This window comes from Mesorhizobium sp. B1-1-1, assembly GCF_006442955.1.
Lineage (GTDB): Bacteria > Pseudomonadota > Alphaproteobacteria > Rhizobiales > Rhizobiaceae > Mesorhizobium.
On sequence record NZ_VFWW01000012.1, the window covers coordinates 171,254 to 228,924 of the forward strand.

Annotated in this window: 53 protein-coding genes and 1 tRNA gene (2 of these 54 running past the window's edge); 22 read left to right on the top strand and 32 right to left on the bottom strand. The window is 63.6% G+C overall.

Features of this window, described 5'->3' with window-relative positions; genetic code table 11:
- Positions 1–4,713, bottom strand: partial view of a glutamate synthase large subunit gene (gltB, locus tag FJ986_RS24670; RefSeq protein WP_140513687.1) — the 5' portion only. The gene continues 12 nt to the left of window position 1, outside the view; the window shows 4,713 of its 4,725 coding nt (coding positions 1–4,713); its start codon is at positions 4,711–4,713; its stop codon lies beyond the left edge, outside the window.
- A 473-nt stretch (positions 4,714–5,186) separates the two neighbouring features.
- Here gltB and FJ986_RS24675 point away from each other — a divergent pair, with 473 nt between their 5' ends.
- Positions 5,187–6,239, top strand: a complete 1,053-nt coding sequence (locus tag FJ986_RS24675; RefSeq protein WP_140676073.1) for a low specificity L-threonine aldolase — start codon at positions 5,187–5,189, stop codon at positions 6,237–6,239.
- 72 nt (positions 6,240–6,311) lie between these two features.
- Here the strand turns inward: FJ986_RS24675 and FJ986_RS24680 are convergent, their stop codons facing one another.
- The gene (locus FJ986_RS24680) at positions 6,312–6,779 is read right to left on the bottom strand and encodes an Hsp20 family protein (protein WP_140496288.1); all 468 of its coding nucleotides are present in this window, start codon (positions 6,777–6,779) and stop codon (positions 6,312–6,314) included.
- 469 nt (positions 6,780–7,248) lie between these two features.
- Between FJ986_RS24680 and FJ986_RS24685 the strand changes: the two genes are divergently transcribed.
- Both FJ986_RS24685 and FJ986_RS24690 read left to right on the top strand, forming a co-directional pair.
- On the top strand, positions 7,249–8,229 hold the full coding sequence (locus FJ986_RS24685) for an alpha/beta hydrolase (RefSeq protein WP_140671434.1): 981 nt from the start codon (positions 7,249–7,251) through the stop codon (positions 8,227–8,229).
- 283 nt (positions 8,230–8,512) lie between these two features.
- On the top strand, positions 8,513–8,956 hold the full coding sequence (locus FJ986_RS24690) for a hypothetical protein (RefSeq protein WP_140560301.1): 444 nt from the start codon (positions 8,513–8,515) through the stop codon (positions 8,954–8,956).
- A 24-nt stretch (positions 8,957–8,980) separates the two neighbouring features.
- Here FJ986_RS24690 and hisN read toward each other — a convergent pair whose 3' ends face one another.
- Together hisN and FJ986_RS24700 are read right to left on the bottom strand one after the other, a co-directional pair.
- Positions 8,981–9,754 (bottom strand): histidinol-phosphatase, encoded by a 774-nt coding sequence (gene hisN / locus FJ986_RS24695; protein ID WP_140496291.1) that lies wholly within the window; start codon positions 9,752–9,754, stop codon positions 8,981–8,983.
- A gap of 382 nt (positions 9,755–10,136) precedes the next feature.
- Positions 10,137–11,078 carry an N-formylglutamate amidohydrolase gene (locus FJ986_RS24700; RefSeq protein WP_140556542.1) on the bottom strand — a complete coding sequence of 314 codons (942 nt, stop codon included), beginning with the start codon at positions 11,076–11,078 and terminating at the stop codon, positions 10,137–10,139.
- Between the two features lie 164 nt (positions 11,079–11,242).
- Between FJ986_RS24700 and FJ986_RS24705 the strand changes: the two genes are divergently transcribed.
- Entirely contained in the window at positions 11,243–11,605 is a 363-nt protein-coding gene (locus FJ986_RS24705; protein WP_006199474.1) for a response regulator, read from the top strand.
- Positions 11,606–11,721: 116 nt separating this feature from the next.
- Positions 11,722–11,796: transfer RNA gene (locus tag FJ986_RS24710), tRNA-Val, on the top strand.
- Between the two features lie 689 nt (positions 11,797–12,485).
- Here the strand turns inward: FJ986_RS24710 and FJ986_RS24720 are convergent.
- Positions 12,486–12,929, bottom strand: coding sequence for a hypothetical protein (locus FJ986_RS24720; protein ID WP_246681828.1), 444 nt, complete (start codon positions 12,927–12,929; stop codon positions 12,486–12,488).
- An 82-nt stretch (positions 12,930–13,011) separates the two neighbouring features.
- Between FJ986_RS24720 and FJ986_RS24725 the strand changes: the two genes are divergently transcribed.
- Together FJ986_RS24725 and FJ986_RS24730 are read left to right on the top strand one after the other, a co-directional pair.
- The gene (locus FJ986_RS24725; protein WP_140657337.1) at positions 13,012–13,371 is read left to right on the top strand and encodes a hypothetical protein; all 360 of its coding nucleotides are present in this window, start codon (positions 13,012–13,014) and stop codon (positions 13,369–13,371) included.
- A gap of 148 nt (positions 13,372–13,519) precedes the next feature.
- On the top strand, positions 13,520–14,755 hold the full coding sequence (locus tag FJ986_RS24730; RefSeq protein WP_140676076.1) for an MFS transporter: 1,236 nt from the start codon (positions 13,520–13,522) through the stop codon (positions 14,753–14,755).
- Here FJ986_RS24730 and FJ986_RS24735 read toward each other — a convergent pair.
- The 14 genes from FJ986_RS24735 to FJ986_RS24800 form a co-directional block, all read right to left on the bottom strand.
- On the bottom strand, positions 14,742–15,587 hold the full coding sequence (locus FJ986_RS24735) for an EamA family transporter (RefSeq protein ID WP_140496297.1): 846 nt from the start codon (positions 15,585–15,587) through the stop codon (positions 14,742–14,744). The genes FJ986_RS24730 and FJ986_RS24735 overlap by 14 nt on opposite strands.
- 7 nt (positions 15,588–15,594) lie before the next feature.
- A complete protein-coding gene (locus FJ986_RS24740) occupies positions 15,595–16,503 on the bottom strand; it encodes an endonuclease/exonuclease/phosphatase family protein (RefSeq protein WP_140676079.1) in 909 nt (302 codons plus the stop codon).
- 108 nt (positions 16,504–16,611) lie between these two features.
- Positions 16,612–18,162 carry a sodium:proton antiporter gene (locus FJ986_RS24745; protein WP_140496299.1) on the bottom strand — a complete coding sequence of 517 codons (1,551 nt, stop codon included), beginning with the start codon at positions 18,160–18,162 and terminating at the stop codon, positions 16,612–16,614.
- 128 nt (positions 18,163–18,290) lie between these two features.
- Complete coding sequence (locus tag FJ986_RS24750; RefSeq protein ID WP_140496300.1) at positions 18,291–19,355, bottom strand: ABC transporter ATP-binding protein; 1,065 nt, start codon at positions 19,353–19,355, stop codon at positions 18,291–18,293.
- Positions 19,356–19,371: 16 nt separating this feature from the next.
- Positions 19,372–20,163, bottom strand: a complete 792-nt coding sequence (locus FJ986_RS24755) for an ABC transporter permease (RefSeq protein WP_140513696.1) — start codon at positions 20,161–20,163, stop codon at positions 19,372–19,374.
- Entirely contained in the window at positions 20,160–21,074 is a 915-nt protein-coding gene (locus tag FJ986_RS24760) for an ABC transporter permease subunit (RefSeq protein WP_140513697.1), read from the bottom strand. Before FJ986_RS24760 ends, FJ986_RS24755 begins: the two co-directional genes overlap by 4 nt.
- 64 nt (positions 21,075–21,138) lie before the next feature.
- Positions 21,139–22,245 (bottom strand): ABC transporter substrate-binding protein, encoded by a 1,107-nt coding sequence (locus tag FJ986_RS24765; protein WP_140496303.1) that lies wholly within the window; start codon positions 22,243–22,245, stop codon positions 21,139–21,141.
- 240 nt (positions 22,246–22,485) lie between these two features.
- Positions 22,486–23,658 carry an iron-containing alcohol dehydrogenase gene (locus tag FJ986_RS24770; protein ID WP_140496304.1) on the bottom strand — a complete coding sequence of 391 codons (1,173 nt, stop codon included), beginning with the start codon at positions 23,656–23,658 and terminating at the stop codon, positions 22,486–22,488.
- A 17-nt stretch (positions 23,659–23,675) separates the two neighbouring features.
- A complete protein-coding gene (locus FJ986_RS24775) occupies positions 23,676–25,061 on the bottom strand; it encodes an aldehyde dehydrogenase family protein (protein WP_181181918.1) in 1,386 nt (461 codons plus the stop codon).
- A 19-nt stretch (positions 25,062–25,080) separates the two neighbouring features.
- Entirely contained in the window at positions 25,081–25,500 is a 420-nt protein-coding gene (locus FJ986_RS24780) for a type II toxin-antitoxin system VapC family toxin (RefSeq protein ID WP_140624353.1), read from the bottom strand.
- Positions 25,497–25,931 (bottom strand): hypothetical protein, encoded by a 435-nt coding sequence (locus FJ986_RS24785; RefSeq protein ID WP_140624355.1) that lies wholly within the window; start codon positions 25,929–25,931, stop codon positions 25,497–25,499. Before FJ986_RS24785 ends, FJ986_RS24780 begins: the two co-directional genes overlap by 4 nt.
- Before the next feature lie 96 nt (positions 25,932–26,027).
- The gene (locus tag FJ986_RS24790; RefSeq protein WP_140624356.1) at positions 26,028–27,398 is read right to left on the bottom strand and encodes a glutamine synthetase family protein; all 1,371 of its coding nucleotides are present in this window, start codon (positions 27,396–27,398) and stop codon (positions 26,028–26,030) included.
- 99 nt (positions 27,399–27,497) lie between these two features.
- The gene (locus FJ986_RS24795) at positions 27,498–29,054 is read right to left on the bottom strand and encodes an amino acid permease (protein WP_140624357.1); all 1,557 of its coding nucleotides are present in this window, start codon (positions 29,052–29,054) and stop codon (positions 27,498–27,500) included.
- A gap of 19 nt (positions 29,055–29,073) precedes the next feature.
- A complete protein-coding gene (locus FJ986_RS24800) occupies positions 29,074–29,892 on the bottom strand; it encodes an N-formylglutamate amidohydrolase (protein WP_140513702.1) in 819 nt (272 codons plus the stop codon).
- A 143-nt stretch (positions 29,893–30,035) separates the two neighbouring features.
- Between FJ986_RS24800 and FJ986_RS24805 the strand changes: the two genes are divergently transcribed.
- From FJ986_RS24805 to FJ986_RS24815, 3 genes are all read left to right on the top strand, one after another.
- Positions 30,036–30,860 (top strand): MurR/RpiR family transcriptional regulator, encoded by an 825-nt coding sequence (locus FJ986_RS24805; RefSeq protein WP_140496311.1) that lies wholly within the window; start codon positions 30,036–30,038, stop codon positions 30,858–30,860.
- Positions 30,861–31,136: 276 nt separating this feature from the next.
- Positions 31,137–32,291, top strand: a complete 1,155-nt coding sequence (locus FJ986_RS24810; protein ID WP_140676085.1) for an efflux RND transporter periplasmic adaptor subunit — start codon at positions 31,137–31,139, stop codon at positions 32,289–32,291.
- Entirely contained in the window at positions 32,288–35,419 is a 3,132-nt protein-coding gene (locus FJ986_RS24815) for an efflux RND transporter permease subunit (protein ID WP_140676088.1), read from the top strand. Before FJ986_RS24810 ends, FJ986_RS24815 begins: the two co-directional genes overlap by 4 nt.
- A gap of 55 nt (positions 35,420–35,474) precedes the next feature.
- On the opposite strand, the gene FJ986_RS24820 is transcribed toward FJ986_RS24815, so the two are convergent.
- The 6 genes from FJ986_RS24820 to FJ986_RS24845 all read right to left on the bottom strand — a co-directional run bounded on the left by FJ986_RS24820 (position 35,475) and on the right by FJ986_RS24845 (position 41,397).
- On the bottom strand, positions 35,475–35,882 hold the full coding sequence (locus FJ986_RS24820; protein WP_140560288.1) for a GtrA family protein: 408 nt from the start codon (positions 35,880–35,882) through the stop codon (positions 35,475–35,477).
- Positions 35,879–36,700, bottom strand: coding sequence for a ChbG/HpnK family deacetylase (locus tag FJ986_RS24825; RefSeq protein ID WP_140496315.1), 822 nt, complete (start codon positions 36,698–36,700; stop codon positions 35,879–35,881). The genes FJ986_RS24820 and FJ986_RS24825 overlap by 4 nt, the downstream gene beginning before the upstream one ends.
- A complete protein-coding gene (locus tag FJ986_RS24830; RefSeq protein ID WP_140676091.1) occupies positions 36,697–37,683 on the bottom strand; it encodes a glycosyltransferase family 2 protein in 987 nt (328 codons plus the stop codon). Before FJ986_RS24830 ends, FJ986_RS24825 begins: the two co-directional genes overlap by 4 nt.
- A complete protein-coding gene (locus FJ986_RS24835) occupies positions 37,676–38,842 on the bottom strand; it encodes a glycosyltransferase family 87 protein (protein WP_140496317.1) in 1,167 nt (388 codons plus the stop codon). Before FJ986_RS24835 ends, FJ986_RS24830 begins: the two co-directional genes overlap by 8 nt.
- Before the next feature lie 228 nt (positions 38,843–39,070).
- Positions 39,071–40,108: a zinc-binding dehydrogenase gene (locus FJ986_RS24840; protein WP_140556519.1), complete on the bottom strand. Its 1,038-nt coding sequence runs from the start codon at positions 40,106–40,108 to the stop codon at positions 39,071–39,073.
- Between the two features lie 50 nt (positions 40,109–40,158).
- Positions 40,159–41,397 (bottom strand): acyl-CoA dehydrogenase family protein, encoded by a 1,239-nt coding sequence (locus tag FJ986_RS24845; RefSeq protein ID WP_140496319.1) that lies wholly within the window; start codon positions 41,395–41,397, stop codon positions 40,159–40,161.
- 120 nt (positions 41,398–41,517) lie between these two features.
- Here FJ986_RS24845 and FJ986_RS24850 point away from each other — a divergent pair, with 120 nt between their 5' ends.
- The 6 genes from FJ986_RS24850 to FJ986_RS24875 all read left to right on the top strand — a co-directional run bounded on the left by FJ986_RS24850 (position 41,518) and on the right by FJ986_RS24875 (position 45,859).
- A complete protein-coding gene (locus FJ986_RS24850) occupies positions 41,518–42,333 on the top strand; it encodes an SDR family oxidoreductase (protein WP_140496320.1) in 816 nt (271 codons plus the stop codon).
- 24 nt (positions 42,334–42,357) lie between these two features.
- Entirely contained in the window at positions 42,358–42,858 is a 501-nt protein-coding gene (locus tag FJ986_RS24855; RefSeq protein WP_263483366.1) for a MaoC family dehydratase, read from the top strand.
- Positions 42,855–43,886, top strand: coding sequence for a phosphotransferase family protein (locus FJ986_RS24860; RefSeq protein WP_140676094.1), 1,032 nt, complete (start codon positions 42,855–42,857; stop codon positions 43,884–43,886). Before FJ986_RS24855 ends, FJ986_RS24860 begins: the two co-directional genes overlap by 4 nt.
- A 17-nt stretch (positions 43,887–43,903) precedes the next feature.
- Positions 43,904–44,680, top strand: coding sequence for an SDR family oxidoreductase (locus FJ986_RS24865; RefSeq protein WP_140560282.1), 777 nt, complete (start codon positions 43,904–43,906; stop codon positions 44,678–44,680).
- 91 nt (positions 44,681–44,771) lie between these two features.
- Positions 44,772–45,416 (top strand): TetR/AcrR family transcriptional regulator, encoded by a 645-nt coding sequence (locus FJ986_RS24870; RefSeq protein ID WP_140560281.1) that lies wholly within the window; start codon positions 44,772–44,774, stop codon positions 45,414–45,416.
- A gap of 194 nt (positions 45,417–45,610) precedes the next feature.
- On the top strand, positions 45,611–45,859 hold the full coding sequence (locus FJ986_RS24875) for a DUF680 domain-containing protein (protein WP_140560280.1): 249 nt from the start codon (positions 45,611–45,613) through the stop codon (positions 45,857–45,859).
- Positions 45,860–45,903: 44 nt separating this feature from the next.
- On the opposite strand, the gene FJ986_RS24880 is transcribed toward FJ986_RS24875, so the two are convergent.
- The 7 genes from FJ986_RS24880 to FJ986_RS24910 all read right to left on the bottom strand — a co-directional run bounded on the left by FJ986_RS24880 (position 45,904) and on the right by FJ986_RS24910 (position 53,272).
- Positions 45,904–46,956: a Gfo/Idh/MocA family oxidoreductase gene (locus tag FJ986_RS24880; protein WP_140560279.1), complete on the bottom strand. Its 1,053-nt coding sequence runs from the start codon at positions 46,954–46,956 to the stop codon at positions 45,904–45,906.
- Between the two features lie 11 nt (positions 46,957–46,967).
- Positions 46,968–47,753: a ThuA domain-containing protein gene (locus tag FJ986_RS24885; protein WP_140560278.1), complete on the bottom strand. Its 786-nt coding sequence runs from the start codon at positions 47,751–47,753 to the stop codon at positions 46,968–46,970.
- A gap of 80 nt (positions 47,754–47,833) precedes the next feature.
- Positions 47,834–48,055, bottom strand: a complete 222-nt coding sequence (locus FJ986_RS24890; RefSeq protein WP_140496327.1) for a hypothetical protein — start codon at positions 48,053–48,055, stop codon at positions 47,834–47,836.
- A 57-nt stretch (positions 48,056–48,112) separates the two neighbouring features.
- Positions 48,113–48,697 (bottom strand): sarcosine oxidase subunit gamma, encoded by a 585-nt coding sequence (locus tag FJ986_RS24895; protein ID WP_140560277.1) that lies wholly within the window; start codon positions 48,695–48,697, stop codon positions 48,113–48,115.
- Positions 48,690–51,683, bottom strand: coding sequence for a sarcosine oxidase subunit alpha (locus FJ986_RS24900; protein WP_140560276.1), 2,994 nt, complete (start codon positions 51,681–51,683; stop codon positions 48,690–48,692). The genes FJ986_RS24895 and FJ986_RS24900 overlap by 8 nt, the downstream gene beginning before the upstream one ends.
- Positions 51,680–51,991: a sarcosine oxidase subunit delta gene (locus FJ986_RS24905; RefSeq protein ID WP_140496330.1), complete on the bottom strand. Its 312-nt coding sequence runs from the start codon at positions 51,989–51,991 to the stop codon at positions 51,680–51,682. Before FJ986_RS24905 ends, FJ986_RS24900 begins: the two co-directional genes overlap by 4 nt.
- A 27-nt stretch (positions 51,992–52,018) precedes the next feature.
- Complete coding sequence (locus FJ986_RS24910; protein WP_140624375.1) at positions 52,019–53,272, bottom strand: sarcosine oxidase subunit beta; 1,254 nt, start codon at positions 53,270–53,272, stop codon at positions 52,019–52,021.
- 264 nt (positions 53,273–53,536) lie between these two features.
- On the opposite strand from FJ986_RS24910, the gene FJ986_RS24915 reads away from it, so the two are divergent.
- The 6 genes from FJ986_RS24915 to FJ986_RS24940 all read left to right on the top strand — a co-directional run.
- Positions 53,537–54,295, top strand: a complete 759-nt coding sequence (locus tag FJ986_RS24915) for an SDR family oxidoreductase (protein WP_140566153.1) — start codon at positions 53,537–53,539, stop codon at positions 54,293–54,295.
- 111 nt (positions 54,296–54,406) lie between these two features.
- Positions 54,407–54,793, top strand: a complete 387-nt coding sequence (locus tag FJ986_RS24920) for an SET domain-containing protein-lysine N-methyltransferase (RefSeq protein WP_140513719.1) — start codon at positions 54,407–54,409, stop codon at positions 54,791–54,793.
- A 179-nt stretch (positions 54,794–54,972) separates the two neighbouring features.
- Positions 54,973–55,239 (top strand): 30S ribosomal protein S21, encoded by a 267-nt coding sequence (gene rpsU, locus FJ986_RS24925; protein WP_010911429.1) that lies wholly within the window; start codon positions 54,973–54,975, stop codon positions 55,237–55,239.
- A 141-nt stretch (positions 55,240–55,380) separates the two neighbouring features.
- On the top strand, positions 55,381–56,223 hold the full coding sequence (locus FJ986_RS24930) for a tetratricopeptide repeat protein (protein WP_140496334.1): 843 nt from the start codon (positions 55,381–55,383) through the stop codon (positions 56,221–56,223).
- A gap of 199 nt (positions 56,224–56,422) precedes the next feature.
- A complete protein-coding gene (locus FJ986_RS24935; RefSeq protein ID WP_140549556.1) occupies positions 56,423–56,899 on the top strand; it encodes a DUF992 domain-containing protein in 477 nt (158 codons plus the stop codon).
- Positions 56,900–57,314: 415 nt separating this feature from the next.
- Positions 57,315–57,671: the 5' end (the start) of a hypothetical protein gene (locus tag FJ986_RS24940; RefSeq protein ID WP_140650168.1), read on the top strand. It continues 654 nt past the right edge of the window; the window shows 357 of its 1,011 coding nt (coding positions 1–357); the start codon lies at positions 57,315–57,317; its stop codon lies off the right edge, out of view.

Below are 57,671 nucleotides of genomic sequence, written 5' to 3' on the forward strand. Positions count from 1 at the left end.
CACGCTCATGCGCATGCGTTCCATCTCGATCAGCGCGCGGCGGTATTCGACCGGCATGATCTTGCGGAATTTCGGCCGGAACGCCGCCCAATTGTCGAGGATCTCGCGGCCGCGCACCGAACCCGTATAGTGCACGTGGTTCGAGATCAGCTGATAGAGCCGCTCCTCGTCATGGCTGGTCATGTCACCCGAGACGTCGACGCGGCCCTTGTGGTCGAGGTCGCCGCCATGATGCAGCAGCTTTTCCATCAGGTCGTCTTCTTCCGGCACCGGCTCCAGCTCGACCATGGCCATGTTGCAGCGCTCGGCGAAATCGCCCGCCTCGTCCAGCACATAGGCAACGCCGCCCGACATGCCGGCGGCGAAGTTGCGGCCGGTCTTGCCGATGACGACGACGATGCCGCCGGTCATGTATTCGCAGCCATGGTCGCCGACGCCCTCGACGACGGTGACGACGCCCGAGTTGCGCACCGCGAAGCGCTCGCCGGCGACACCGGCGAAATAGGCCTCGCCTTCGGTAGCGCCATAGAGCACCGTGTTGCCGACGATGATGGACTCGGCCGCGACGATCTTGGCTTCATCCGGCGGCCGGATGACGATGCGGCCGCCCGACAGGCCCTTGCCGACATAGTCGTTGCCGGCGCCGACCAGCTCGAAGGAGATGCCGCGCGCCAGGAAGGCGCCGAAGGACTGGCCGGCGGTGCCGGTCAGCTTCACCTGGATCGTATCCTCGCGCAGGCCCTTGTGCCTGAAGCGCTTGGCCACCTCGCCCGACAGCATGGCGCCCGCCGAACGATCGACATTGCGGATGTCGACCTCGATCTTGACCGGCTGCTTGGCCTCCAGTGCCGGCTTGGCCAGCTCGATCAGCTTGCGGTCGAGCACGTCGTCGATCGGGTGCTTCTGCCGCTCGGTCCAGTGCACCGCCTCATGTGGCGCATCGGGCTTGTAGAACATCCTCGAGAAGTCGAGCCCGCGCGCCTTCCAATGCTGGATCACGTCGCGCTTTTCCAGGAGATCGGCGTCGCCGATGATCTGGTCGATATGGGTGAAGCCCATTTCGGCAAGCAGTCCGCGCACCTCTTCAGCGACATAGAAGAAGAAGTTGATGACGTGCTCGGGCGTGCCCTTGAAGCGCTTGCGCAGCACCGGATCCTGCGTCGCCACGCCGACCGGGCAGGTGTTGAGATGGCATTTGCGCATCATGATGCAGCCGGCCGCGATCAGCGGCGCGGTCGAGAAGCCGAACTCGTCGGCGCCGAGCAGCGCGCCGATGATGACGTCGCGGCCTGTGCGCAATCCGCCATCGACCTGCAGCGCCACGCGCGACCTGAGACCGTTGAGCACCAGCGTCTGGTGCGTCTCGGCAAGGCCCATCTCCCACGGGCTGCCGGCATGCTTGAGCGATGTCAGCGGCGAGGCACCCGTGCCGCCATCGTAACCCGAGATGGTGATGTGGTCGGCGCGCGCCTTGGCGACGCCCGCCGCGACCGTGCCGACCCCGACCTCCGACACCAGCTTGACCGAAATGTCGGCCGCCGGGTTGACGTTCTTCAGATCGTAGATCAGCTGCGCCAGATCCTCGATCGAATAGATGTCGTGATGCGGCGGCGGCGAGATCAGGCCGACGCCGGGCGTCGAGTGCCGGACCTTGGCGATGGTGGCGTCGACCTTGTGGCCGGGCAACTGGCCGCCCTCGCCGGGCTTGGCGCCTTGCGCCACCTTGATCTGCATGACGTCGGAGTTGACGAGATATTCGGCCGTCACGCCGAACCGTCCGGAAGCGATCTGCTTGATCGCCGAACGTTCGGGGTTCTTGCCGCCGCCGGGCAGCGGCAGATAGCGGTCTGCCTCTTCGCCGCCCTCGCCAGTGTTCGACTTGCCGCCGATGGCGTTCATGGCGCGCGCCAGCGTCGTATGCGCTTCCCTGGAGATCGAGCCGAACGACATCGCGCCGGTCGAGAAACGCTTGACGATCTCGGCCGCCGGCATGACGTCGTCGAGACGGACCTTCTTGCGGCCGGTATCTTCCGCCAGCTTGATCTTGAACAGGCCACGAATGGTCTGCGCGCGCGCCGTCTCGCTGTCGATCTGCGCGGAATACTCCTTGAAGGTCTCCCAAGACCCCTGACGCACGGCATGCTGCAAGGTGGCGACCGCGTCGGGCGACCACATATGCGCCTCGCCGCGCATGCGGAACAGGTATTCGCCGCCGACATCCAGGCTGTTGCGCAGCACCGGATCGTTGCCGAAACCATCCGTATGACGCCTGAACGTCTCCTCGGCGATCTCGTCCAGCCCGACGCCTTCGATCAGCGTGGCGGTGCCGGTGAAATACTTCTCCACGAAATCGGTCTTCAGCCCGATCGCGTCGAAGATCTGCGCGCCGCAATAGGACTGGTAGGTCGAGATGCCCATCTTCGACATCACCTTGAGGATGCCCTTGCCGATCGACTTGATGTAGCGCGACACGACTTCGTAGGCGTCGACCTCTTCCGGCAGTTCGCCGCGCTTGTGCATGTCGAGCAGCGTGTCGAAGGCGAGATAGGGATTGATCGCTTCGGCGCCGTAACCGGCGAGGCAGCAGAAATGATGCACTTCGCGCGGCTCGCCGGATTCCACGACGAGCCCGACCGAAGTCCGCAGCCCCTTGCGGATCAGATGATGATGCACCGCGGCCGTGGCCAGAAGCGCGGGAATGGCGATGCGGTCCGGCCCGAGCTGGCGGTCGGACAGGATGATGATGTTGTAGCCGCCGGCGACCGCCGCTTCCGCCCGCTCGCACAGCCGATCGATGGCGCCCTGCATGCCGGCCGCGCCCTCGATCGAGGCATAGGTGATGTCGATCGTCTTGGTGTCGAACCGATCCTCGGTGTGGCCGATGGAGCGGATCTTTTCGAGATCGCCATTGGTCAGGATCGGCTGGCGCACTTCCAGCCGCTTGCGGCGCGAACTGCCGACTAGGTCGAATATGTTGGGCCGCGGGCCGATGAAGGACACCAGGCTCATCACCAGTTCCTCGCGGATCGGATCGATCGGCGGATTGGTGACCTGGGCGAAGTTCTGCTTGAAATAGGTGTAGAGCAGCTTCGATCTGTCCGACATCGCCGAGATCGGCGTGTCGGTGCCCATCGAACCGACGGCTTCCTGGCCTGTGGTGGCCATCGGCGACATCAAGAGCTTGGTGTCTTCCTGGGTGTAGCCGAACGCCTGCTGGCGGTCGAGCAGGCTGACATCCTTACGCAGCGCGCGCGGCTCGACCGGCTTCAGGTCCTCCAGGATGAGCTGCGTATTGGCGAGCCAGGTCTTGTAGGGATGCCTGGTGGCGATCTCCGACTTGATCTCCTCGTCGGAAACGATGCGGCCCTTGGCAAGATCGATCAAGAGCATGCGGCCGGGCTGCAGCCGCCACTTCTGGACGATCTTTTCCTCCGGCACAGGCAGCGCGCCGGCCTCCGACGCCATGATGACCCGGTCGTCGTCGGTGACGATGTAGCGCGCTGGCCGCAAGCCGTTGCGGTCGAGCGTGGCGCCGATCTGGCGCCCGTCGGTGAAGGCGACCGCGGCGGGCCCGTCCCACGGCTCCATCAGCGCCGCGTGGTATTCGTAGAAGGCCTTGCGGTCGGCGTCCATGAGCTTGTTGCCGGCCCAGGCTTCCGGGATCAGCATCATCATGGCGTGGCTGAGGCTGTATCCGCCCTGGAACAGGAACTCGAGCGCATTGTCGAAACATGCGGTGTCGGACTGGCCCTCATAGGAGATCGGCCAGAGCTTGGAGATGTTGTTGCCGAACAGCTCCGAATCCACCGACGCCTGGCGCGCCGCCATCCAGTTGTTGTTGCCGCGCACGGTGTTGATCTCGCCATTGTGCGCGACCATGCGATAGGGATGCGCCAGCTTCCACGAGGGGAAGGTGTTGGTGGAGAAGCGCTGGTGGACCAGGATCAGCGCCGTTTCGAAGCGCGGATCGGACAGGTCCTTGTAATAGGCTCCGACCTGATAGGCCAGGAACATGCCCTTGTAGACGATGGTGCGCGCCGACAGCGACACGCAGTAGGCGCCGATGTCCTTGTTGTCGTTCTCGGCGTAGATGCGGCCCGATATGACCTTGCGCAGCAGATAGAGCCTGGCCTCGTACTCCTCGTCGTCGGGAATGTCGGCCGTGCGTCCGATGAAGACCTGCCGGTGGAACGGCTCGGATGCCACGATATCCGGGGCCTTGGAGAGCGACGAATTGTCGACCGGCACGTCACGGAAGCCGAGCAGCGGCAGCCCCTCGGACTGCGCCGATTCGGCAATGATGTCCTCGACATGGGCGCGCAGCGCGGCATCCTGCGGCATGAACCAATGGCCGACGCCATACTGCCCCGCCGGCGGCAACTCGACGCCCTGCGCGGCCATCTCCTCGCGGAAGAAGCCGTCGGGTATCTGCACCAGCACGCCCGCGCCGTCGCCCATCAGCGGATCGGCGCCGACGGCGCCGCGATGCGTCAGGTTTTCGAGCATGGAAAGCCCGTCCTCGACGATCGTGTGCGACTTCGCGCCCTTCATGTTGACGATGAAGCCGACACCGCAGGCATCGTGCTCGTTGCGCGGATCGTAAAGGCCCTGGGCGGTCAAACCGGTGCGGCGGGTATTGGCCAGGGTTTTGACGGCTGCCGCTTTCGTCTGCGCGGCCTTGCCGTTCGTCGCAGCGTGCGTCAATTCCGTCATCGTCCTGTCCTCCATTCCGCGTCCTTGCGGGCGCTGGTTTGCCTCGGGAAGCGCATTGCTTCCCCTTCATCCTTACGGCACGTCTTGCGAAATCCTTGCCGAACCATGCGGCTCGCCGCGCGGTTCGCATCCGGTATCGTACAGGCCAGAGCACGGCCGTCCACCTGTCGCTCGCGGCAAAAGCCGGAGAGGCTTAGAATACGCCAATCCAGCCTGTTTTGCGCGACAAAATAAGACAGCACTACTGTCCTAAATTTTTATGGCAGAAAAGCCGGGCGCATACAAGACCGATTCACAAAAAACTTCGGCGTTCTGCGACACAAAGCTTCGTGAAATACCCGCTAAACGCAAGCTTCCGTCCCTGCCGGTTTTCGGCAGCTCGCTGGCTTTACCCGTTTTCTAGCGTCTGGCCCTTGCGAGCCAGCCATGAAACCGGTCAAGGTTGCAGCGATTTTCCCAGCACAGGCAGATGCATGTTCTTCGCTTCCGACAATTGGGCAGGCGCCCACCCCAACATCGCCTCCGGCCTCTCGGCCCACGCCGGCGGCTTTTCCACTGCCTATGGCGATGGCGCGCTCGACCAGGCCGTCTGCCAGCGCTTCAGCGAAATCTTCGAACGCGAGGTTGCGGTGTTCTTCGTGGCCACCGGCACCGCCGCCAATTCGCTGGCGCTGACCGCCTACAACAAGCCCGGCGGCATTTCCTTCGCTCATCGCGAATCGCATGTCATCGAAGATGAGTGCGGCGCACCGGAATATTTCTCCGGCGGCTCGCGGCTGCATGCCGTCGACGGCGCGCTGGGCCGGATCGATCCGCACAATCTGGAAACGGCGATCGGCCGTTTCGCCGGCGAGGTGGTCCATTGGGGCCGGCCGATGGCGGTCTCGATCACCCAGTCGACGGAGGTCGGCACGGTCTACGGCCTGCATGACATCGCCGCGATCTCGGCCATCGCGCGGCAACATTCCGTGCCATTGCATATGGACGGCGCCCGCTTTGCCAATGCACTGGTCGCGCTCGACACGACGCCCGCCGAAATGACCTGGAAAAGTGGCGTCGACATACTGTCTTTCGGCGGCACCAAGAACGGCTGCTGGTGCGCCGAGGCGATCGTGCTGTTCGATCTCGAGCGTGCCCGGGAATTGGCCTTCCTGCGCAAGCGCGCCGCCCAGCTGTTTTCCAAATCGCGCTTTATCGCGGCACAGTTCGAGGCTTATTTCCGCGACGGCCTGTGGCTCGACACCGCCAGGCACGCCAATGCCATGGCTGCCCGCCTTGCCGCGGCGATCGAGGATTCCGAGACGGCGAAACTGGCCTGGCTGCCGCAAGCGAACGAGGTTTTCGCGGTGATGAAAAAGGCTGAAGCCGACAGGCTGCAGGCGGCGGGTGCTGTTTTCTACGACTGGCACAAGCCGCATGGCTTCGAAGGCCATATCGGCGAGGACGAATTGCTCTATCGCTTCGTCACCAGTTTTGCGACGACGTCAGAGGAAGTCGACCGCCTTGGCCAGTTGATCGCCGGGTAATTGCTGTTCCCGGCAAAAAAAAAGAAGCGGCGCCTTTCGGCGCCGCTTCCGTCTCGGGAGGAGACTTAGGGATTACGCAGCGGTCTTGGCCTCGATCTGCTTGGCCTTGGCCGGAGCCGAAGTGATCGCGATCTTGCGCGGCTTCAGTTCCTCGGGGATGTTGCGCTTCAGGTCGACAAAGAGCAGGCCGTTCTTCAGCGTGGCGCCCACGACCTCGACGTGGTCGGCAAGCTGGAAGCGGCGCTCGAAGGCCCTGGAGGCAATGCCGCGATAGAGCAGTTCGGAACCCTCGCCCGTGCCCTCATCCTTGCGCTCGCCTTTCACGGTCAGCACATTGCGGTGGGCCTCGATCGAGATCTCCTCGTCCGAGAAGCCGGCGACAGCCATCGAGATGCGGTAGGCATCCTCACCGGTGCGCTCGATGTTGTAGGGCGGATAGGTCTGCGCGCCATCGGGCTGCGCAAGGGAATCAAGCATGGTGAAGAGACGGTCGAAGCCGACGGTCGAGCGATAGAGCGGGGAAAAATCAACGTGACGCATGGTGTGTTCTCCTGTTGAGCAACAAGGCTTGCGTTTGGCCGGTGCGAAACCCGTGAGCGGCGTTCCGGTTTGACCAGCGGCCCCGACATTGGCGGCCGCAATCAACATTTGGGGAGCGGGCAAAGCCATTTCAAGATTTTGCCTCCCGGCAAAAATCGAGGATGAACGGCAGATGAACCGGCGCTTTTGCGCGCGTTCAGACAGCCGCCGCTAGACTGCTCTCGACATCAAGGACAAGCGGCGCCGGATTTGCATGGACCGGGCGCCGCGACGAGGCCGAACCGGGTGCAACGTCCCTTCCTCCCGGATCGACAGGGGCCGGAAGCGCGCTCATAGCGGCTTCCGGCCTTCCCTGTTGCCGATCCGACGCTCCCGGAATTCCTTTGCTTTTGGCCCATGGACGGCTATCAACCTTGGCGAGGCCGGCCACGACAGGCAGGCATGCGAGACGCCGAGCACGAAGCGCCGAATGACGGATCTCCTTTTTCACGAAACTCCCCTTTTTCATGAAACTGAGGGCAACCCGCGACCGGAAAACGCCACCGGCGGCTTTTTTACGGCACGCGACGGCAAGAAGATACGCTATGGCCTGTTCGCCGCGGTCGCCCGCCCGATGAAGGGCACCGTGGTGCTGCTGTCCGGCCGCAACGAGTGCATCGAGAAATATTTCGAAACCATTCGCGATCTTGCGGCGCGCGGTTTTGGCGTCGCCACGCTTGACTGGCGCGGCCAAGGCGGCTCCGACCGGCTGATCCGCGATCGCCAGCGCGGCTATATCAGGTCCTTCCGCGACCACACGGCCGACCTTGAACAGTTCTTCGAGGAGATCGTGCTGCCGGACTGCCGCGGGCCGTACTACATCCTTGCCCATTCGGCCGGCGCCGTGATCACGCTGCTTGCTTCGCCCTCCATGGTCAACCGCGTGCGGCGCATGGTGCTGATCGCGCCGTTCTTCACCTTGCCCGACCTGCCCGTCTCGATCCGGACGGTCCGCCGCGTCTGTTCGCTGTTTTGTGCCCTGGGCCTTGGCCGGCTTTACGCCGCCTGGGGCCCACGGCCGAAGGTTACCGCTCCCTTCGACACCAACAAGGTAACGACGGATCCGGAACGTTACCGGCGCAACACCAGGATCTACGAGGATCACCCGCAACTGGCGCTTGGCGGCCCGACGATCCGCTGGCTGAGAGCGGCTGCCGAAGCCGCGGAAGTGGTAAGCGATCCCGAATTCATGGCCCGCATCCGGGTCCCCCTGCTGGTCATCGCCGCCGGTGCCGACCAGGTCGTCTCGACCAAGGCCGTGGAAGCCTATGCCAGGCGTCTGCGCCTCGGCTCGCTGCTCATGATCGACGGCGCGCGTCACGAGATCCTGCAGGAGGCCGACATCTACCGCGAGCAATTCCTCGCCGCCTTCGACGCTTTCATTCCCGGCAGCGACGACCCGACGGCCTGAGGGCGCGTATTGCCGAGCCGGCGCCGGTTCCGGCTCATGCTTGGCGAAAACTCCATGATCCGGTTGGTCCCCAGGTCGCTCGCTATCCGCTGACAACGCCCGTTCCCAGCGCCCGCGTCTTGCGCGATCAATGTCGGACGATGATCGCGCCGACGCCTCGGCAATTCTAACGGCTACGCCTGCCTCCTGCTCAACCGGAGGCAACTTGACGCCAGTTCCCGTTCGGGGCCCGAGCGCTAGTTACCGTCCGCAGAGGTCAGTCGACGGATCGGGAGGAGCGGCCATGAACGCATCGGACACGCTGCCACGCCAGGGGCATCGCCTGCTGCAGCTCGGCATCGCCCTCCTGCTGTTTTCGTCAGTCGAAGGGTTCGCCATCCCATACCTCGCCGCACCGCGGCTCGGATTGTCGGTTCACACGCTCGGTGCCTTGCAAGGCGTCCTGCTGCTGGTTTTGGGTCTCGTCTGGTCCAGGCTCAATCTCGGCGTCGCGATGTCGCGGATTGCGTTCTGGTTCCTGATCTATTCAGCCTTGGCCATCCTGGCAGCCTATGTGATGGCCAGCCTCTGGGGAGCCGGCAACGAGACGATGCCGCTGGCGGCAGGAGCCGCGCATGGAAGCGCCTTTCAGGAGTACGCGATCAAAGCCATCGCCTATTCGTCCGCGCCGACCGGCCTCATCGCTTTCGCGCTCATTCTATGGGGCCTGCGTCTCTCGGACGCCTAAAGCGCATCGCGGCGAAACGGATGCTCAGCCGCGCAGGGCCGCCATCGCCGCCGCATGGAGTTCGGGCGTCGCCGCCGCCAATATGTCGCCGCCATTCTCGGCCGGCCCGCCGTCGAAGGTAGTGACCACGCCGCCCGCCTTCTCGATGATGGGGATCAGCGCCACGATGTCATAGGGCTTCAGTCCGGGATCGGCGACGATGTCGACGCTTCCCGCGGCGACCATGGCGAAGGCGTAGCAGTCGGTGCCATAGCGAGCGAGTTGTACCTGCTTCTCGAACTGGTCGTAGCGCAGGCGTGCCTCGCCCTGGAACAGCGCCGGCGTCGTGGTGAACAGCGTTGCTTCAGCAAGGCTCGTCGTCTTGCGTGTGACCAGTTTGCGCGGCCCGCCCGGCCCCTCATAATGGGAGCCGGAGGCGTTGGCGTAGAAGAGCTCGCCGGTGAAGGGCTGCGACATCAATCCGGCAACGGCATCGCCCTCCACCGTCAATCCGACCAGCGTCCCCCACACCGGCAGGCCGGAGATGAAAGCGCGCGTGCCGTCGATCGGATCGATTACCCAGACATGCCTGCTGGAAATATTCTCGCTTCCGTGTTCCTCGCCGAGAATGCCATGGTCCGGATATTGCGCCGATATCAGCGCCCGGATGGCGCGCTCGGCTTCGCGATCGGCTTCGGTGACCGGATCGAAGCTGCCCTTTTCCTTGTTGGCGACCGCGCCCTGGCTGCGGAAGCGCGGCAAGGTTTCCGCCGCCGCCGCTTGCGCGATGCGGCGCATGAAATCGATGCTGATGTCCAACTGATTCTCCCGCATTGCAGCATGGCCGAGCCCACGTGTGCCGCCAGTTCCGCGCCAAGACAAGGGTGTTCCAGGATTTTTCGCCGCGCCGACTGTTGCCAGAATAACACGCCGGCGCCACCGAAGCGCAATTTCCACATCACTCTGAATTAAAAAAGCCGGTAGGTCGCTTGACATTTGTGCAGCGCACCATACCCTTGATCTCGGACAGGGTTTCCTGTCCATGCCCTCCTTGGGCGTTTCCTCCCTAGACTTCGACCGTATCGTGCGAACGATGCGGTCTTTTTTTCGCCGCCAGTTCCAATCCCCGCCAATCCCGATCCATGTCGCCCAGAACTATGCGGCGGTTGTGGATGGCGCCATCAATGAAACCGGGCTCTGTTCACTCCGCGGCCAGCGGCAGATCCATGAAATGGTGGTCGGGCATGGCCATCAGGTCGGCCGAAAATCGCGCCAGGTCGTCGGCCAGCGCATCGAAGCCCGCCGCTTTCTCGAATGTCCGCTCATTCATATAGAGCCCGCGATTGACCTCGATCTGCAGCGCATGGAGATGGCGCGCCGGGCGACCGTAGTGTTCGGTGATGAAGCCGCCGGCATAGGGCTTGTTGTGGGCGACGGTATAGCCCATGGCGTTGAGCAGGCCGATTGCGGTCTCGGTCAATGCCGCGGTGGCCGAGATGCCGAAGCGGTCACCGATGATGAAATCGGGCCGCAGGCCGTTGTCGCCGACGCGGATGCTCGCCGGCATCGAGTGACAGTCGATCAGCACGGCAAAGCCGAAACGCGCGTGGGTTCGCGTCAACAGCCGTTTCAGCGTCTCATGATAGGGTTTGTAGACCGCCTCGATGCGGGCGACCGCTTCGGCCAGCGGAAGGCGGCCGGAGTAGATGTCGAGGCCTTCACCGACCAGCTTCGGAACGGTGCCGAGCCCGCCGGCCACGCGCGCGGAACGGATGTTGCAGAAGGACGGCACCGGCTCGGCGAACATGCGCGGATCGAGTTCCCACGGCTCGCGGTTGACGTCGAGATAGGCACGCGGGAAATTTGCCGCGAGCATCGGCGCGCCAAGCGCCACCGCGCCGCCGAACAGCTCGTCGACATAGCAGTCCTCGGACCGGCGAATGGCGTTGCGGTCCAGCCTCGCCATGGCGAGGAAGCGCTCCGGATAATGTCGCCCGCTGTGGGGTGAGTTGAAGAGGAAGGGGACGCGCTGCTCGGCGCCCGACCGGATTTCGAAGGGGGGAACGACCGAAAAATCCTCGGCTGCCGTCTTCAATTTGAACGAACCCGAAAACACCAATGCATCATAGGATGAAAGTGCCACCTTGAGGGCCGCATGTCCAGCATTTCAGCGCCGGCACCGCCTTTCCGAATGCGGATTATGCTGCGCCTCGTTCACTTGATGTTTACCCTCGCCTCCTCATATACAGGATGGTTAACGGCCCTGCTTTTCGGCAGAGTTCGGGCGGGTGATTCGGACGGGATATCATGGCACGCATTCTTCTGGCGGAAGACGACGACGATATGCGTCGCTTCCTCGTCAAGGCGCTGGAGCGCGCCGGTTACCAGGTCAGCGACTTCGACAACGGCGCCAGTGCCTATGAGCGGCTGCGCGAGGAACCGTTCTCGCTGCTTTTGACCGATATCGTCATGCCGGAGATGGACGGCATCGAGCTGGCCCGCCGCGCCACCGAGATCGATCCCGACCTCAAGGTCATGTTCATCACCGGTTTCGCCGCCGTTGCGCTGAACCCGGATTCCAAGGCGCCGAAAGACGCCAAGGTGCTGTCGAAGCCGTTCCATCTGCGCGACCTCGTCAACGAGGTCGAGAAGATGCTGCAGGCGGCCTGAGCCGTTTTTGCCCAAGGCATCGGCGACTATCGGCCGGTGCGGCAAAACGGAGCCTTCTTTCCCCTTTCCTGCTATTGACGCGCCGGATCAAAAATGGTGTATGCGCGGCTTCGGATGGGCGTGTAGCTCAGCGGGAGAGCACTGCATTGACATTGCAGGGGTCACAGGTTCAATCCCTGTCACGCCCACCATCCTTTCAAAGACTTAGTCTCTTGTGCCGATTGGCACAGAACGGCACAAAACGCCCACTGAGCTCCTGAATGGTGCCCTTGAGTATTCCGATGCGGCCGATCCGTGACAGCTTGTGTGTTACGCCCGATATGGCGGGGTCAAGAAAAAAGCCGAACGGAACAACCAGCGCCGTGAGAAGTTAGCCGGCACGCTTCCCTCCGCCCTCCGTCGGCTCAATAGCCCCGTTTGCGCTCGCGGGGCGGGGTTTCTGCGTTTTGGGCATCTACCTCCAATTGCCGACCGAATCGCTCTTTCGGGTGACTTTCTTAAAGGAGTGAACTGTTCAAATCTGGAGTCTCTCTAAGCGGGAGGAACGGATGGGCAGCGATTTCGAGGCCGCACGACGACACCTGAAGCGCGCGCGTCAGTGCCTTCATGGCGATGATCACGTGAGCAGAGAAACGGTTGAGAGAATCGATGAAATGATCATAGCCCTGGCCGCGGAGGAGTGCTCTTCGTTTGGCTCCCTCTTCCCCTTCGGCCATCGAACGACGCGGAACTCTGAGGCCGCCTCGTCCAAGGCATAGCTCTACCTGCCGAAGGCAAACACTCGCGGTCCGTCGAGGCCCCGCTGGCTCCGTCCGGCCGGCTCTTCTGTAGACTTGATGAAAAGGCCGGAGCCAACAACCGCTCCGGCCCTGTTCCGTCGTCAGTCATTGCAGCTGTCGTCGGCCTTTGCCGCCGCGGTCTTGCCGCCATGCTGCTGCGCCTCGATATCCTGCTGCGATGTTGCGAGATTCTTGTCACCGCCGCCTTCCGCCCCCGCCAACGGCATTGTGCTGCCATCCTTGGCGGCCGGTTTGCCGGCACTATCCTTGGCCTTCGGAGTTTCCAAGGGCGCGTGGGTACCATCTTTCGAAATACCGGCAGTCTGTTGGGTGTCGGCGCCCGTGTTGGCAGCCGACTTGTCCGGACATGCCGCGATTGCAGAGCCCGCAGAAAACGACACCGCAAGCGCGATTACCAAAGCCATTTTCATCATGCTCGTCCTTCTGTTTGAGTGCCCTGCGGGTGAAACTAACGGCGCTTTTCTTTGTTCCGGGCCGGGCCGTATCTCGTCATCGACGCACCACAACCGGCACGCTGATGCCACGGCGACGGCGCCAGATACTCCACGGAAGCGTTCGCCGACTCCCTTGTTATGCGGCCGAAGGGATACTCACCAGGAGTGAATGATGAAACGACTTCTTCTCGCTTCCGCCGTAATGATTCTTTCCGGCGGCCTTGCCCTGGCGCAATCGACCAATACGACGTCGAGCGGCTCCTCCTCCACGACGACAACGATGCCGACGGATCAGAACACGGACTCGACCACGACCAAGTCGACCAACTCCGCTAAGGATTGCGCACCGGGCCAACAGACAGGCAGCGCCAAGGAGTCAGCTCCCGGTCAGCAGGATACCAGCGCCAAGTCCGCGGCCCTGGCCAGATGGAAACGACGACGGAAGGTTGCTGACCGCATTGCCACTGATGTCTCGACTCGCAACCTTGGCCTCCAGGTGCCTCGCGTCAGTTGGAACCACCTGCTGGGCTGATAGCCCGTCGGCTTCGGCCGGCGGGTGTCCAATGAATGCGGCTGTGGACTCGGTGACCCCCTACGCAAACGTGACCAAGTTCTCTGAAAAGTGACTGACGATTGTCCGCCTCGACGCGATAACGTTCCTCGACATCAGGAGGAACGCCTTGAAGCTCAATTCGCAGCAGAAGAAAACCGTCCTTGCCTCATTCCTGGGCTGGACGCTCGACGCTTTCGATTTCTTCCTTCTGACATTCCTGCTCACCGACATTGCATCTGAATTCCAGACCGACGTCCCGGCGGTGTCAAAGGCGCTTTTCCTGACCCTTGCGACGCGCTTCATTGGCGCGTTCTTCTTCGGCACGTTGGCAGACAAATTCGGGCGCAAGCCCATCCTGATGCTCAACATCGTCAGTTATTCCGTGATCGGCGCTTTGGCCGCCTTCTCGCCCAATCTCGGCATATTCCTGGCGCTGCGCGCACTGTTCGGCATCGCCATGGGCGGCGAATGGGGACTTGGCTCCTCGCTTGCCATGGAATCCATCCCGCCCAGCGCCCGCGGCATGGTCTCGGGCATCCTGCAATGCGGCTATCCGGCCGGCTACCTCCTAGCGGCGGTCGTCTATGGCCTGCTCTATCACCAGACGATCGGCGGGTACACGATCGGCTGGCGCGCCATGTTCCTGCTCAGTTTCATCCCGGCCCTGATCGTCCTTTTCATCCGCTCACATGTTCCGGAATCGCCGGCCTTCGTCGAGGCGCGGAAGACCGCAAGGCCCGGCATGCTGGAGACACTGCAAAAGCACTGGGGCGTCGCCCTCTATGCGGTCGTGCTGATGATGTTCTTCAACTTCTTCAGCCACGGCACGCAGGATCTCTACCCGACATTCCTGAAGAAGCAGCATGGTTTCGACCCGCACACGGTGAGCTGGATCACCATCGTCGCCAACATTGGCGCCATCGTCGGCGGCCTGGCATTCGGCGCGCTGTCCGAGAAGATCGGCCGCGTCAACGCGATCACGCTCGCCTGCCTGATCGCCTTGCCGTCCATCCCGCTATGGGCCTACAGCTCGACGCCCTTCATGCTCGCCATCGGCGCCTTCGTCATGCAGGTCGCGGTCCAGGGCGCCTGGGGCGTCATTCCGGTGCACCTCAACGAGCTCTCGCCCGGCGCGGTGCGCGCGACCCTGCCCGGCTTCATCTACCAGGCCGGCAATCTCGCAGCCTCCTATGGCGGTCCCTATCAGGCCGGCATAGCCGAGGCTCCCGGAGGCAGCTATGGCTACGCGTTGGCGCTGTTCGTCGGCGTGGTCGCCGTCTGCATCATCATCGTCATCCGCTTCAGTCCGGAACGGCGCGGCCAGGTGATGACCGTGCTGGACCACGACGTCAGCCGAGTCTGAGCGCCACGACGCCGGCGACGATGCTGAGCGCGGCGGCGCCGCGCCAGCCTGTCATCTTCTCGCCGAGCGCGAACACCGAGATCACCATGGCGAACAGGATGGAGGTCTCGCGCAGCGATGCCACCGAGGCGATCGGCGCCTTGGTCATAGCCCACATGACGATCCAGTAGGCAGCGCCGCTGAGCACGCCGGTGAACAGCCCCGCTTTCCAGTCGCGCGCCAGCACCGGCAAGGCCCGCGGGCCACGGAAGATCAGGCACAGCACCAGCGCTCCAAGCGCATCGCACACGAACAGCCAGGCGGCATAGCTCTGCGCCGTGGCCGCCAGCCGCGCCCCGCTGCCGTCGGACAGTGTGTAGCTGGCGATGAAGATCGAGGTCCCCAGCGCAAAGCCGACCGCGCGCAGGTTCAATCGTTCCAGATGCGCGCCGCCGCGAAACGACATCACCAGCGTGCCGGCCGACAGTAAAAGGATACCCAGAATGGCGAGCGGCGCCGGCACTTCGGCGACCACGAACATACCGCCAAGCGCCGCCAGCAAGGGCGCGGTGCCGCGCGCCAGAGGATAGGTCTGGGCGAAGTCGCCAGCCTGGTAAGCGCCGATCAGGAAGGTCCGGTAGCCCATGTGGAAGACGACGGAGGCAATGATATAGAGCCAGACTTCCGCCCTCGGCACCTCGACGAAGGGAAGTGCGAAAAGCGCGGCAAATCCCATGCCAAGCGTCATCAGGGTGATCGACAGGAAGCGGTCGAGATGGACCTTGACCAGCGCATTCCAGATCGCGTGCATCGCGGCCGCGGCAAGCACCGCGAAGAAGACGAAAAGCGTCATTTGGGGGTCATCCGCCTCCGGGGCCGGCGGGCGTTTCGAGATCGATGTCGATCCTGACCGGAAAATGATCGGAAGCCACTTCGCCAATGTCCGAGCTGACGGAGCGCACCCGCCTGGCAAACAGGCCGCCGACGAAGCAATGATCGAGCCGGCGCTTCACCAGCCTGCCGTCGATGATCTTCTCGTGTGTGTGGAAGTCATCCGCCGGTTCAATCGCCACGGCAGCGGCATCGACGAACCCATCCAGATAGGCGGCACCGCGATGATAGGGCGTGCCGCCGACGATGCGGCGGTATTCGGCGCTGCCCGGCTCCATGTTGAAATCGCCCATCCAGATCGCCGCCAGCGGGTTCTCCGGCTCTGGCTCGCCATTGCTCCAATTGCGCGCCGGCTCGTCGTCGGCGCCGCTCCACGGCCCCCCATCGGAGGGCGCCCGGCGATGCTCGGCAAGCAGATAGTCGATCTGCTCGAGCCGTTCTTCAGCCGCGACATGGGCGAGATGCAATGAAAGCACCCGCACCGGACCCGCCGGCGTGCGGATCATGCATTCGAGCGCCGCGTTGCGGGTGTTGAGCGGCCGCAGTGTGCGGCGCATCGGCAGCGCATGCAGCCGCGACCAGACGATCGGCAGCTTCGACAGCACCATGGTGCCGAACTGCCGGCGCCGGTTGACGATGCGGCCGTCGCGCTGTTCGCTGGCGTCCATGTCGAAGGCCGGGCCGTAGACCCAGTGATAGTCCGGCAGCAGCCGCGAAAGCAGCTCTGGCTGGTCGTCGAAATTGCTGCGCTGCCAGTGCCGCTCGACCTCCTGCAAGGCGATGACATCGGCGCCGGCAACAATGCGCGCGGCGCGCGCCGGATCGTAGAGGCCGTCGCTGCCGAACCCGTATTGGATATTGTAGCTGACCAGCTTCATTGCTCATCCGGCTCAGTTTGGTGACGGCAGTACCGTTTCGGCGGCGACCTTGCAATGGACCGCCGCGGCGGCCCGGCTGGGCCACGACGCAAAAGCCCCTCGCCTCGCCTAGGTCGTCAGCGGCTGGAACCGTCCCGCCGGGGAAGCCGCCAGCTCCGACCAGTCGATTTCTTCCTCCAGCCGGTGATAGGCCTCGTCACCGATCGTCCCGTTGCGGCGAAGTTCTTCCAGCGCGTCGCGCTGGCGCTTGATGGCATAGAGCCGCAGCCGGTCGTACTCGGTTGCTGCCTGGGCGTCGTCGGGGTTCTTGGCGACCTTGCGCTGTGCGGCATACTGCTCGCGCACCGCCGCCGCCGCGGTCGAGGTCTTGCCGCTCAATATGTCGAGGGCCGCCTGCATGATGGCGACACGGGCCTGCGCGACCTCGCGGTCTATGGTCTCGTCCGGTTCAAGACGAAGCAGGCGCAGCAACGGCTTCAGGCTCATGCCTTGCAGGACAAGCGTGCCCAGCACCACGCAAAAGGCGGTGAGCACGATCGGATCGCGGCCGGGGAAGTTCGCCGGCAATGCGAAGGCAGCCGCCAGCGTCACCAGGCCGCGCATGCCGCACCAGCCGATCAGCACCCCGCCGCGAAACGACGGCACCTCTTGCCGCTGCTCCGCATTGCCGAAGCGGGCAAGCCCTCGGATCACGGCGCCGCAGCCCAGCACCCAGGCAAGGCGGGAAACGATGACGACGGCCAGGATCGTCCCTGCAAACAGGAACGCCTCGGACTGTCCCTGCTCGGCCAGGCGACCGACGATCAGCCGCGCCTGCAGGCCCATCAGCACGAAAGCCAGCACGTTGAGCACGAACACCGCCGTCTCCCAGACGGAATAGGAGCTGACGCGCTTTCTGGCCGACATGCGCCGCGGTGCGGTGCGCGCGATGGTCATGGCATAGACGACGATGGTGATGATGGCCGAGAGCCCCAGCCTGTCAGCCAGGATCCAGACGCCGAACGTCCCGGCGAACTGCACGACGGTGCCGCTCGCCGCATCTTCGATGCGTCCAAGCATCGCCTGGGACAGGCGGCCGAGCAGATAGCCCGCGGCCAGGCTGCCGATGGTCGACAGCAGGACCATCGGAACGGCACTGCCCAAAAGAACGGGACCGGCGGCGGCAGTGATCGCGATGCGATAGATCAAAAGCGCGGTGGCGTCATTGAGCAGGCTTTCGCCCTGAAGGATGGCCGTGATGCGGTGCGGCACCTTGAACTGCCCGAGCACGGCGCTCGCGGCAACCGCGTCCGGCGGCGCCACGATGGCGCCAAGGGCTATGGCGGCAGCGATCGGCAGGCCGGCCATTTTCCAGCCGACCAGTGCCACGACGGCGGTCGTGAAAACGACCGCGCCAAGCGCCAGCAGCACAAGCGGCAGCCTGTAGCGGTTAAGATCGCGCAGCGATGTGTCGTAGGCCGCGTCGAGCAGCACCGGCGCAATGAACAGCGCAAGCGCCAGTTCCGGATCGATCTCGATCGTCGGCGCGCCGGGCAGGAAGCCAAGGCCGGCGCCCGCCAGCGCCAGCAAGGCGGGGTAAGGAACCTGCAGGCGCCGCGACAGCGCCGTCAGCGCAACGGCGATCAGCAGGAGGACAAGGGTGAGCTCAAATAGCGCCATGGCTCATCGTAGCGGCGAAGCGGAGCTCTTGGCAGTGGCAAAGCCGCAGGATGCTGTTGATTGTCCAAGAGGAGTGCATCGTCCGGCAACTGGACCGGTGACCGGATCGACAGGGCGCTTCGGCCGCGTCAGTGCAGCACCAGCAGGTCGCCCGACGAGAAGGAAATCTCCGCCTTCTCGCCAACGGCCGGCGGTGGCGTCGTCGAACTGTTGAACGTGTCGAGCGAGACGGTGTTGCCGCCGATGCCGACCCGGACCCGGATCACCGAGCCGAGAAAGTGCACTTCGGAGATCTCGCCGGACAGGCTTGAATCGCGGCCGGGCTGGCGGCCGAGCGAAATGGCTTCCGGCCGCAACGCCAATGACAGCGTATCGCCGGACTTCGAGCCGTTGAGCCTGCCCTTGAGCGAGACTTCCTCGGTGTTGACACGAACCTTGCCCGACGCCGCGTCGGTGACGGTGCCTTCCAGCACGTTCAGCGTGCCGACGAAATTGGCGACGAACTTGGTTGCCGGCCGGTTGTAGATCTCGAACGGCGTGCCGACCTGCTCGGCCTTGCCGCCATACATCACCGCGATGCGGTCGGAGATCGACAGCGCCTCTTCCTGGTCATGGGTGACGAAGATGGTGGTGATGCCGAGCTTCTTCTGGATCGAGCGGATTTCCTCGCGCAGCGAGACGCGCACCTTGGCATCAAGCGCCGACAGCGGCTCGTCGAGCAGCAAGAGCTTCGGCTTCGGTGCGATGGCGCGGGCCAGCGCGATACGCTGCTGCTGGCCGCCCGAGAGCTGATAAGGATAGCGGTCGGCCATCTGCGGCAGCTTGATGATGCCGAGCATTTCGGCGACACGGGCATCGATATCCGCCCTGGACATGCCGGCGACTTTCAGTCCGAAGCCGATGTTCTGCGCCACGGTCAGGTTCGGGAACAGGGCATAGGCCTGGAACACCATGCCGACATTGCGCTGGTTCGGCTTCAGCCTGGTGATGTCCTTGCTGCCGACGACGATCTTGCCGGCCGACGGCTCCTCGAAGCCGGCGACCATGCGCAGCACCGTCGTCTTGCCGCAGCCTGACGGGCCGAGGAATGAGACGAACTCGCCCGGTTCGACGTCGAGATTGAAATCCTCGACAACGGTGGTGGCGCCGAAGGATTTTCGCACATGCTGGATGGAGAGGAATGGCTCGGCCATGGCTTTTTCTTTCGGGTCAGTTCGGACGATTAGCCGATTTCGGCGCGAAGCGCGACAGGATCTGGATCAGCGACATGCAGCCCCAGGTGATGACGAAGGCGATGATGGCAAGGGCCGCCGGCTCATAGGCGCGGTTGGCTCCGACATTCTGCAAATAGGGGCCGAAAGCCGGCCGGTTCAGCAGGCTCGCCATCGTGAACTCGCCGATGACGATGGCGAATGTCAAGAAGGCGCCGGACAACACCGCAATCAGCACATTGGGAAGGATGACGCGGGTGATGATCGTGCCCCAGCCGGCCCCGAGGATCTGGGCCGCTTCCGTCAACGTCCGCACGTCGATGGTTCTGAGCCCCGTATCGACGGCACGGTACATGTAGGGCAGCGCCAAGGTCGCATAGCCGATGACCAGCAAGGCATTGGTTCCCATATCGGACCCGAGGAACGGCAAGGGTGAATTCGAGCCGTACATCCTGATATAGCCGAAGACGATGACGATGGCCGGAATGACCAACGGCAAAAGCGTGATGAACTCGACGATCGGCCTGAGCTGCGGCAGCCGCAATCGGATCCAGTAGGCTGCCGGCACCACGATCAGCACACCCAGAATGATGGTGAAGATGGCGGCGACCACCGAATACAGGAAGGTCGCCTGGAAACGCGCGTCGCCGAGCACGATCCGGTAGGCGTCGAAGGAATAGGCGCCGCGCCGCATGCGCATGGAAAATTCCACCGTCGCGATCAACGGGATGAAGAAATAGGCCGCGCCGAGGATGAAGACCACCCAGGCCCAGAATCTGCCCGACTTCATTTCAGCCACCTCTCGGAACGGGTCCGGAACCAGATGTAGAAGACATTGGCCAGGCCGGTGATGACGATCATGCCGAAGGCGATCGCGTAGCCGAGATGGGCATTGTGCAGCACGTCGCCGCGGATTTGCGCGTAGAGCAGGATCGGCACGATGTTGAGCGACGAGCCGGTCAGCGCATAGGCGGTGGCGATCGCCCCGAAGGCGTTGGCGAAAAGCAGGATCACGGTGCCGAGAAAACTCGGCCAGATCACAGGGATGACCACGATGCGCCAATATTGCGCGGTGGTCGCGCCAAGCGTGGCGGCAGCTTCACCCCATTCCTTCTTCAAGCCATCGATTGCCGGCGTGATGATGACCACCATCAGCGGTATCTGGAAATAGACATAGGTCAGCGTCAGGCCCCAGAAGGACAGGATGTTGAAGCCGTGGGCATAGATGTTGAGGCCGAACACGGTGTTCAGGATCACCGTGGCAAGACCGAGCCGGCCGAGCGTGGCGAGGAAGGCGAAGGCCAGCGGCACGCCGGCGAAATTGGAGGCGACGCCGGAAAAAGTCAGGGTGGCCGAGCGTATCCAGTCCGGCAGCCCGCCGCGCACGATGGCGATGGCGATGGCCAGGCCCGCGAAAGCGCCGATCAGCGCCGAGGCCAGGCTTACCTTGATCGATATCCAGTAAGCGGCAACGATCGACGGCTGCGCCAGAGCGACAATGTTCTCGAGCGTGAACTCGCCGGCATCATTCTGGAATGCGCCCAGCATCAGATAAAGCGTGGGCAAAATCAGGAACATGATGGCGAAGATGAAGAACGGAGCGACGCCTAGCCATTGCGTCGGCAATCGCAACGCGCGTGCCTCCGCGGGCGGCGCGGTCTTGCCTGCGGTATCGTGACTGGAAAGCGAGAGATCGGTCATGCGCCGGCTACCGTCTTCGAGGGGGAACCGGGCGGCCGCGAAGCCGCCCGGTGGATTTCAACTGTTACTTGACGTTGGCACCGACAACGGAGTCCCAGTTCTTGGTGACGGCTTCCTTGGCCTTGCCCTGCTCGTCCAGCGTCGGGAACACCGCCGAAGCATAGGCTTCCGCCGGCGGCAGCTTGGCCAGCACGTCCGCCGGGATCTTGCCGTTCTTGGCGAGATCGTTGAAGCGGATCGGGTGGCAATAGCCCTTGAGCCAGCCGATCTGGCCTTCGTCTGAATAGAGGTATTCCATCCAGAGCTTGGCTGCGTTCGGATGCGGCGCATAGGCGCTGATCGCCTGCACGTAGACGCCGGCGACGACGCCGGTCTTCGGCACGACGACGTCGACCGGCGGGTTGCCCTTCAGCGTGTCACGGCCGGCGAGCGCGTTGTAGTCCCAGTTGATCAGAATCGGGGTCTGACCCTGGGCGAGTGTCGCCGGCTTGCCGATGACCGGTACGAAGTTGCCGGCGGCATTGAGCTTCTTGAAGAAGTCGAGGCCGGCGGTGCCCGCGGCTTCGCCAGCCGCGGCTCCACTCGAAAGACCAGCGGCATAGACCGCCTGGATGGCCTGGTTCGAAGCGCGCGGATCACCGGCGAGAGCCACCGAATTGGCGAATTCCGGCTTCAGCAGATCGGCCCAGTCAACAGGCGATTCCTTGACCAGATCCTTGTTCACCATCATCGCCAGAACGCCGTAGTAATCACCGTACCAGGCGCCGTCGGCATCCTTGGCGCTGTCGGGGATCGAGTCCCAGGTCGACACCTTGTAGGGCATCAGCAGGCCGTCGGCCTTGGCAGTCGGGCCGAAGGACAGGCCGACGTCGATGACGTCGGGCGCCTGCGGACCCTTATTGTCCTTGTTGGCCTTGATCGCCTCGACCTCGTCGCCCGAGCCGGCGTCGGGGTTGAGCTCGTTGATGGTGATTTCCGGATATTTCGCCTTGAACCCCGCGATGACGTCGCCGTAACCGCACCAGTCGTGCGGCAAAGCGATGGTGGTGAGCTGGCCTTCCGCCTTCGCGGCCTTGACGAGATCGTCCAGCGGAGCCGCGGACGAAATCACCGTCGACGCAAACAGCGCCGCGGCCGAAAGGGAAAGCACTTTCCCCGTGAATTTGAACATGTGTTCTCTCCGTTGAACTGACGCCGTTGGACGCCTGCGATGCGGTATCGTTTTCGTGTGACAGCCAGATGAAAGCTTTATGAAACCCCACCGCTGGCAGCACGAAAGTTAACTCCTTTTAATCGACTGTAGCAATTAGCCATCACTTAATTTTCCGGCTAATTACTTTTTGCTTTGCACTTCACCCTTTCCCCTTGGTTGCCCCTGATTTTCCAGATCAATTGTACCCTTAAAGCGGTATCACACCGTCCCGGCGATTGCATTTTCGAGCAGCGTCAGCGCTGCTTTCTTGGTCAGCTTGACCGGGTTGCCGCCGGCTGTCGGATCGACCACCGCCATATCGGCGATCAAGGCCTTGCGCTTCTTGTCCATGTCGAGCCCCTTGATCAGGCCTGGCAGCGCATGCGGCACCTTCAATTCCTTGCGAAGCTTGATGACAGCCTTGGCGAAGCCGTCGAAGCCGCCTCTTATGCCGCAATAGGCGGCGAGCCGCGCGATGCGGTCCTCGATCGCCTCGCGATTGAAGGCGAGCACATAGGGCATGAAAACCGCATTGGTCATGCCGTGATGGGTGTCGTAGAGCGCCCCGATGGGATGCGACAGCGAATGGATCGCCCCCAGCCCCTTCTGGAAGGCTGCCGCGCCCATCGCCGCGGCGCTCATCATGTTGGCGCGGGCGACCAGATCCCTGCCGTTGGCATAGGCCTTTGGCAGGTTCTCGAAGACAAGCCTGATGCCTTCCACGGCGATGCCGTCGGCCATCGGATGATAGCCCGGCGCGCAATAAGCCTCGAGGCAATGGGCCAGCGCGTCCATGCCGGTGCCGGCGGTGATGAAGCCCGGCATGCCGACCGACAGCTCCGGATCGGCAATGACGATCGCCGGCAGCAGCTTCGGATGGAAGATGACCTTCTTGGTGTGGGTCGCCTCATTGGTGATGACGCCGGCGCGGCCGACTTCGGACCCGGTGCCGGCCGTGGTCGGCACCGCTATGATCGGCGCGATCGCGTCCGAGTTGGCGCGTGTCCACCAGTCGCCGATGTCCTCGAAATCCCAGACCGGCCGCGTCTGTCCCGCCTGGAAGGCGATCAGCTTGCCGAGGTCGAGCGCCGAGCCGCCGCCAAAGGCAATGACGCCGTCATGCTTGCCCTTCTTGAACACCGCGATGCCGGCGGTGAGATTGGAATCGACCGGATTCGGCTTCACTTCGGAGAAAACGCCGTAGGGCACTTTTGCGTCATCGAGGATTTTCAGCGTCGAAGCGACGACCGGCAGTTTCGCCAGCCCCGGATCGGTGACGAAGAGCGGCCGCTTGATGCCGGTGGCGGCGAGCACCTCGGGCAATTCCTTGATGCGCCCGGCGCCGAAGCGAACGGTGGTGGGGTAGTTCCATTTGGAGATCAGCTTGGACATGTTTGTCTTTCAAAAAATCAGATGGCTTCGCGCAGGTGGAAGGATTTCGGCCGGGTCAGGTTGTCGTAGCCGATGGCGGACAAGCCGGCCCCCTTGCCGGTGTCCTTGACGCCGGTCCAGACCAGCGCCGGGTCGAGGTAGTCGCAGCGGTTCATGAACACCGTGCCGGTCTCGACGCGGTCGCCGATCGCCACCGCATGCTCGGTGTCGCGCGTCCAGATCGAGGCGGTCAGGCCGTAGGGGCTGTCGTTCATCAGCGCGATCGCCTCCTCGTCGTTGCGCACCTTCATGATGCCGACGATCGGGCCAAAACTTTCCTCGCGCATGACGCTCATCTGATGGTCGACGCCGGTCAGCACCTCCGGCGCCAGATAGGGCGAGCCGGCCTTGTCCTGAGCCACCTTCATGTTGATATGCGCCTTGGCGCCCTTGCGCAGCGCCTCGGCCTTCTGCTCGCGGATCAAGTCGGCGAAACGGGCCTGCGCCATCGGCCCCATCGTCGTCGCCTGTTCGAGCGGGTTGCCGACGACATAGTGTTTCGTCTCGGCGATGAAGCCTGCGACGAATTCGTCATAGACCTTCTCATGCACATAGACGCGCTCGATGCCGCAGCAGCACTGGCCGGAATTGTAGAAGGCGCCATCGACCAGATTGGCGACTGCATGGTCAATCTTGGCGTCGGGCAGCACATAGGCAGGATCCTTGCCGCCAAGCTCCAACCCGAGCGTCATGAAGGTGCCGGCCGCTGCCTTTTCGATGGCGCGGCCGCCGGCGACCGAGCCGGTGAAATTGACGTGGTCGATCTTGCCCGAGCCAAGCAATTTTTCTGTCTGCGCGTGGTTCAGCACGATGTTCTGGAACACGCCCTTGGGCAGGCCGGCTTTGTCGAAAGCCTGTTGGAAACGCTCGCCGACAAGCAGCGTCTGCGCGGCGTGTTTGAGGATGACGGTGTTGCCGGCCATCAGCGCCGGCACGATCGTGTTGACCGCGGTGAGGTAAGGATAGTTCCACGGCGCGATCACCATGACCACGCCGAGCGGATCCTTCTTCACATAGCGGCGGAACCCGTCCTTCGGATTGGAAGCCGGGACCGATTTCAGCGCCGCCTCGGCGATCTCGACCATATAGCTGGTGCGTTCCTTGACCCCGCCGAACTCGCCGCCATAGCGCACCGGACGCCCCATCTGCCAGGCAATCTCGGGCACGATCTCGTCGGTCATGGCGACCAGCGCGTCGAGCATCGCCAGCATGTACTTGCCGCGCTCGATGATCGAAGTCTGCGCCCACTTTTCCTGCGCTGCCTTGGCGCGCTCGATGGCGGCATTGACCGCCTGGTCAGAGGTGACAGGCCGCTCGGCATAGATCGAGCCGTCTATGGGGGATTTGAGTTTTACGGTTTCCAATAGAGGCACTCCAGAATGTTCAACAGGCTAGTGTTCGCAGGTTCCCCTCAAGCCCATAATCGAGAATGGGCTCGTCGCGGGTGACCAGAACCATATCCAGATTGCGGGCGGTGGAGATAAGGATACGATCCATAGGGTCACCATGTAGGCGTCCGGGAAGATTTGACGATCCAATCAGGATTTCGGGCGACACGGCTGTGAGTTGCGCCTGCATCAGCCTTAGAAAGCGCTGGAAGAATTCGAGCGGTCCCAAAGGCAATTTCAATCGGTTCTTTGCAACGCCGATTCCAATCTCCCAAGCCGACATCGGCGACACATAAAGGCGGTCGTCGTAAGCCGCCTCCGAAATCTCGGCCTCGGCCTGTTCACTGATCCGCTCTTCGTTTGCAACGAAGATAAGGGCGCACGTATCCAGCAGGATCGAGGGCTGATCGGTCATTTGCGATCAACCTCGCCGAGATAGCCTTGATCCCACGGTTGGTCGTCGAAAGGCTTGGTCACATCGAATCCCTTCTCGATCGTGATCATGCCCTTCATGAAGCCGAAGCCCGGATGACGCGGCCGAGGCGAGGATTGCCGGGACGCAGCGGATACCGGAGCACCACGGCTGCCGCCCCCATCCCGCCCTCTCTTGACGCGTCGGAAGACAAGCTTGCCGCTCGCAGTGTTGACCGACTCGGTCTCATAGCCAGCATCAAGCCATTCGCGTGTCATGGGATTGTTACTAGGGTTGTTGCTCCACCACGCCGGATACTGCTTCGAAGCGGGAAGCTCAAATTCAAGCACCTTCTCGATTTCGGCAAATGTCATCGGGATGCGATCTTGATCCTGCTCCGAGAGAAAATCCTTCAAACGATAATATTTGCTCATTGCAATGCACCCTTTCGTTGACACGGCACGCTGCCATGGAGGCTGATATTAAGCCTCACTGAAAAAATATCAACTTTAACAGGTTTCATTACAACTTTAATATCGCTCGAACCCCCTATGCAGTTCCCAATCGGTAATGCGGCGGTCGTATTCGAACTGCTCCCACCTGGCCGTATGCACATAGTGCTCGATCACGTCCTCGCCGAAGGCCTGCTTCAACATCTTCGACTTGGCCAGCGTGTCGGTGGCGTCGCGCAGCGTCTTCGGGATCTCCGGCAGGCGCGAGGCCTGATAGGCGTCGCCGACGAAGGGCTTTTGCAGCTCCAGCTTCTCGTCGATGCCGGCAAGGCCGGCGGCGATCAACGCCGCGAAGGCGAGATAGGGGTTCAAGTCGGCGCCGCCGATGCGGCATTCCATCCGGATGCCCTTAGTGCCTTCGCCGCACAGGCGGAAGCCGGCGGTGCGGTTATCTTCGCTCCACATGATCTTGGTCGGCGCGAACGTTCCGGCCTGGAAGCGCTTGTAGGAATTGATGTAGGGCGCCAGGAACCAGGTGAACTCCTTGGCGTATTTGAGTTGGCCCGCCGCCCACTGCTGGCCGAGGCTCGACAGCGTCCAGTCGGCTTGTCTGTCGAAGAAAAGCGGCGTCTTGCCGTCGGCGCTCCACAGCGAATTGTGGATGTGGCTGGAATTGCCGGCGAGCCCGTAATTGTACTTGGCCATGAAGGAAATCGCCTTGCCTTCGGATTCGGCGATCTCCTTGGCGCCGTTCTTCAGGATGACGTGGCGATCGGCCATGTCGAGGGCCTCGGCATAGCGCACATTGATCTCTTCCTGACCCGGCCCCCACTCGCCCTTCGAGTTCTCGATCGGGATGCCTGCCGCTTCCATTTCGTTGCGAAGCCGTCGCATGACGCCTTCTTCCTTGGTGGTGATGCCGATCTGATAGTCGCCGATATAGGGCGAGGCGGTGTCGAGGCCCTGCCAGTGCTTCTTGCGGGCGGAATCGTAGGTCTCGCTGAAGAGGTAGAATTCGAGTTCGGAGGCGAAATAGCCGATATAGCCCCGCTCCGTCAGCCGCTTGACCTGCTTCTTCAGGATGGCGCGCGGGGAATGCGGCAGGTCGTCATGGGTGTGGTGATCGAGCACGTCGCAGATCACGAGCGCCGTCTTTTCCAGCCACGGAATGCGCCGCAGCGTCGCGAGGTCGGGCTTCATGACGAAATCGCCATAGCCCTTCGACCAGCTTGCCGCCTTGTAGCCGGGCACCGGCTCCATATCGATGTCGGCGGCCAGGAGATAGTTGCAGCCATGCGTCTCGTCATGCGCGGAATCCACGAAGTACTGGGCCAGGAACCGTTTTCCCGCCAGCCGTCCCTGCATATCGACGATGCAGGCCAGCACCGTGTCGATCTCCCCGCCGGAAACCGCTTTCTTCAACTGATCGAACGAGAAATTTCCGGCCATTCCTTTGGCGCTCCAGTGCTTGTCATTTTGGGCTTGTCGATTTCGAAGGGTCGAAGCCATGGCCGGCGATGCGCCGGCCATGGCTGTGAGATGCTGGCCTCAGTGGCCGGTTTCGCCGACGGCCTGCTCAGCCGCCTTGATCGCCGCTTGGCGCGCCGCGATGATGTCGCCGAGCGGCGGACCCTGGAAGCGGTTGCGCTCGAAGGCAAACCAGACGATCGCGGTCAGGATGAAGAAGCCGACGGTGATGTAGAGCGCCCAGTCGTTCGGCGGCTGGATGCCGATGACGAAGATCAGGATCATCGACACGATCGATAGGAAGGCAAACAGCATGAACACGCCGCGCCCCATGTTCCACGGTCCCATCTTGTCCCATTTGGGCGTGCCCCAGGCCAGCATGCCGAGCACGATGGGCACGGTGAAGGACAGGAACAGGAAGATGACGGTGCAGGACACCACGATGGTGTAGGCCGAGGTGCCGGCGACCGAAACCAGCGTCGAACCCCAGACGAACAGCACCGACAGGATCGATGCCGTCCAGATCGCCGCCACCGGCGTGCGGTAGGTCGGACTGACCTTGGCCAGTGCCGACGAACCCGGCAGGCCGCCGTCACGCGAGAAGGCGAAGATCATGCGCGAGGCTGAGGTGACGGTGGCGAGGCCGCACAGCAGCTGAGCGATGAACACGACGAGATAGACGAACTCCTTGAGGCCAGGGCTGACGCGCTGGTCGAAGGCCCAGAAGAACACGTTCCAGCCTTGCTTGGCGGCATCGTCCATGTTCGGGATCATCAGCACGAACGCGGCCAGGAACAGATAGCCGAACACGGCCGACCAGATCACCGACATGACCATGGCGCGCGGCACCGAGCTGGCCGCCTTGATGGTCTCCTCGGACGTATGCGCCGAGGCGTCGTAACCGGTGATGGTGTAGATCGGCAGCAGGAGGCCGAGCGCGAACACCCAGGCATTCGAAACCGACGGCCAGACGCCGCCTCCGGCATCGCCGGAGTAGTTATGGAAGGTAAACAGCCGGCCGAAATCCCAGGTGTCGGCGGAGAGCAGGCAGACCACCGCGATCAGGATCGAGCCGAAGAAGATGAGATAGCCCGAGAAGTCGGTGAGCTTGGCCGTCAGCTTGATGCCGAGATGGTTGATCAGCGCCTGGGCGCCGGTGATGATGACCAGAAAGATCATCTGGTTGGTCAGCGTGCCTTCGATGCCGAGCGCCGGTCCGAAGGCGCCGATGAAGAACGTCCAGGTGCCGACATTGATGGCGCCGAGCACGGTGATCAGGCCGAGCAGGTTGAGCCAGGCCGTGACCCAGCCGGTGCCGCGGTTGCCCAGGATCGAGCCCCAATGATAGAGCCCGCCGGCCGTCGGATAGGCCGAGCTGATCTGCGACATGGCGACGGCGAACGTCAACGAGACGAAGCAGCCGACCAGCCAGCCGATGCCGATGCCGATGCCGCCGGCGCCCGACGTTGCCTGCGCCAGCGAATTGATGCCGCCCGACAGGATGCAGATGATGGAGAAGGAAACGGCGAAATTCGAAAAGCGGCTGAGGCGCCGCTCCAGTTCCTGGGCGTAGCCCATGCTGTGGAGGACCTTGACGTCCTCCGCCTTGTCAACTTCGGTATATCCAGGTGCTGCCATTTTTAGTCCCCTTGCGTTCTCAGCTAGCCGATTGAACTGACTTTCCCACTGCGTGTTCCCTGGCGCCCCTGGTCTCCTCGGGCTCTAGATCCGAAAAGATGCCTGTGAGCAAATCCGCCCATTTCCGCTGCCCGGTCTCGCCGGAGATTTCATCGTTGCGGATTTCGATCATCGCGCAGGGCAGCCCGCGCGGGCGCGCATGGCGTTCCAGCGTGAAATAGACGCGGTCGGCCGGCGAATAGGGTTCGTTGACGCCGACGGTAATGCCGGCAAGGTGCCGCAGCGCCGATATCAGCGGCGCCGCCAGCCGGCGGTCGTCATCGTGGATGATGCCGATATGCCAGGGCCGGTCTCGGCCTTTGTAGACCGGCGTGAAGGAATGCACCGATACCAGCCGCGTCTCCTGGCCGCGCGCCAGCCTGTCTTCGACAATATGCTCGATGGCGCTATGGAACGGCTGCCAGGACAGGGCGACCCGCGCCGCGCGCTGCTTTTCCGACAGGCCGGTGTTGCCCGGTATGGCTGTGGTTTCGCTGACCGGCGGCACCAGGTCCGGCGCGTCAAGCGGCCGGTTGCAGTCGATGACGAGACGCGAAATGCAGGTTTCGACCAGCGTCGCATCGAGCGCCTGCGCCATGCGCAGCGCAACCGGCAGCGCGCCCGGGTCCCAGGCGATGTGACGCGACAGGTCCTCGGCGGTGAGGCCGAGCGTGCCGAATTCGGCGGGCAGGAAATTGGAGGCGTGGTCGCAGGTGAGCACGAAGGGACTCGATCCGCCCGGGTTGGTCACCCTTACGGCATCAGGCGATGCAAGGCTGGCGGGCCGTGCTTTCTCCATAGTCTGCGGTCCCCGGGGAGCGCTGTATCGTATGTTACGTATTTTGCCTCATTGCGTCCCTATGGATGATTTCATACAGTTTGCCCGGCTTTGTCAAATGCGATTTGGGGAAAACACCGTCGGCCGGGCCATGGATGGGAAAGATGATTTCCAGTATTGCCGAATTGATCGCCGACCGCATCGGCACAATGCCGGCCGGCGAGCGGCGCGCGGCCCAGACGCTGATAGCGAGCTATCCGATGATCGGTCTGAAGACTGTCGCCGAATTCTCGTCCGCGGCCGGCGTGTCCTCGCCGACGATCCTGCGTTTCGTCGCCAGGCTCGGCTTCCAGAACTATCCGGAGTTCCAGTCGAGCCTGCAGGACGAACTGGCGGCGCAATTGCAGTCCCCTGCGACCCGCACGCTCAATCCGCCCTTGCCCGGCGGCACGGCGTCGCCGATGCTGGAGGCAACGCTCGACAATATGCGCGAGACGTTCCGGCACCTGTCCGACAAGCAGCTTGCCGACATCGCGTCCCGCCTCGCCGAGCGTCGCGGCAAGACATTCCTGATCGGCGGCCGCTTCACCGATCCGCTGGCGCGCTACATGGCCGCCCACCTCGCCATCATCCAGCCTGACGTCATTCACCTCGCCGGCCAGGAAAGCATGTGGCGCGACAGGCTGATCGACATGGGCAAGCGCGACGTGCTGGTCATTTTCGACATCAGGCGCTACCAGGACAGCCTCATCCGCTTCGCCGAGAAGGCGCATCAGCGTGGCGTGCAGATCGTGTTGTTCACCGACCAGTGGCTGTCGCCGATCGCTCGCTTCGCCCGTCACGTCATCGCCGGGCGAACCGCCGTGCCTTCGGCGTGGGACTCCTCGGCGGCGCTCTTCGTCGTCGCCGAAACGCTGATCGGCGCCGTCACAAGGCAACTCGAGGCCGACGGCGCCCGGCGCATCCGCGAGATGGAAGGCCTGCGTTGATGCAGCCCGGGATACGTCTGGAACGATTTCGGTCCGAAACTGGCGTCGGGGCGGCATAGCCAGCGTTGTAATCTCGAAAGCCCGGCTCGAAGTGAACTAAATCAAAACGGCACGAACACCGGCAACGTTACGCATATTTAATGTGCGCGGGCACTGAAGAATTGTCATAAAGGCACGATATCGGGGGCTTGCTTCTTGCCTTAGAATAGCCCCGCCGCGTCTGCTTATTTCGGGAAACCGGTGGACGGAAGGATTGTTTTGCCAACCGGAGTGCCGATGGCCGCCTGGAAACAGATACTTTTCGCCCTTGTGGTGCTGGTGGTGGCGGTTGCCGCCTGGCTGCGCTTTTTCCCGGGCGCGCCGGACGTGCTGGCGCGCTGGGGAATAGACTGGGCCTACGCGGCAACGCCTCCGGCTGAAACCGGCGCCGGCACGAGAGCCGCTGGCGGCGAGCGAGCCCGTCAGGTCAACGTCGTCGTCGTGCCCGCTATTTCCGCGACCATAAACGATCGGCTCCAGGCCATAGGCACCGGCCGCGCCAATGCATCGGTGACGGTCAATCCCTACTCCTCCGGCCGTCTCGCCGAATTGCTGGTTTCGTCCGGCACCCATGTCGACAAGGGACAGGTCATCGCGACTCTTGATTCCGAGACCGAAGTGATCGCCCAGGACCGTGCCCGGCTCGCGCTTCAGGACGCACAGGCCAAGCTCGACCGGGTCAGGTCGCTGCGCGCCTCCAATGCGGCGACACCGGTCGCCGTCGCCGATGCCGAAGTGGTGCTGGCCGGTGCCAAGCTGGCGCTACAGGATGCGGAACTCGCCCTGCACCGCCGGTCTGTTCTCGCCCCGATCTCCGGCACGGTCGGGATCCTGCCGATCTCCGCCGGTAATTATGTGACCAACCAGTCGGCGATCGCGACGCTCGACGACCGTTCCTCGATCCTTGTCGATTTCCTGGTGCCGGAACGCTTCGCGGCCGCCGTCAAGATCGGCGCGCAATTGTCGGCGACGCCGATCGCCAATCCCGGCAACAGCTATACCGGCACGGTTTCGGCCATCGACAACCACATCGACGAGAACAGCCGTACGCTTCTGGTCAAGGCGACGATCGCCAACCCGGCCGATTCGCTGCGCGCCGGCATGTCGTTCGCCATCACCATGAAATTCCCCGGCGAGACCTATCCCGCCGTCAGCCCGCTGGCGATCCTGTGGGGCTCGGACGGCGCTTACGTCTGGGCGGTCGAGAACGGCAAGGCCAAGCGGGTGCCGGTGCGCATCATCCAGCGCAACACCGAAACCGTGTTGATCGACGCGGAGCTGGACAGTGGCGACATGGTGGTGACCGAAGGCACCCAGAGCGTCAGCGAGGGCGGCGAAGTCCGCATCGCCCGTGGAGAGCAGCGCGCCGCGAACGCGGCCGAAGGCTCATGACCGGAGCCGTCAACGCCGCCAGCGAGACCGGCTTTACCGCCCTGTTCATCCGCAGGCCGGTCATGGCCTTGGTGCTGAATGTCCTCATCGCGGTCGCCGGCCTCGCCGCCTTCTATGGCGTCGAGATCCGCGAACTGCCTGATGTCGACCGCGCCGTCGTCACCGTTTCCACGACTTTCGAAGGCGCGGCGGCCGAAACGGTCGATCGCGAACTGACCGACACGATCGAGGGAGCTGTTGCCCGCGTTTCCGGCGTCAAGTCGATCTCGTCGACCTCCTCCTTCGGCTCGAGCCGCGTCACCATCGAATTCAACGACGGCGTCGACCTCAATGTCGGGGCCTCGGATGTGCGGGATGCCGTCGGCCGCGTCGCCAACCAGATGCCGGAGACGGCCGATCCGCCGCGCATCGTCAAGGCCGACGCCAACTCCGACCCCGTGATGCGCCTGGCCGTCACCTCCGACGCCATGTCGGTACAGGACATGACCGTTGTGGTCCAGGACCAGATCGAGGACGAACTGGCTGCCGTTCCAGGCGTCGCGGACGTCCAGGTCTATGGCGACCGCGACAAGATCTTCCGCATCGACGTCGACCAGAACAAGCTCGCCAGCCTGGGCTTCACCGTCGCCGACCTCAGGACCGCCCTTGCCTCGGTCGCCTTCGATTCACCCGCCGGCTCGATCACCACGACCAATCAGGACCTGATCGTTCGCACCACGGCCGATGTGACGACGCCGGAAGAATTCGAGAACATCATCATTGGCGGCACGACGCGCATCCGCGATGTCGCCACCGTCACGCTCGGCCCTGACATCGGCCAGACCACGTTGCGTTCGGACGGCAAGACCGGCATCGGCATCGGCATCATCCGCCAGGCGGAATCGAACACGCTGGACATCTCCACCGGCGTCAAGGCCGCGGTCGAGAAATTGCAGGCAAACCTGCCGCAAGGCATGTCGATCAAGGTCACAAGCGACGACGCGGTGTTCGTCAACGGCGCCGTGCACGAGGTGGAGATCGCGCTCGCGCTTTCCGTCTCCATCGTTCTGGTCGTCATTTATGCCTTTCTTCTCGACTGGCGCGCCACGCTCATTCCGGGCCTGTCGATGCCCGTCGCCATGATCGGCACCATTGCCGCAATCTATCTCGCTGGTTTCTCGATCAACATCCTGACGCTGCTGGCCCTGGTGCTGGCGACGGGGCTTGTCGTCGATGACGCGATCGTCGTTTTGGAAAACATCGTACGGCGGCGCAATCAAGGCATGGGGCCGCGTGCCGCTGCCGTGCTCGGCGCACAGGAGGTGTTCTTCGCCGTCATCGCCACCACGCTGACGCTGGTTGCCGTCTTCGTGCCGATCTCCTTCCTGCCGGGCCAGACCGGCGGCCTGTTCCGCGAATTCGGCTTCGTGCTCGCCATGTCGGTGCTGTTGTCCTGCGTGGTCGCGCTGACGCTTTGCCCCATGCTTGCCTCGCGCATGCTGTCCACTGCTGCCCTCCACCACGAGGGCGGCAACGGCGTCGGCGCACGCATCGGCGGCGCGCTGAACGCGGCCTACCGGCGCAGCCTGCATGTCTGCCTCGACGCGCCGTGGATCGTGGTGCTGGTGGCGCTGCTGTTCGCCGGCACCGCATTCGCGCTGTTCGGCACCATCCGCCAGGAATTGACGCCGACCGAGGATCGCGCGGTCGTGCTGCTTCGCATCAGCGCCCCGCAAGGCGTCAGCCTCGACTACACGACGCAGCAGATGCAGAAGATCGAAAAACTGATCCAGCCGCTGCGTGATTCCAGCGAAATCGTCAGCACTTTCGAGAGCGCCGGCCAGAACGGCGCCTATAATTCAGGCTTCATGGTGATGACGCTGGCGCCCTGGGACGAGCGCAGCCGCAGCCAGCAGGAGATCATGGCCGAGATCAGCCAACTCACCCGCCAGGTGCCCAGTGTGCGTATCTTCCCGGTGCAGCCCAACAGCCTCGGCATCCGTGGCGCCGGCAACGGCCTGCAGTTCGCGCTGGTCGGCAACGACCGCAAGGCGCTCGGCGACGCGGCCGTCAAGATCATCGCCGAGATGCAGAAGGATCCGCGTTTCCAGACACCCCGTCTTTCCATCGACCCGACGCAACCGCAGCTCTCCGTCGCCATCGACCGCGAGCGCGCCTCCGATCTCGGCATCGACATCACCGGGCTGGCCAACACCATGCAGGCCATGCTCGACGGCAACGACGTCGTCGATGTCTACATCGCCGACCGCAGCTACGGGGTGAAGCTGGTTTCGACCACCAACCCGATCAACGATCCGACCGACCTGGAGAACGTCTTCCTAAAGACGGCTGACGGCCGTTTCGTGCCGATGTCGACCATAGCCACGCTGACCGAGCGTGCCGTGCCGCCCTCGCTGTCGCGCGAGCAGCAGCAGCCGTCGGTGGCGATCACGTCCAACCTCGGCGGCGATTTCGCCCTCGGCTCGGCCCTTACGCGCGCCGAGGAGATCGCAACGCCGCTTCTGCCGCCGGGCAGCCGCATCGTGCCATTGGCCGAGGCGGCGACACTGGGTGAGACAAACAGCGCCATGGTCACCATCTTCGGTTTTGCCCTGGTCATCATCCTGCTGGTGCTTGCCGCGCAATTCGAGAGCTTCGTCAGCGCCGTCATCATCATGGCGACAGTGCCGCTCGGCCTCGCCTGCGCCATCTTCGCGCTTCTGCTCTCGGGCACCAGCCTCAACGCCTACAGCCAGATAGGTCTGGTGCTGCTGGTCGGCGTCATGGCCAAGAACGGCATCCTGATCGTCGAATTCGCAAACCAGCTGCGCGATCGCGGACTGGGCGTGCGCGAGGCGATCGAACAGGCCTCGACCATTCGCTTGCGCCCCGTGATGATGACAATGATCTGCACCGTGCTCGGCGGCGTGCCGCTGGTGCTGGCGGCGGGCGCCGGCGCCGAGGCCCGTATCGCGCTCGGCTGGGTGATCGTCGGCGGACTGGGGCTGGCCACCGTCTCGACGCTGTTCCTGACCCCCGTCGCCTATCTCTTGCTCGGCCGCTTCGTCACGCCGAAGACCCACGAGGAGGCGCGGCTGAAGCGCGAACTCGAGGAAGCCGCCTACACCGATGTGGAGCCGGCTGAATAGGGAAATTCCAGGAGACCGTGTAGCGGGTCCGGAATTTTCGTGGGGAAACAGCCTGCTATTTCAAGAGACGGCCCTCGATCGACCAGCGCGCGGCGAGGAAATTCAGCACCGCCGCCACAACCACCCCGCCGATCTTTGCCGGCCACACGCCGACGACGCCGGCGAACAGCGCGATCGCAAGGCTGGAGACACCAAGCGAAATCAGCGCGCCGAGCGAGGCGAAGCGAAGAAAGGCATGATGCAGCCGGATGGCCGGATCGCGCTCGAACGACCAGAAGCCGTTGGCCGCGAAGGAGAAGGTGACGGCAATGGACCAGGACGCAACGTTGGCGGGCAGCGGCGGCACGTGCAGCTTGAGCAGCAGAAAGAAACCGGCAAGGTCGATGGCCGTGTTCACCAGGCCGACAATGGCGAAGCGGATAATCTTGTTGCCGGTCGAACGCCGGGACTGATCGGCACTCATGCTGTGCCGTCCATGATGCCGACACGCGCGCGAGCCAGGTTTGCGCCGAAATGATCGGAGGCGAGAACCGCGAATTCGACTTCGCGCACATCTTGCATCGGGTCGCGTGCACGCAACGTCTCGTCGACATGCCCGGGATGGCACATGAACAGTCCCTCTTCCGGCAGGCTTTCAACGGCGGTTTGCAGGGCGGGCGCGAACTTTTCCGGCTGCCGCCAGTCATAGATGCCGGCGAGCGGCGCCCTCACGGTGAAGCCGGCGCGCCGCATGGATCGGTTGAAGCCAGTTGCCAGGGCGGCGATCGCCGCAATTTTCGATGCCGCCGCTCCGCTGCCGGCCAGTGCCGGCGCGCCGCGCAGCCACGGTCTGCCGGCATCTCCGGCGAAACGCCCCCGCAGCCATTTGCGCACGACAGGCAGGAAATGCACATGCTGGTGGCCGTCGATGAAATCGGGCCGGTGTCCGAGCGCCTCGACGAAGCGGCCAAATTGGGCGTCGAGCTCGGCATGGACGTCGCAGGTCTCGATGCTGCCGCGCAGGATCGGCAATGCCAGCGAGCGGAGCGGCGGCAGCCGGCCTTCCGGCGCCAGGCTCGACGGGCCGGTCACGGCCGGCTGGTCCGTCAAGGTCAGATGCAGGCCGACGGCGACCCGGCCGCACAGCGGCTTGATGCGTTCCGCCTCCCCCGGCCATTCCGCGAAACCGGTCATGCAACCGGTGCCCGTTAGCCGCCCGCGATCGAGCAGGTCGAGGATCGCCGCCGAGACGCCGGGCGCCAGGCCGTAATCGTCGGCGATCAGGCGGATGCCGCGCATCATGCCCCGGAAACGCCCGGCGCCGACCTGGCGGGAACATCGCTGCGCACGATATCGCGCACGATGTAGACCGGGCGATCCTTGCTTTCGCTGAGCGTGACCCAGACATATTCACCGATCAGCCCGAGAAGTGTCAGGTTGAGGCCGCCGAGCAACACCACGGCGACCAGCAGGCTCGGATAGCCTGGAACGGCAATGCCGTAGAACAGCACCTCGAAGAGCACTTTCGCGCCGTAGACCGCGCCGGCAAACGCCGCAAGCAGTCCGCTGAGGCTGATCAGGCGCAGCGGAATCACCGAAAAGGACGTAAATCCCTCTAGCGAAAAGGCGATCAGGTTGAGCCGGCTCCATTTTGACTTGCCGCTGGCACGGTTTTCCGGCGAATAGGATATGGCCTTCTGGCGGAAGCCGGCCCAGGCGAACAGGCCCTTGTTGAAGCGCCTTTTGTCGCGCAGGCTGGTCAATGCGCGCGCCACGGTGCCGCGCATGACGCGAAAGTCGCCTGCATTCTCGGGAATATCGAACCGCTGGCTGCTGTTGATCAGGCTGTAGAACAGTTTCGCCAACTGGCTGCGCCGCCAGCTTGCCCCGCGCCGGTCGTTCTGCGCGTAGACGACGTCGACGTCCGGATTCTCAGCCAGCTCGACGATCATCTTCAGGCTGGTCTCCAGGGAGTGCTGCAGATCCGCGTCCATGACAAGCACCATGTCGCCCCGCGAGTGGTCGAGGCCGGCGAGCACGGCGACCTCCTTGCCGAAATTGCGGCTGAGGCGCACGATTTCCCAGGATCCCGAAAGTGCCTGCAAAAACCGCCCGGCGCTATCGTCCCGGCTGCCATCGTCGACCAGGATCTTGTGGACTTGCATGCCGAAGCGGTTCGACACCGCCGCCTCGAGCGCGTCGAGCAATGCCGCGAAAGCCGTCGCCGATTGCGCCTCGTTGAAGAACGGCGCCACGATATCGAGTCTCGGGGGCATCTCAGCCATGGGCGACAGGCTCCACATTCACCAATTTTTGTCGCGCCTTGGCCCAGAACCACCATATCAGGAAGCAGGCGATGAAAGTGACCGTGATCGGCCGAAACCAGGGATAGAGAAAGTCATGCATGTGGCGCTCGACACCGGTCAAACCTGTCAGGAATAAAGTCATGGACAGCACGCAGGCCAGGACGCCACCTTTTTCTTCGCGCCACAACAGGGCAATGGCAAGGCCGGCGGGTACCGCGATCATCGCATAGGTGTTGGGCTCGACGCGCGGGTTGAAGACGCACATGTAGAAGGCGGCCGCCAGGAAGATCGCGAGTCCGGCCGCTCCTTGTTCGAGCTTGCGGTCGAACCAGAGCACGATCGAGAGCGTCAGCAGGCCGATCACGACGCGCACCGCCGTGGCAGCCGAATCCGGAACGGGCAGCCCCATCTCGATAAAGGGCGCGGTGAAATCGGTAGGAACAAAATGGCTGGTCTTGTCGACGGCCATCGACGTCAGCATGCGGGCGAAATCGCCATACTGCTCGTTCAGGTAGCCGGCGGGAGCGAAAGCGTAGGGGATGGCGAGCACGAACAGCACCGCGAGCACCAGCACCGGTATCAGCCGCGGGCGCAACGCCCCCACCAACAGCAGCATGATGATCGCGGTCGGCTTGGCCGTTATAGCAAGCGAGGCCCAGAAAAAGGTCTCCGCACGCCGTCCTTCCAGTGCCGACAGGGTCAAGAGCCAGCAGGCGCCGGTCAGCAGGATTGTCGCCTGGCCGTTGCGAATGGCGCCCAGTGTCATCGGCAAAGCGAGAAAGAGGCCGAAGGAAAGCAGCCAGGTCTGCTCCTGTCCGCCCAGCTTGCGCACCTGCCGCGCCGCGGCAAGGGTGAGAACGGCGAAACCGAGGGCATGCCAGACCAGCCCGCCAAGATGCGGTCCCAGATTCAAGAACGGAATATAGAGCGCGGCGAAGGCGGGCGTGTAAAGGTATCCCATCTCGGACTCGAGGTCGTAGAGCGGCCGGCCGGCGAGAAACTCCACACTGCCATATCTGTAGGCGTGCAATACGGTGCGCGCATCGGGCGACCACAGGACCAGGCCAAGCACGACCGCGAATGCCCCGATCCACAGGCCAAGCCCCAGACGGTCGAAAACCGGTTTGGAAATCCTCACCAAGCACCCCACACCAATCCGGAACAGGCCCGGTCCGGCACTGTCCCAGCGTTCATTGGCGGCGGCATATCACGGACAAAGCGGGGTGGCATAGGGGGATCGAACGGCGTGGCCGCCGATGACATTGAACGATCGCAGCCAACAAACCACCCTCTTTCCGGCCCTCGAAGGTTATAGCAGCTGTGCTCTCGATGAACCGGAATGCAGCTCAACCGCACACCCCCTGCTTTACGGCCGAATGAACACCTTGCCATTGGGCCTGGCCAGTTCCGCCGGCACGCGCGCCATCGCCTCGGCCAGCGGCACCACAGCCGTCACGTCGGTCGTCCAGCGCCCGTCGGAAAAGCGCTTCTGCGCCTCGAGGATCGCAGGACCGCGGCGATCCTTATGCTGCCGCATCCATTCGCTCAGCCAGAAGCCCTCTATGTGCTTGTGCTGGAAAATCAGCTGGCCGGGTTCGCGGATGATCGTGGCCTCGGGATCGAGCCGTCCATAGATGATCCAGCGCGAGCGCTTCGGCATGGCGTTGAAGATGGCCGAGGCCAGTGGCCCGGTCACCGCATCGAGGAAGATGCGCGGCTGTTCGGCCTTTATCACCTCGCGCAGCGAGGCTTCGAAATCGGGCGACTTCTCGTTGAGCACATGGGCGGCGCCGATTTCCTTCAGCAGCGCGATCTGCTCGTCGCGGCGCACGGTGACGATAGGCCGGAATCCTTCCTCACTGGCCAGCCCGATGATCAGCTTGCAGAGCTGGCTGGCGCCGGCGGTCATGATGAAGGCCCTTTCGCCTTCTCGGCTGACGATGTCGAACATGGCGAGCGCGGTAAGCGGATTGACGATCATGGCAGCCCCATCCTCGTCGCGCACGGTGTCGAGGAGCGGAATGCAGGCGGCGGCTTCGGCAACGGCATAGTCGGCCCATGAGCCCCAATTGGAGAGCCCGGTGGCGAAGGCAACGCGCTTGCCGACGAGGCTCTTGGGATAGGGCTCGTCGCCGCCGGCAACGACCACGCCGACGCCTTCGAAGCCGGCCGGCCGGCCCTTGAGCCGCGGCTGGCCGTACTGGCCCTTGATGAAGGCGACATCGGACGGATTGATCGACGCAAGGCTGACCTTGATCAGCACTTGCGTCGGCCCAGGTGCCGGCACTGCGATACTGCCTGGCTTGAGATAGGGCTCCATCGCCTCCAGCACGCTGCCGCTCGGCGCCCTGGTGTAGCCGTCGCCGACCAGGAGCAGGGCCTTCATTTCGGAGGGTATGGCCATTGGTGGCTGCTCCTTGGTTGTCGACGCAAGACGATGAGATGCCGGCCGGCTCAAACCTTTTCCTGCGTGTATTTCCTCAATTCAGCCCGCGCCACCTGGCGGCGATGCACGGCATCCGGCCCGTCGGCGAGGCGCAGCGTTCTGAGATGCGTCCACGAGCGCGCCAGCGGCGTGTCCTGGCTGATGCCTTGCGCGCCGAACATCTGCACCGCCTCGTCGGTGACCTTCAGAGCCATGCGTGGCGCGACCACCTTGATCTGACTGATCCAGGGCGCGGCGGCGCGCGCGTCGCCCTGGTCGATCATCCACGCCGCCTTGAGGCAGAGCAGGCGGGCCATCTCGATCTCCATCCGGCACTCGGCGATGATATCGAAATTGGCGCCGAGTTTCGCCAGTGGCTGGCCGAACGCTTCACGGCGGACCGAACGCTGGCACAGCAGCTCCAGCGCCATCTCGGCCTGGCCGATGGCCCGCATGCAGTGATGGATGCGGCCGGGGCCGAGGCGGCCTTGCGCGATCTCGAAACCCCTGCCCTCGCCGAGGATCAGGTTCGACGCCGGCACCAGCACATTGTCGAAGCGAAGATGCATGTGGCCGTGCGGCGCGTCGTCGTCGCCGTAGACCTGCATTGGACGCAGCTTGCTGACACCCTTGGTGTCCGCCGGCACGAGGATCATCGAATGCCGCCTGTGCTTCGGCTCTCCATCGGAGGTCTTCACCATGACGATATAGATGGCGCAGCGGGGATCGCCGGCACCAGAGGCCCACCATTTCTCGCCGTTCAGCACATAGCCGTCGCCGCGCCGTTCGCAGCGCATCGAAATGTTGGTGGCATCCGACGAGGCTACGTCCGGCTCGGTCATCAGATAGGCCGAGCGGATCTTTCCGTCGAGAAGCGGCTCCAGCCAGGCGTTCTTGTGCTCCGCCGAGCCGTAGCGCTCCAGCACCTCCATGTTGCCGGTGTCGGGCGCCGAGCAGTTGAAGGTCTCGGCGCCGAGATGCGCCTTGCCCATCTCCTCGGCCAGATAGGCGTATTCGACGGTGGAAAGACCGTAGCCGCGTTCCGAGCCGGTCAGCCAGAAATTCCAAAGGCCGCGCTCTCTTGCGGTCGTCTTCAGCCCTTCGAGGATCTCGGTCTGGCGCCGCGTGTATGTCCAGCGGTCGCCCGCCTTGCCGACTTCGCCGAGGAATTCCTTGTCGAGCGGCATGATCTCGTCGCGCACCATGGCCGCGACGCGCGCATGGATCGGCCTCAGCCGCTCCGTCATGCCGAGATTCATCTCCGTCATCGGTTGCTAACCCTTCATTCAGGCCGGGCATTTTGTCAGTGGCAAGGATGACCGTACTTCGGATAGCCTTGTCAACGCGAACGCTTTCCCCGATCCGCCGATGAAAGGCGCAGGAGTTCGATGAGCTATCTCGACGATCTTTTTTCGGTGGCCGGCAAGACCGCGCTGGTCACGGGCGCGGCGACCGGCATCGGCCGCATGGCGGCGACGGGCCTCGTCAAGGCCGGCGCAACGGTGATGATCGCCTCGCGCAAGGGCGAGGACTGCATCAAGGTCGCCGAGGAATTGAACGGGTTTGGCGCGCCGGGCCGGGCGGAAGGCTTTGCCGGAGACGTTTCCAGCGAGGCCGGCATTGCCGCCTTGGTCGGCGAGGTCAAGACGCGGGCCGAACGGCTGCATATCCTGGTCAACAATGCCGGCGTGTCCTGGGGAGCGCCGCTGGAGAGCTTCCCCTATCATGCCTGGGCCAAGGTGTTCGGCGTCAACGTCACCGCCGTCTTCCACCTGACCCGCGAACTGCTGCCGCTGCTCGAAGCCGCCGCCAGCGACGAGGATCCAGCCCGGGTGATCAATCTGGGCTCCGTGATGGGCACGCAGCCGCTGGCCGACGACGCCTACTCCTACACCGCCTCCAAAGCGGCCGTTCATCACCTGACGCGCACCCTGGCGCTGGAATTCGCCGGCCGCCGCATCACCGTCAACGCCTTTGCCCCTGGGCCCTTCCAGAGCCGGATGACGGCGTTTGCCACCGCCACTGAGGAACAGGCCAGGTATGTCGGCAGCCACGTTCCGATCGGCCGTATCGGCGCCCCGGATGACATTGCCGGCGCAACGCTCTATTTGTGCAGCCGTGCAGGCAGCTATGTCACCGGCGCCATCCTGCCGATTGACGGCGGACAGTCGGTGCAGCATGGGCTGACCCTGTTCAAGGAATGACATGTCCGGCCGGGGAAGCCGGGGATGAAACTGGAGGACATCCGCGTGGAACCGATCAGTCTCGATGTGCTTCTGGCCAGCGTCGGCAAGGAGGTGGGCGTCTCGCCATGGCGGGTGGTCACGCAGCGCATGATCGACCAGTTCGCAGACGCCACCGACGACCACCAGTTCATTCATTGCGATCCGGAGCGGGCCAAGCGCGAGACGCCATTCGGCGGCACCATCGCGCATGGCTTCCTGTCGCTGTCGCTGTTGTCGGCAATGACGTTCGAGACCATGCCGCCGCTGGAAAACGGCAAGATGGGCGTCAACCACGGCTTCGATTCGCTGCGCTTCCTGGCGCCGGTGAAGACCGGCGCGCGCATCCGCACCCGTTTCGTGCTGGCTGACGTCAAGGTCAGGCCCTCAGGTTGGGTGCAGACGGCCCATGACGTGACGATCGAGATCGAGGGCTCGAAGAAACCGGCGCTCACCGCCCGCTGGCTGACGCTGACCCTGATCGAACGCCAGCCAGAGACCGCATGAGCGACCCGAACGCGCTCGACCAGGCAGCGCTTTCGCCCTATCTCGAGGCGCGGATCCCCGGTTTTGCCGGACTTTCCTCCGTCGAAAAATTCAAATCCGGCCAATCCAACCCGACCTATCTGCTGACGGCGGCCAGCGGCCGCTACGTGCTGCGCGCCAAGCCGCCGGGGCAGTTGCTGAAATCGGCACACCAGGTCGACCGTGAATTCAGGGTGATGAGCGCCCTTTCGGGCACCGCCGTGCCGGTGCCGCGGATGCTGCATCTCTCGGCCGAGAACTCGCCGATCGGCCGCATGTTCTACATCATGGATTTCATCGACGGCCGCATCTTCTGGAATCCGGCACTGCCGGAAGCGCGCGACAATGGCGAGCGCGCCGCCATCTACGATGCCATGAACGCCACGCTCGCCGCCCTGCACGGCGTCGATATCGAGGCCGTGGGTCTCGGCGATTTCGGCCGGCCGGGCAACTATTTCGAGCGCCAACTGGCGCGTTGGACCAGTCAGTACCGCGCCTCGGAGACCGGTGCCATTGCCGACATGGACCGGCTGATCGACTGGCTGGAGACGCACAGGCCCGCCGACGACGGCCGTGTCTCGCTGGTGCATGGTGACTATCGGCTGGACAATCTGATATTCGCGCCGGACCGGCCGAAGGTGATGGCGGTGCTCGACTGGGAACTGTCCACATCAGGCCATCCATTTGCCGATATCGCCTACCAGTGCATGCAATGGCGCCTGCCGCATAGCTCGGGCTTTCGCGGCCTGGGCGGTATCGACCGCGCCGCGCTCGGACTGCCTTCGGAAGAGGACTATGTCGCCACCTATTGCCGGCGGCGCGGGCTCACCGGCAGCGGCGACTGGACGTTCTTCCTCGCCTTCTCCTTCTTCCGGCTGGCCGCGATCTGCCAGGGCGTCTACAAGCGCGCGCTGGACGGCAATGCCTCGAACCCGGAAAAGGCCAGGACCTATGGCGAGGCGGTGAAACTGCTTTCGCACCTCGCCGGGAAACTGATCGACCGAAACTGATCGACGAGAAATAATCGATGGGCCGCTTCGACGGAAAAACGGTGTTGATCACGGGTGCCGCGGGCGGGCTTGGCCGCGGCGCCGCCAAAGCTTTTGCCGCCGAGAGCGCGCGGCTGGTCCTCTCCGACCTCGATGAACCAACCTTGAGGAGCTTTGCCGAAACGCTCGATGCCGAGACGGCGGTCCTGGCCGGAAACATCGCCGACGAGGCGCTGTCGCAGGCGCTGGTGGCTCTGGCGGTCGAAAGATTCGGCCGGCTGGATGTCGCGGTCAACAATGCCGGCATCGTCCAGAGTTTCGTGCGTTTGCCGCAGGTCGCCTCGGAGGAGGCGCGCCGCGTGATCGAAATCGATCTGCTCGGCGTCTTCTATGCCATGAAACACCAGATCCAGCAGATGGAGCGGCAGTTCAAGGCTGACGGCAAGGGCGGCGCCATCGTCAACATCGCCTCCGCCGCAGGACTGGGTGGCGCGCCGAAGCTCTCGATCTATGCCGCCGCCAAGCACGGCGTGGTTGGGCTGACCCGGTCGGCGGCAATTGAATACGCCAGCAAGGGCCTGCGCATCAACGCTGTTTGTCCGGCGCACACGAGAACGGCGATGGTCGACAGTTTCGTGCGCGTCTCCGGCGCTCCGGAAGCTGACGCCTTGGCTGAACTGACGCGCGGCGTGCCGATGAGGAGGGTGGCCGAAGTGGATGAGATCACCCCGGTGATCCTGTTCGCCGCCGACCCCGCCAACTCCTTCATGACCGGCCACACATTGGCTGTCGACGGCGGCGTCGGCGCCATCTGACGCCTGCCGCTTGGGAACCAGCGACGCCCTTGTCCGTTTCCGTACAGCGTATATAATTCAGTTGGCCCCCAACCAGCAGAGGCAGGCGATATTGCCGGTGAGCGCCCAGACACGCCGCGAGAAACAAAAGGCCGAACAGCGTTCCGAACTTGTGGAGGCCGCGCACAAGCTCGTGCAGGAGGAAGGCTATGAGGGCCTGACCATCCGCAAGCTGGCCAAGCGCGTCGGCTACGCGCCGATGTCGGTCTATTCCTATTTCGCCGACAAGCAGGACATATTGTTCGCGCTGGCTGAGGATGCGTTCGAGACGCTTGCCCGACGCATCGAGGAGCATCCTGCCGACGATCCGATCGAGGCGCTGCAAGCGGTGATGACGGAATACGCCGCATTCGGGCTTGGCAATCCCAATGAATACCGCACCGTCTTCATGACCGAAAAGACCAAGCTGCCGGCAGGCCGGAGCTACGAGGACATGGAAGAAAGCAACCCGGCGATGAAGGTGCTGATCAGCAGGGTCGAGGCCTGCGTCGCCGCGGGGAAGTTGCAGGGTGATCCGCGCGCCATTGCTACCATGCTGTGGGCGGTCGGCCACGGCACCATCTCGCTGCTGATCACCTTCCCCTTCTACCCCTTCGGTGATCCGCGGGCTTTCGTGAAACGGATGTGCGATTTCACCCTTGCCACGCTCAGCACGCAGAACGTGCCCCCGCTGACCGAGACACCGGTCAACTGCTGAACGATATCTCCTTGCGTATCCACGCTTCATCGACGCTCCGCGTTTAACGTGCCAAGCGGGGCGGATTTTCTTGGTTAACAAAAATTTCCGTACGTGTACGATTCTGGCTTGAACTCCGCGATCAGTGGGCGTATTTGTACGGAATACCGTACACGTACGAGAACAAATTCACCCATCGAACCCGGAGACGGACAATGAAAAAGACCCTCCTCACCCTCGCTGCCGTGCTGGCACTTTCGGGCTCGGCCCTCGCCGCCAACACGACACACCCGGTCAAGCACGTGCCCGCCGCGACCTGCGTCGACGCCAAGGCCAATGTGAAGCTCGATTGCGCATCGACCGGCTCGCTCGAGAAAAAGGGCGTCACGGAAACCACCGCTGAAGGCAAGGGCCCGCGCCTCGGCATCAGCATCAATCCCTGGATCGTGCCGAGCGCGTTCTGATAGCGGCAACACACGCCTGGCTGGTGCAGCCGGCCAGATGTGATTCAGGCGATCGTGACCGGCAGTCTGGACGACGAACTCTCGAAGGCCGCGTCGATCAGCCTCTGCATGTCGGCGGCGCGACGGAAGGATGGATCGCCGTTCCTTCCCCTATCGAGCGCTTCGGCGAAACGCAGCGCGTTGCGCTTCACATCCGGCAGCGCCAGTGTCCGCCAACGTTGCTGGTCGATGTCCTCGCCCAGGCAGGCCGACAGGCGCGAAACCTTGCCGTCTGTTTTGACCTTGATGGCGCCCTTGGTGCCATGCATGGCCAGCGACAGGTCGTTGGCGTGGCCGGTCATGTAGCGGCTGGCGACGATCGTCGCGAGCGCCCCGCATTTGAACCGCGCCGTCATTGCGACACTGTCGTTGGCATCAAGCACATAATCGCCGATCCGATCGCCTTCGGCCTTGGGAAACGTCACCAGGTCGGCGTGCAGGGTGGCGATGTCCTGGTCGGCGCCATAGCTTGCGAAATCCAGAATGTGGATACCGACATCGCCGAGCACGCCCGTCGAGCCGTGCCGGTTGGACAGGCGCCACAGCCATTTGTCCTCGATGCGCCAGTCGCCCCATGACTTGCTGACCAGCCAGCTCTGTTTGTAGCTCGCCTCGACATGGCGCAATGCGCCGATCTCGCCGGCCTGCACCATGCGTCGCGCTTCCTCGATCGCCGGCGAGTTGCGGTAGGTCAGGTTGACCATGTTGACGACCCCGGCCGCCTCGGCCGCTTCCGTCATTGCAAGCGCGTCGGCATGGTTCGGCGCCAGCGGCTTTTCGCAAAAGACGTGTTTCCCCTGGGCAAGCAGCGCCAGCGTCGTGGCCTTGTGCACGCCATCCGGCGTCGCATTGATGGCCGCATCGAACGCACCCCAGCCGATCGCCGCTTCCAGGCTCTCGAAAGACTGGCTGATCTTGTTGGCGGCGGCGAACATCGCACCGCGGCCCGGCACCTGGTCGACGCAGGCGACGATTGTGCATCCTGGAATCCTGGCGAACTCCTCGACGTGATGTCCGGCAATGCCACCGGTGCCGAGCAGAAGGAGGCGGTGCGCCATCAACTCAGCCCTTAGCTCAAGCCCCTATCGCCGTCGGCATGCAGGCGCAGGCCCTTCTGGACGATCTTCTCCTTGGCCTGGTCTGTCGGCACGTTCGGCGCATTGATGATGCCGGACCATGCGGGTGCGGGATTGTGCGCCCAATGCACGGCGTTGCGCAGCACCTGCTGCACGCCTTCATTGTGGTAGATCGGGTAGGTCTCGTGGCCGGGCGAGAAATAGAAGATCCGTCCGGCGCCGCGCTGATAGGTCAGCCCCGACCGGAAGACTTCGCCGCCTTCGTACCAGGAGACGAACACTGTCTCCAGCGGCTCCGGCACCGCGAAGGGCTCGCCATACATCTCCGTCTCGCCGATCTCCAGGCACTCGCCGATGCCTTGCGCGATCGGATGGCCGCGGTTGATGGCCCAGACGCGCTCGCGCTCGCCCGCTTCGCGCCATTTCAGCGAACAAGGCGTGCCCATCAGCCGCTTGAAGATCTTCGAATAGTGTCCGGAATGGAGCACGATCAGACCCATGCCTTCCCAGACCCGTTTCTGCACGCGCTCAACGATCTCGTCCTTGACCTCGCCATGGGCGGCATGGCCCCACCAGAGCAGGACATGGGTGGCAGCCAGCCGGCTTTCGCTCAAGCCGTGCTCCGGCTCCTGCAAGGTAGCGGTGGTCGCCTCGATGCCCTTATCCTGGTTGAGCGCGGCTGCGATGGTCCCATGCATGCCCAATGGATAAAGGCCGCGCACGGCGGCATTGGTCTGCTCATGGACATTCTCGCCCCAGACGACGGCTTTTACCGGCATTTTACGATCTCCCAAAGCGCTTTGAATATCCCACTTGGCGCCGTCTTGGAAAGATGGCTCCTCAACCGAAGCTGGGGAAATCAGCGCGGTTTGCGTCCGGGAACGGTCTTGGCTTTGCCCGGCCTTGCGGGGGCGCCGGGGATAGCCGTCCCCGTGATCGACACAGGATCGCTGGCCGGGAACGTATCCTCGAGGCCTTCCTCGAGTTCCTCTTCGGCGTCGGCGCCGTGATGCCGCTCATGCTCCAGGGAGCGCACGGCCGAGCTTTTCCCGGGCGACTTCGGCGTGGACTTCGATGGCATCGGCATTCTCCCTCGACCTGTTGCCGCAAATGGGCGCGGGCGGCAAACGTTCCAGGATCAGGCCGCCGCGTCGCGTGCTCCCTCGGAGAGGAAAGTAAAGACATAGTCCGAGAAGGAACGCCAGCACTCAACCCGGAAAGCGTCTTGCGCCGTGCGCAGCAGAACGATCTCGGCCTTGCCGAGAATGGTACGCGAGGCGGCACCCACCGGGAAGGCTTCGAGCGACAGATCCTGCGGGCAGCCCGAATTGATTGCCGCGGCCGCGGCCGGACCGGCGACCGATATCGCGACGTTGCGATGCGAGATGCCGACAGCGGAATGCAGGGCGGAAATCTTTGCACAATCGGCGAGCGGGTCGTTGCCGGCCTCGTCGATGATCATCCACTCATCCGGTCCAAGCCACAGCGCGGTGCGCCCGCCTTTCGACACGGACGTCTTCGGCTTTTTCGGCAAGGTCACGCCGAGCGCCTTCGACAAGGCGGCAAGCGACGCCTCCGGCGCGCGCAGCGAGATACGCTCGGCAGGCGCCAGCAGTTCGACCTTGGCGCCTGCCGCGGAGATAGCGCGCCCGGCCAGCGCCGGACGGCGCTCGGCCGCCGGCGATGCGGCCGAAGCCGTCTTTTTCGCGACTGCCTTAGCCATTGAGGCGGCCTCCGGTTTCGTCGAAGAACACCATGCCGGAAACCTCCACTTCGATCGTCCCGCCAGGCATCGGCACGTAGAGCGTGTCGCCCGTGCGTGCGCGACCGCCGGCGACCAGCGCCAGAGCGATCGAGCGGCCGCAATTCTGCGACCAATAGCTCGACGTGACATGGCCGATCATCTTCATCGGGATCGCCTGCCTGGGATCCTCCACGATCTGCGCGCCTTCCTCCAGCACCACCTTGGGATCCTTGGTCTTGAGGCCGACCAGTTGCTTGCGGCCCTTGGCGACCAGGTCCCGCCGCGTCAGGCCGCGAATGCCGACGAAATCGGCCTTCTTCTTGCCGACGGCCCAGTCGAGGCCGGCATCATTGGGCGTCACCGTGCCGTCGGTGTCCTGGCCGACGATGATGTAGCCCTTCTCGGCGCGCAGCACGTGCATCGCCTCGGTGCCGTAGGCGGTTGCGCCATGCTTCTGGCCCTCGGCCCACAGCGCTTCCCACACGGCCTGACCGTAATCGGCCGGCACATTGACCTCGAAGCCGCGCTCGCCGGTGAACGACATGCGGAACAGCCTTGTCGGCACGCCGCATATCTTGCCCTCGCGCACCGACATGTGCGGGAGGGCCTCATCCGACATGTCGATGCCTTCGACCAGCGGCGCGATGATGTCGCGAGACTTCGGCCCCTGTACGGCGATAACAGCCCATTGCTCGGTGATCGAGGTCAGCCAGACATTGAGATGCGGGAACTCGGTCTGGAGATAGTCCTCCATATGGTTCATGACGCGCGGCGCGCCGCCGGTCGTCGTCGTCACATGGAAGCGGTCGGGCGCCAGCCTGCCGACGACGCCGTCATCATAGATGAAGCCGTCCTCGCGCAGCATGATGCCGTAGCGGCAGCGACCGGGCTCCAGCTTTTCCCACGGATTGGTGTAGAGCAGCTCCATGAACTTGGCCGCATCGGGACCGACCACTTCGATCTTGCCGAGCGTCGAGGCATCGAACAGGCCGGCCGTGTTTCGAACCGCGACGCACTCGCGGTCGACCGCCGCATGCATGTCCTCGCCACCCCTGGGGAAGTACCAGGCGCGCTTCCACTGGCCGACATCCTCGAACACGGCGCCTTGGGCTTCAGCCCAGGGATGGATCGCCGTCTTGCGCGTCGGATCGAACAGCGGACCGCGCGCATGGCTGACGATGGCGCCGAAGGTCACCGGCGTATAAGGGGCGCGGAACGTAGTGAGGCCCACCTCGGGGATTGGCTTGCCAAGCGTCTCGGCGGCAATCGCCAGGCCGTGCATGTTCGAGGTCTTGCCCTGGTCGGTCGCCATGCCGTTGGTGGTGAAGCGCTTGACGTGCTCGATCGAGCGCATGCCCTCATGCACCGCCTGGCGGATGTCCTTGGCGGTGACGTCGTTCTGGAAATCGACGAAGGCCTTCACCGTCGTATCCGGACCGGCGCCGGGGGCGGCGCCCAGCATGCCACGCGACCAGCTTTCCGAGGCGTCGACTTTTGGCCTTGTACCCTTGGCAGTCTTTGCGCCGGCGTCCCTTGCCGCCTTGGCCCCTGCCGCATAGGCCTCGTCGAGGGTCGCCGACAGGCCGTCCGTGCCGTTGCAGGCGCCGACAGAGACGCAGTCCTGCGCGTAGGTGCCGGGCACGAAGCGCTTGGTTTCGTCGTTGAAGGCGACCTTGCCGCGCGACTGCGAGAACAGGTGCACCGACGGCGTCCAGCCGGCCGACATCAGGATCGCATCGACCGCAATGGTGCGCTCGCCGCCACCATTCTTCGGCTGCACCGTCATCGACGAGACGCGCAGCTTGCCTCCGGCGCGGATCACCGCGCGGCCGAAATTGATCTCGATGCCGAGCATCCTTGCTTCATCGATCACCGGCCCTGTCGGATTGTCGCGCAGATCGACGATAGCCGCGATGTTGACGCCGGCCTTCTTCAGGTCGATCGCCGCCGCGTAAGCGGAATCATTGGCGGTGTAGACGCCGACGTTTTTTCCGACCGCGACGCCATGGTGATTGAGATAGGTGCGCGCGGCCGAGGCCAGCATGATGCCCGGCCGGTCGTTGTTGGCGAACACCATGTGGCGCTCGATGGCCCCGGACGCCAGCACCACGCGCCTGGCGCGCACCTGCCACAGCCGCTCGCGCGGCAGGTCGTGGCCGGGATTTTGCAAATGATCGCTGACCCGTTCGACCAGGCCGACGAAGTTCTGTGCGTAGTAGCCGAAGGCAGTCGTGCGCGACAGCACGCGGACATTGTCCATGCCTTTCAGCCTGGCGATCGCCGCCTGCGCCCAGGCAAAGCCGCCCTGGCCGTCGATTTTCGCGCCGCTCTCGAAGCGCAGGCTGCCGCCGAATTCGGCCTGCTCATCGGCCAGAATTACCCGCACGCCGGTTTCAGCCGCTGCCAATGCAGCCGCGATGCCGGCCGCACCGCCGCCCAGCACCAGCACGTCGCAATGAGCGTAACGCGACGAATAATGGTCGGGGTCCGGCCTGTCGGGGGACACGCCAAGCCCGGCGGCTTCCCGGATCTTGGGTTCGTAGAGGCTCTTCCAGGCCGCCTTCGGCCACATGAAGGTCTTGTAGTAGAAGCCGGCCGAAAACAGCGGCGACGCCAGATCGTTGACCGCGCTGACGTCGAAGGACAGCGACGGCCAGCGGTTCTGCGAGTTGGCGGCGAGTCCGTCATAGAGTTCCTGCACGGTCGCGCGAACATTCGGCGTTTTGCGCGCGTCGTCGCGCACGATCTGCACCAGCGCGTTGGGCTCCTCCGCGCCGGCCGACAGCACGCCCCGCGGCCGGTGATATTTGAACGAGCGGCCGACCAGGTGCACGCCGTTGGCCAGCAGCGCCGAAGCCAGCGTATCGCCTTCGATGCCGACGAAGGACTGACCGTCGAAGCTGAAGCGGGCGGTCTTGGCCTGGCTCAGGCGGCCGGCGCTCGGTATGCGGAACGCGCCGCTCATTTGGCAACCACTTCGCTGGAGTTCTTGGGCAGCTTGGAAGGCTTCGGCTCGCCGGCCTTGTAGGTCATGACGAACTTGTCGGTGACGGTGTCGCGCACGGCGTTGAAGAAGCGCGCACAGCCATGCATGTGTCGCCAGCGCTCATAGATGATGCCTTTGGGATTCGAGCGGATGAAGAAGAATTTTTCGAAATCCTCGTCGCTCTCGCCTGACATGTTGGCCGAGCGCGCGATATGCGCCTCGCCGGCGTTGCGGAACTCAAGTTCCGGACGCTCTTCCTCGCAATAGGGGCAGCGGATGAGAAGCATGTTTTCGTTCCTACAGCTCAGTCATCGTCAATGCGCCACCGCCGCCGCCGCCGCCTCGTCGATCAACCGGCCGGTGCGGAACCGCTCGATGGTGAAGGGCGCGTTGATCGGATGCGGATCGTCCCTGGCGATGGTGTGGGCAAAGACATGGCCGGAGCCGGGTGTCGCCTTGAAGCCGCCCGTGCCCCAGCCGCAATTGACGTAGAGGCCGGGCACCGGCGTCTTGGCCAGGATCGGCGAGCGGTCGGGCGTGACGTCGACGATGCCGCCCCAGGAGCGCAGCATCTTCATGCGCGTGAAGATCGGGAACATCTCGCAGATTGCGTCCAGCGTATGCTGTAATATGTGCAGGCCGCCGGTCTGCGAGTAGGAGACGTACTGGTCGGTGCCGGCGCCGATCACCAGTTCGCCCTTGTCGGACTGCGAGATATAGGCATGCACCGTGTTCGACATCACCACGCAGGGAACGACAGGCTTGACCGGCTCCGACACCAGCGCCTGCAGCGGATAGCTTTCCAGCGGCATTCGCACGCCGGCCATGTTCATAATGACCGAGGAATGGCCGGCCGCGACCACGCCGACCTTCTTGGCGCCGATGAAGCCGCGCGTCGTCTCGACACCGGTGACCGCGCCATTGGCCGCCCGCTTGACGCCGGTGACCTCGCAATTCTGGATGATGTGCACGCCCCGCGCCGAGGCGCCGCGCGCATACCCCCAGGCGACCGCGTCATGGCGCGCCGTGCCGCCGCGCCGCTGCAAGGCGGCACCGACGACCGGGTAGCGCGCATCCCTGGAAATATTGAGCGGCGGGCAGAATTCCTTCGCCTGCTCGGGTGTGAGCCATTCATTGTCGATGCCGTTCAGCCGGTTGGCGTGGACATGGCGCTTCAGCACCTGGATGTCGTGCACATTGTGCGCCAGCATCATGACGCCGCGCGCCGAATACATGACGTTGTAATTGAGCTCCTGGCTGAGCCCGTCCCACAATTTCAGCGCATGGTCGTAGATGCCGGCGCTCTCGTCATAGAGGTAGTTGGAGCGGATGATGGTGGTGTTGCGGCCGGTATTGCCGCCACCGAGCCAGCCCTTCTCCAGCACCGCGACATTGGTGATGCCGTGCACGGTGGCGAGATAATAGGCGGTAGCCAGGCCATGGCCGCCGGCGCCCACGATGACGACGTCGTATTCCTTCTTCGGCTCCGGCGAGGACCATTGCTCCTCCCAGCCCTTGTGGCCGCGCATGGCCTCACGCGCGATGGCGAATACAGAGTATTTCTTCACGTTCCAGCCTCGCGCCAAAGTCTCGCGGATTTGCGGCCGGGCTAGCAATTTCTCCCGGCGCGCGAGGTGTATCACTAGCGAAACAGCGCTGCCACCCTTGCGCTGTTTGCGACGGCTCTTGCCGTTTTGCGCCGCAACCGGCCGCGGCGTGCGAGGCCAGGGAAAATCGGCGGGTTCGCAGCTTTCGGGTGGCTGCGGCCATGCTCATTTGCGACGACGCATCCGACCGCCGGCAAGCCGGCTTAGCGGAAGGATGACAGAAACATGCTCGCACTCGCCAACAAGATCGCCATCGTCACTGGCGCCAGTTCCGGCATCGGCCGCGCCACTGCAAAGCTCTTTGCCGAGGAAGGAGCCAAGGTCGTCGCCGCCGCGCGCCGCCAGGCCGAGCTCGATAGGCTTGTCGAGGAGATCGTGGAAACCGGCGGCACTGCGATCGCTCTTGCCGGCGACGTCAGGGACGAAGCCTATGCGAAGGCGCTGGTCGATCTCGCGACCGGTAGCTTCGGTGGTCTCGACATTGCATTCAACAATGCCGGCGCTGTCGGCATGATGGCGCCGCTGCCGGACCTGCCGCCGGCGTCGTGGCATGACACGATGGATACCAATCTGACCAGCGCCTATCTGGCCGCCAGGCATCAGATACCGGCGATGCTGGAGCGTGGCGGCGGATCGCTGGTCTTCACCTCCAGCTTCGTCGGCTATACCGCCGGCATGCCAGGCATGGCGGCCTACGCCGCGGCCAAGGCCGGCCTGATCGGCCTGACGCAAGTGCTGGCCGCCGAGTACGGGCCGAAGGGGTTGCGCGTCAACGCACTGCTGCCAGGCGGCACAGACACGCCCGGCGCGACCACAACCACGCCCGAGGCCCGCACGTTCGTCGAAGGCATCCATGCCTTGAAGCGGATGGCCCGGCCGGAAGAGATCGCCCGCTCGGCGCTTTATCTTGCCTCCGAGGCGTCGAGCTTCACCACCGGAACCGCACTGTTCGCCGACGGCGGCGTGTCGATCAACCGGACGTGAGCGGTTTCGGCGCCGGCATGCGGATCAACGCGGGCCGCGATGTCGCAATCCGGGCTTGCATTTGGGCTCGAATTGACGATTCCGTTCTCTCCTTGGAAACGGGCCGGAACCATGCTGCTGATCAAAACCTATGTCGCCCAAAGCGCAATCGAGGGCGTCGGCGTGTTCGCCGCCGAGCCGATCAGGAAAGGCGCCTCGATCTGGCGGCTCGACCCGGATTTCGACCGGCTGATCCCGCTGGAAAAATACCAGGCGGCACCCTCGCATCTCAGGGAACTGCTCGACCGCTACGCCTATCCCAGCCCCGACCGGCCCGGCTTCATGGTCTATGAGGTCGACAATGGCCGCTTCATGAACCATTCGGCGACGCCGAACACGGACTTTTCGCAATATGGCGGGGCAACCGCGACCCGCGACATAGCGGCCGGCGAAGAGATAACCTGCGACTATGGCGAATTCTTCGAGGATTTTGAGCGGTTGCATCTGGCCACCGCGTAGTTGGCTGCCTACCTTGCGAGCGCCCGCTGGGCGATTTGGCCGCCTCCCTTCATTTCGGCTGTGGACAGCGCGGCGTGATTCTGCTATCAGCCGCCACAATTCGTGGTGTAAATCGCCGCGGAGGCTAGTGGCTATGGCCGCTTGCCTGTTGATATCAAACCCGAAAGACAGGATTGCCCGTGCAGGTACTCGTCCGCGACAACAATGTTGATCAGGCGCTTCGCGCTCTCAAGAAGAAGATGCAGCGCGAAGGCATCTTCCGCGAAATGAAGATGCGCGGTCACTACGAGAAGCCTTCCGAGAAGCGCGCCCGTGAAAAGGCCGAAGCCGTGCGCCGAGCCCGCAAGCTGGCCCGCAAGCGTGCACAGCGCGAAGGTCTGCTGCCGATGACGCCGCGTCCGGTGGCTGCTGGCGGTGCCGCCGGCGCAGCGCGTCCGCCGCGCTGATTAACGCCAATATTTCGTCCTTTTCGAAGGATACCAGGGGTGGCGCGATGCGGAATCGCCGCCACCTTTTTATTTTGATGTGACCCGGCCCGGAGGGGGGATCCGGACCTGAATGACGCGGCAAGTGAGGACAGGGCAGACATGAACGCAATCAGCGTGGAGAGCAAAACCACATTTCGTGGCTTTGCCCTGGCGACAGCCCTGCTTTCCGGATTGATGCTTGCCGGCTGCCAGACCTCAGGCCCGACCGGCGAGTTCAACAACATCGACAAGGCGCAAGGGTCGAGCGAGAATATCTCCTCGCTGTCGGCGGTGATTCAGCGCAATCCGCAGGATCCTGAAGGCTACAATGTGCGCGGCTCGGCCTATGGCCGGGGCGGCCAATACCAGGCGGCGCTCAAGGATTTCAACCAGGCCATCCAGCTTAACCCGAATTTCTACCAGGCCTATTCGAACCGTGCGCTCATCCAGCGCTTCCTCGGCAATCAGGAAGCAGCGCTGGCGGACTACAACCGCTCGATCCAGATCAATGGCAACTACGATGCCGCCTATATCGGCCGTGGCAATCTCTACCGCAAGGCCGGCCGCACCCAGGAAGCCTTCAACGACTTCCAGAAGGCGATCCAGCTCGACACGACCGATGCCCGCGCCTATCACAATCGGGGCCTGATCTATCAGAGCCAGGGCCAGCACAAATTCGCCATCGAGGATTTCTCGACCGCCATCTCGCTGGCCCCGGACGCCGCCGAGCCGTATAATGGCCGCGGCCTTTCCTATCTCGCCACCAATGACGAGGACAATGCCTTCTCCGATTTCAACATGGCCATCAAGCTCGACGGCAAAAACGCCGAAGCCTGGTCCAACCAGGCGCTGATCTACGAGCGGCGCGGCGACAAGGCCAAGGCGGCCAAGTCCTACCGGGAAGCCGTTCGGCTCGATCCCACCTACCAGCCTGCCAAGGATGGCCTCGCCCGCGTCAGCTGACATCAGGCAAGGCCGGCCAAGCCCACGCGTCGGATGCGTGTCCGAAAGGACACGTATCGCCGTAGATCGCCATCAATCCGGCAACCGCGCGCTGACCCCGCTGCAAGCCGTGATCGCCTGCCTTGTTCGCGCCAAGGTTTCAGCGGAACGGTCTGGTCACCCAGCCGTTACTTTGAAGCGTTTTGCGAAAGGACCTCCCATGATCAAGAAACTCGTCTGCGCCGCTGCGCTCGCCACGACCATGTTCGCTGTTGCACCGGCAAGCGCCGGCAGATTGCAGCTCGGCACGCTCGACTGCACCATCGACGGCGGCACCGGCTACATCGTGACATCCAACAAGGGCGTGTCCTGTGTCTTCCGCCCCTATCATCACGGTCCGGCCGAGATTTACACCGGCGTCATCTCCAAGCTCGGCGTCGATGTTGGCAAGACGCACCAGGGCCAACTCGCCTGGGCCGTGTTTGCCGCGACCCGTGACCGCGACGCGGGCGACCTTGCCGGCAGCTATTACGGCGTCAATGCCGAGGCGAGCGTCGTGACCGGCGGCGGCGCCAATCTGCTGGTCGGCGGCTTCGACAGCGCCTTCATGCTGGAGCCGCTCAGCGTCCAGGCACAGACCGGCGTCAACCTGGCCGTTGCCGTGACCTCGCTTGAGCTGATCCACTCTCTCAAGTAACGGCACGTTGATCTTCTCGGCACGGACGGCAACCGCGCAATGATCAAAATAGCGCGCGATGGACTTGGTTCCGCCGCGCGCTTTGCATTTGCGAACTGCTGTGACCAGGCCAAGCTAGCAGATCGAAATTATTGCCGATGGAAGACTTGCTCGTTCTGTGCTACCAACCGGAAATGTTGCTGGCTCTGCGCGAAAATGCGCGCGAGCTCCGGCAGATGTAAAGACATCGTCGAATGCAATTTTGTTGCAGCTGCCGGAGGCCGTGATGGATTTCATCGAGCAGTTATTCGGATTTTCGCCCGATGGCGGGTCGGGATCCTTCGAACTTCTTCTGATACTCGCACCATTCTTGATTGCCGCTGTCTGGTTTTTCATGCGTCGACAGCGACGTTGACGAAATGGCCGCGGACTGGCCATGAACCCGCTCCCCAAAGTACTGGATTTCCTGAACGCGCTCGCCGACGCGTTCACCGAGTGGCCATCGAACCTGCGCCAGATCGCTGCCCGGATCTGCGCCCTCGCCAGATTGCTCTGCGAAAGAATGAAGCTCCCCGATCGGTTGGACCGAAGCGGGCCGCAACGTTGCGTCAAGATCAGCGACCCCGCCTATAAACGCCCGGATCCCCTGATCTACGCGCAGTATTATTTGATGGGCCAGGGCCTCGCCGTCACATGGGACAACCCCGACATCGAGATCCGAAGCGGCGGCAATCCTGTCGCACCACATATGCTGGCGCCCGACACCGAATATGAAATCGTCGCCCGTATCTGG

Coding starts and splice junctions, on each gene's coding strand:
- FJ986_RS24820 (WP_140560288.1), bottom strand. CDS start 35,882: ATGAGTGCCGATCAGTCCCGGCGTTCGACCGGCAACAAGATTATCCGC.
- FJ986_RS24895 (WP_140560277.1), bottom strand. CDS start 48,697: ATGGCTAAGGCAGTCGCGAAAAAGACGGCTTCGGCCGCATCGCCGGCG.
- FJ986_RS24705 (WP_006199474.1), top strand. CDS start 11,243: ATGGCACGCATTCTTCTGGCGGAAGACGACGACGATATGCGTCGCTTC.
- FJ986_RS24685 (WP_140671434.1), top strand. CDS start 7,249: ATGACGGATCTCCTTTTTCACGAAACTCCCCTTTTTCATGAAACTGAG.
- FJ986_RS24690 (WP_140560301.1), top strand. CDS start 8,513: ATGAACGCATCGGACACGCTGCCACGCCAGGGGCATCGCCTGCTGCAG.
- FJ986_RS24815 (WP_140676088.1), top strand. CDS start 32,288: ATGACCGGAGCCGTCAACGCCGCCAGCGAGACCGGCTTTACCGCCCTG.
- FJ986_RS24935 (WP_140549556.1), top strand. CDS start 56,423: ATGATCAAGAAACTCGTCTGCGCCGCTGCGCTCGCCACGACCATGTTC.
- FJ986_RS24805 (WP_140496311.1), top strand. CDS start 30,036: ATGATTTCCAGTATTGCCGAATTGATCGCCGACCGCATCGGCACAATG.
- FJ986_RS24680 (WP_140496288.1), bottom strand. CDS start 6,779: ATGCGTCACGTTGATTTTTCCCCGCTCTATCGCTCGACCGTCGGCTTC.
- FJ986_RS24725 (WP_140657337.1), top strand. CDS start 13,012: ATGAAACGACTTCTTCTCGCTTCCGCCGTAATGATTCTTTCCGGCGGC.
- FJ986_RS24800 (WP_140513702.1), bottom strand. CDS start 29,892: ATGGAGAAAGCACGGCCCGCCAGCCTTGCATCGCCTGATGCCGTAAGG.
- FJ986_RS24780 (WP_140624353.1), bottom strand. CDS start 25,500: ATGACCGATCAGCCCTCGATCCTGCTGGATACGTGCGCCCTTATCTTC.
- FJ986_RS24890 (WP_140496327.1), bottom strand. CDS start 48,055: ATGCCATCGAAGTCCACGCCGAAGTCGCCCGGGAAAAGCTCGGCCGTG.
- FJ986_RS24900 (WP_140560276.1), bottom strand. CDS start 51,683: ATGAGCGGCGCGTTCCGCATACCGAGCGCCGGCCGCCTGAGCCAGGCC.
- FJ986_RS24770 (WP_140496304.1), bottom strand. CDS start 23,658: ATGTCCAAGCTGATCTCCAAATGGAACTACCCCACCACCGTTCGCTTC.
- FJ986_RS24790 (WP_140624356.1), bottom strand. CDS start 27,398: ATGGCCGGAAATTTCTCGTTCGATCAGTTGAAGAAAGCGGTTTCCGGC.
- FJ986_RS24785 (WP_140624355.1), bottom strand. CDS start 25,931: ATGAGCAAATATTATCGTTTGAAGGATTTTCTCTCGGAGCAGGATCAA.
- FJ986_RS24765 (WP_140496303.1), bottom strand. CDS start 22,245: ATGTTCAAATTCACGGGGAAAGTGCTTTCCCTTTCGGCCGCGGCGCTG.
- FJ986_RS24845 (WP_140496319.1), bottom strand. CDS start 41,397: ATGACGGAGATGAATCTCGGCATGACGGAGCGGCTGAGGCCGATCCAT.
- FJ986_RS24840 (WP_140556519.1), bottom strand. CDS start 40,108: ATGGCCATACCCTCCGAAATGAAGGCCCTGCTCCTGGTCGGCGACGGC.
- FJ986_RS24735 (WP_140496297.1), bottom strand. CDS start 15,587: ATGACGCTTTTCGTCTTCTTCGCGGTGCTTGCCGCGGCCGCGATGCAC.
- FJ986_RS24860 (WP_140676094.1), top strand. CDS start 42,855: ATGAGCGACCCGAACGCGCTCGACCAGGCAGCGCTTTCGCCCTATCTC.
- FJ986_RS24830 (WP_140676091.1), bottom strand. CDS start 37,683: ATGGCTGAGATGCCCCCGAGACTCGATATCGTGGCGCCGTTCTTCAAC.
- FJ986_RS24905 (WP_140496330.1), bottom strand. CDS start 51,991: ATGCTTCTCATCCGCTGCCCCTATTGCGAGGAAGAGCGTCCGGAACTT.
- FJ986_RS24755 (WP_140513696.1), bottom strand. CDS start 20,163: ATGAAGTCGGGCAGATTCTGGGCCTGGGTGGTCTTCATCCTCGGCGCG.
- FJ986_RS24880 (WP_140560279.1), bottom strand. CDS start 46,956: ATGGCGCACCGCCTCCTTCTGCTCGGCACCGGTGGCATTGCCGGACAT.
- FJ986_RS24825 (WP_140496315.1), bottom strand. CDS start 36,700: ATGATGCGCGGCATCCGCCTGATCGCCGACGATTACGGCCTGGCGCCC.
- FJ986_RS24795 (WP_140624357.1), bottom strand. CDS start 29,054: ATGGCAGCACCTGGATATACCGAAGTTGACAAGGCGGAGGACGTCAAG.
- FJ986_RS24875 (WP_140560280.1), top strand. CDS start 45,611: ATGAAAAAGACCCTCCTCACCCTCGCTGCCGTGCTGGCACTTTCGGGC.
- FJ986_RS24885 (WP_140560278.1), bottom strand. CDS start 47,753: ATGCCGGTAAAAGCCGTCGTCTGGGGCGAGAATGTCCATGAGCAGACC.
- FJ986_RS24810 (WP_140676085.1), top strand. CDS start 31,137: ATGGCCGCCTGGAAACAGATACTTTTCGCCCTTGTGGTGCTGGTGGTG.
- FJ986_RS24745 (WP_140496299.1), bottom strand. CDS start 18,162: ATGGCGCTATTTGAGCTCACCCTTGTCCTCCTGCTGATCGCCGTTGCG.
- FJ986_RS24920 (WP_140513719.1), top strand. CDS start 54,407: ATGCTGCTGATCAAAACCTATGTCGCCCAAAGCGCAATCGAGGGCGTC.
- FJ986_RS24740 (WP_140676079.1), bottom strand. CDS start 16,503: ATGAAGCTGGTCAGCTACAATATCCAATACGGGTTCGGCAGCGACGGC.
- FJ986_RS24930 (WP_140496334.1), top strand. CDS start 55,381: ATGAACGCAATCAGCGTGGAGAGCAAAACCACATTTCGTGGCTTTGCC.
- FJ986_RS24760 (WP_140513697.1), bottom strand. CDS start 21,074: ATGACCGATCTCTCGCTTTCCAGTCACGATACCGCAGGCAAGACCGCG.
- FJ986_RS24915 (WP_140566153.1), top strand. CDS start 53,537: ATGCTCGCACTCGCCAACAAGATCGCCATCGTCACTGGCGCCAGTTCC.
- FJ986_RS24855 (WP_263483366.1), top strand. CDS start 42,358: ATGAAACTGGAGGACATCCGCGTGGAACCGATCAGTCTCGATGTGCTT.
- FJ986_RS24750 (WP_140496300.1), bottom strand. CDS start 19,355: ATGGCCGAGCCATTCCTCTCCATCCAGCATGTGCGAAAATCCTTCGGC.
- FJ986_RS24675 (WP_140676073.1), top strand. CDS start 5,187: ATGTTCTTCGCTTCCGACAATTGGGCAGGCGCCCACCCCAACATCGCC.
- FJ986_RS24850 (WP_140496320.1), top strand. CDS start 41,518: ATGAGCTATCTCGACGATCTTTTTTCGGTGGCCGGCAAGACCGCGCTG.
- FJ986_RS24865 (WP_140560282.1), top strand. CDS start 43,904: ATGGGCCGCTTCGACGGAAAAACGGTGTTGATCACGGGTGCCGCGGGC.